Annotated in this window: 53 protein-coding genes (1 of these 53 running past the window's edge); 10 read left to right on the top strand and 43 right to left on the bottom strand. The window is 43.0% G+C overall.

Annotation, left to right across the window (positions count from 1 at the left end):
* The 35 genes from O3642_RS05225 to mutL form a co-directional block, all read right to left on the bottom strand.
* On the bottom strand, window positions 1-1,787 hold a 1,787-nt coding region (locus O3642_RS05225; protein WP_371605559.1), incomplete at its 3' end, for a GBS Bsp-like repeat-containing protein.
* A gap of 144 nt (window positions 1,788-1,931) precedes the next feature.
* Entirely contained in the window at window positions 1,932-2,984 is a 1,053-nt protein-coding gene (locus O3642_RS05230) for a galactofuranosyltransferase (protein WP_371605560.1), read from the bottom strand.
* A gap of 15 nt (window positions 2,985-2,999) precedes the next feature.
* Window positions 3,000-4,097: a UDP-galactopyranose mutase gene (glf, locus tag O3642_RS05235; RefSeq protein WP_117744805.1), complete on the bottom strand. Its 1,098-nt coding sequence runs from the start codon at window positions 4,095-4,097 to the stop codon at window positions 3,000-3,002.
* An 82-nt stretch (window positions 4,098-4,179) separates the two neighbouring features.
* Entirely contained in the window at window positions 4,180-5,337 is a 1,158-nt protein-coding gene (locus O3642_RS05240) for a polysaccharide polymerase (RefSeq protein WP_155128102.1), read from the bottom strand.
* Window positions 5,338-5,476: 139 nt separating this feature from the next.
* Window positions 5,477-6,895 carry a flippase gene (locus O3642_RS05245; protein WP_003012754.1) on the bottom strand — a complete coding sequence of 473 codons (1,419 nt, stop codon included), beginning with the start codon at window positions 6,893-6,895 and terminating at the stop codon, window positions 5,477-5,479.
* A 6-nt stretch (window positions 6,896-6,901) separates the two neighbouring features.
* Window positions 6,902-7,927 (bottom strand): zinc-binding dehydrogenase, encoded by a 1,026-nt coding sequence (locus tag O3642_RS05250; RefSeq protein ID WP_155128105.1) that lies wholly within the window; start codon window positions 7,925-7,927, stop codon window positions 6,902-6,904.
* A gap of 1 nt (window position 7,928) precedes the next feature.
* On the bottom strand, window positions 7,929-8,636 hold the full coding sequence (locus O3642_RS05255; RefSeq protein WP_155128108.1) for a 2-C-methyl-D-erythritol 4-phosphate cytidylyltransferase: 708 nt from the start codon (window positions 8,634-8,636) through the stop codon (window positions 7,929-7,931).
* Window positions 8,637-8,693: 57 nt separating this feature from the next.
* A complete protein-coding gene (locus tag O3642_RS05260) occupies window positions 8,694-9,659 on the bottom strand; it encodes a glycosyltransferase family 2 protein (RefSeq protein ID WP_155128111.1) in 966 nt (321 codons plus the stop codon).
* Window positions 9,659-10,753 (bottom strand): non-hydrolyzing UDP-N-acetylglucosamine 2-epimerase, encoded by a 1,095-nt coding sequence (gene wecB / locus O3642_RS05265; RefSeq protein WP_155128114.1) that lies wholly within the window; start codon window positions 10,751-10,753, stop codon window positions 9,659-9,661. Before wecB ends, O3642_RS05260 begins: the two co-directional genes overlap by 1 nt.
* Window positions 10,750-11,835 carry a glycosyltransferase family 4 protein gene (locus tag O3642_RS05270; RefSeq protein WP_155128118.1) on the bottom strand — a complete coding sequence of 362 codons (1,086 nt, stop codon included), beginning with the start codon at window positions 11,833-11,835 and terminating at the stop codon, window positions 10,750-10,752. The genes wecB and O3642_RS05270 overlap by 4 nt, the downstream gene beginning before the upstream one ends.
* A complete protein-coding gene (locus O3642_RS05275) occupies window positions 11,810-12,532 on the bottom strand; it encodes a WecB/TagA/CpsF family glycosyltransferase (RefSeq protein ID WP_173018944.1) in 723 nt (240 codons plus the stop codon). The genes O3642_RS05270 and O3642_RS05275 overlap by 26 nt, the downstream gene beginning before the upstream one ends.
* Window positions 12,533-12,552: 20 nt before the next feature.
* Window positions 12,553-13,338: a LicD family protein gene (locus tag O3642_RS05280; protein ID WP_320911093.1), complete on the bottom strand. Its 786-nt coding sequence runs from the start codon at window positions 13,336-13,338 to the stop codon at window positions 12,553-12,555.
* A gap of 3 nt (window positions 13,339-13,341) precedes the next feature.
* Window positions 13,342-14,718, bottom strand: a complete 1,377-nt coding sequence (locus O3642_RS05285; protein WP_003012763.1) for a sugar transferase — start codon at window positions 14,716-14,718, stop codon at window positions 13,342-13,344.
* A 19-nt stretch (window positions 14,719-14,737) separates the two neighbouring features.
* Window positions 14,738-15,430: a tyrosine-protein kinase gene (locus O3642_RS05290; RefSeq protein WP_003012902.1), complete on the bottom strand. Its 693-nt coding sequence runs from the start codon at window positions 15,428-15,430 to the stop codon at window positions 14,738-14,740.
* A gap of 12 nt (window positions 15,431-15,442) precedes the next feature.
* A complete protein-coding gene (locus O3642_RS05295) occupies window positions 15,443-16,138 on the bottom strand; it encodes a Wzz/FepE/Etk N-terminal domain-containing protein (protein ID WP_371605561.1) in 696 nt (231 codons plus the stop codon).
* A gap of 44 nt (window positions 16,139-16,182) precedes the next feature.
* Entirely contained in the window at window positions 16,183-16,914 is a 732-nt protein-coding gene (gene cps4B / locus O3642_RS05300) for a capsular polysaccharide biosynthesis protein Cps4B (protein ID WP_003012712.1), read from the bottom strand.
* Window positions 16,911-18,380, bottom strand: a complete 1,470-nt coding sequence (locus O3642_RS05305) for an LCP family protein (RefSeq protein ID WP_371605562.1) — start codon at window positions 18,378-18,380, stop codon at window positions 16,911-16,913. The genes cps4B and O3642_RS05305 overlap by 4 nt, the downstream gene beginning before the upstream one ends.
* Before the next feature lie 188 nt (window positions 18,381-18,568).
* Window positions 18,569-19,174, bottom strand: coding sequence for an anaerobic ribonucleoside-triphosphate reductase activating protein (nrdG, locus tag O3642_RS05310; RefSeq protein ID WP_003002059.1), 606 nt, complete (start codon window positions 19,172-19,174; stop codon window positions 18,569-18,571).
* A gap of 4 nt (window positions 19,175-19,178) precedes the next feature.
* Window positions 19,179-19,679: a GNAT family N-acetyltransferase gene (locus tag O3642_RS05315; protein WP_155128124.1), complete on the bottom strand. Its 501-nt coding sequence runs from the start codon at window positions 19,677-19,679 to the stop codon at window positions 19,179-19,181.
* Window positions 19,680-19,717: 38 nt separating this feature from the next.
* On the bottom strand, window positions 19,718-19,858 hold the full coding sequence (locus tag O3642_RS05320; protein WP_003002079.1) for a hypothetical protein: 141 nt from the start codon (window positions 19,856-19,858) through the stop codon (window positions 19,718-19,720).
* Between the two features lie 11 nt (window positions 19,859-19,869).
* On the bottom strand, window positions 19,870-22,080 hold the full coding sequence (gene nrdD, locus O3642_RS05325; protein WP_155128127.1) for an anaerobic ribonucleoside-triphosphate reductase: 2,211 nt from the start codon (window positions 22,078-22,080) through the stop codon (window positions 19,870-19,872).
* Window positions 22,081-22,202: 122 nt separating this feature from the next.
* A complete protein-coding gene (locus O3642_RS05330) occupies window positions 22,203-24,041 on the bottom strand; it encodes an MFS transporter (protein WP_155214219.1) in 1,839 nt (612 codons plus the stop codon).
* Between the two features lie 169 nt (window positions 24,042-24,210).
* Complete coding sequence (gene cls, locus O3642_RS05335) at window positions 24,211-25,746, bottom strand: cardiolipin synthase (RefSeq protein WP_320911091.1); 1,536 nt, start codon at window positions 25,744-25,746, stop codon at window positions 24,211-24,213.
* A 276-nt stretch (window positions 25,747-26,022) separates the two neighbouring features.
* Window positions 26,023-26,433: an SP_0198 family lipoprotein gene (locus O3642_RS05340; RefSeq protein WP_003012851.1), complete on the bottom strand. Its 411-nt coding sequence runs from the start codon at window positions 26,431-26,433 to the stop codon at window positions 26,023-26,025.
* 76 nt (window positions 26,434-26,509) lie between these two features.
* Window positions 26,510-27,742, bottom strand: a complete 1,233-nt coding sequence (locus O3642_RS05345) for a folylpolyglutamate synthase/dihydrofolate synthase family protein (protein WP_371605563.1) — start codon at window positions 27,740-27,742, stop codon at window positions 26,510-26,512.
* Between the two features lie 311 nt (window positions 27,743-28,053).
* On the bottom strand, window positions 28,054-28,359 hold the full coding sequence (locus O3642_RS05350) for a DUF1292 domain-containing protein (RefSeq protein WP_003001941.1): 306 nt from the start codon (window positions 28,357-28,359) through the stop codon (window positions 28,054-28,056).
* A gap of 22 nt (window positions 28,360-28,381) precedes the next feature.
* Window positions 28,382-28,801 carry a Holliday junction resolvase RuvX gene (gene ruvX / locus O3642_RS05355; RefSeq protein WP_003002199.1) on the bottom strand — a complete coding sequence of 140 codons (420 nt, stop codon included), beginning with the start codon at window positions 28,799-28,801 and terminating at the stop codon, window positions 28,382-28,384.
* On the bottom strand, window positions 28,801-29,067 hold the full coding sequence (locus O3642_RS05360; protein ID WP_003002070.1) for an IreB family regulatory phosphoprotein: 267 nt from the start codon (window positions 29,065-29,067) through the stop codon (window positions 28,801-28,803). The genes ruvX and O3642_RS05360 overlap by 1 nt, the downstream gene beginning before the upstream one ends.
* A gap of 123 nt (window positions 29,068-29,190) precedes the next feature.
* Complete coding sequence (locus O3642_RS05365; RefSeq protein ID WP_371605564.1) at window positions 29,191-29,787, bottom strand: SP0191 family lipoprotein; 597 nt, start codon at window positions 29,785-29,787, stop codon at window positions 29,191-29,193.
* A gap of 135 nt (window positions 29,788-29,922) precedes the next feature.
* The gene (gene spx / locus O3642_RS05370) at window positions 29,923-30,321 is read right to left on the bottom strand and encodes a transcriptional regulator Spx (protein ID WP_155127397.1); all 399 of its coding nucleotides are present in this window, start codon (window positions 30,319-30,321) and stop codon (window positions 29,923-29,925) included.
* Window positions 30,322-30,408: 87 nt separating this feature from the next.
* Window positions 30,409-31,554, bottom strand: coding sequence for a recombinase RecA (gene recA / locus O3642_RS05375; RefSeq protein WP_155127400.1), 1,146 nt, complete (start codon window positions 31,552-31,554; stop codon window positions 30,409-30,411).
* Window positions 31,555-31,674: 120 nt separating this feature from the next.
* Window positions 31,675-32,943: a competence/damage-inducible protein A gene (locus O3642_RS05380; RefSeq protein ID WP_371605565.1), complete on the bottom strand. Its 1,269-nt coding sequence runs from the start codon at window positions 32,941-32,943 to the stop codon at window positions 31,675-31,677.
* A 97-nt stretch (window positions 32,944-33,040) separates the two neighbouring features.
* A complete protein-coding gene (locus O3642_RS05385) occupies window positions 33,041-33,595 on the bottom strand; it encodes a DNA-3-methyladenine glycosylase I (protein ID WP_155127406.1) in 555 nt (184 codons plus the stop codon).
* A 9-nt stretch (window positions 33,596-33,604) separates the two neighbouring features.
* The gene (gene ruvA, locus O3642_RS05390; RefSeq protein WP_049515236.1) at window positions 33,605-34,198 is read right to left on the bottom strand and encodes a Holliday junction branch migration protein RuvA; all 594 of its coding nucleotides are present in this window, start codon (window positions 34,196-34,198) and stop codon (window positions 33,605-33,607) included.
* Window positions 34,199-34,218: 20 nt separating this feature from the next.
* Window positions 34,219-36,162, bottom strand: a complete 1,944-nt coding sequence (gene mutL, locus O3642_RS05395) for a DNA mismatch repair endonuclease MutL (RefSeq protein WP_155127409.1) — start codon at window positions 36,160-36,162, stop codon at window positions 34,219-34,221.
* 248 nt (window positions 36,163-36,410) lie between these two features.
* Here mutL and O3642_RS05400 point away from each other — a divergent pair, with 248 nt between their 5' ends.
* On the top strand, window positions 36,411-36,851 hold the full coding sequence (locus O3642_RS05400; RefSeq protein ID WP_155127412.1) for a LytTR family DNA-binding domain-containing protein: 441 nt from the start codon (window positions 36,411-36,413) through the stop codon (window positions 36,849-36,851).
* Window positions 36,845-37,300 carry a DUF3021 domain-containing protein gene (locus O3642_RS05405; RefSeq protein ID WP_155127415.1) on the top strand — a complete coding sequence of 152 codons (456 nt, stop codon included), beginning with the start codon at window positions 36,845-36,847 and terminating at the stop codon, window positions 37,298-37,300. The genes O3642_RS05400 and O3642_RS05405 overlap by 7 nt, the downstream gene beginning before the upstream one ends.
* 236 nt (window positions 37,301-37,536) lie before the next feature.
* On the opposite strand, the gene mutS is transcribed toward O3642_RS05405, so the two are convergent.
* Window positions 37,537-40,086: a DNA mismatch repair protein MutS gene (gene mutS / locus O3642_RS05410; RefSeq protein WP_155127418.1), complete on the bottom strand. Its 2,550-nt coding sequence runs from the start codon at window positions 40,084-40,086 to the stop codon at window positions 37,537-37,539.
* Between the two features lie 120 nt (window positions 40,087-40,206).
* Entirely contained in the window at window positions 40,207-40,647 is a 441-nt protein-coding gene (gene argR / locus O3642_RS05415) for an arginine repressor (RefSeq protein WP_003009125.1), read from the bottom strand.
* A gap of 104 nt (window positions 40,648-40,751) precedes the next feature.
* On the opposite strand from argR, the gene argS reads away from it, so the two are divergent.
* A complete protein-coding gene (gene argS, locus O3642_RS05420) occupies window positions 40,752-42,440 on the top strand; it encodes an arginine--tRNA ligase (protein ID WP_021154104.1) in 1,689 nt (562 codons plus the stop codon).
* Window positions 42,441-42,593: 153 nt separating this feature from the next.
* A complete protein-coding gene (locus O3642_RS05425) occupies window positions 42,594-42,839 on the top strand; it encodes a hypothetical protein (RefSeq protein WP_003002110.1) in 246 nt (81 codons plus the stop codon).
* A gap of 194 nt (window positions 42,840-43,033) precedes the next feature.
* Here the strand turns inward: O3642_RS05425 and nrdI are convergent, their stop codons facing one another.
* The 4 genes from nrdI to malQ form a co-directional block, all read right to left on the bottom strand.
* Entirely contained in the window at window positions 43,034-43,489 is a 456-nt protein-coding gene (gene nrdI, locus O3642_RS05430; RefSeq protein ID WP_045760033.1) for a class Ib ribonucleoside-diphosphate reductase assembly flavoprotein NrdI, read from the bottom strand.
* Between the two features lie 61 nt (window positions 43,490-43,550).
* Window positions 43,551-44,066, bottom strand: coding sequence for a hypothetical protein (locus tag O3642_RS05435; protein WP_003012953.1), 516 nt, complete (start codon window positions 44,064-44,066; stop codon window positions 43,551-43,553).
* Between the two features lie 184 nt (window positions 44,067-44,250).
* Window positions 44,251-46,509, bottom strand: coding sequence for a glycogen/starch/alpha-glucan family phosphorylase (glgP, locus tag O3642_RS05440; RefSeq protein ID WP_003002025.1), 2,259 nt, complete (start codon window positions 46,507-46,509; stop codon window positions 44,251-44,253).
* A 45-nt stretch (window positions 46,510-46,554) separates the two neighbouring features.
* The gene (gene malQ, locus O3642_RS05445) at window positions 46,555-48,084 is read right to left on the bottom strand and encodes a 4-alpha-glucanotransferase (RefSeq protein WP_070589841.1); all 1,530 of its coding nucleotides are present in this window, start codon (window positions 48,082-48,084) and stop codon (window positions 46,555-46,557) included.
* 445 nt (window positions 48,085-48,529) lie between these two features.
* Between malQ and O3642_RS05450 the strand changes: the two genes are divergently transcribed.
* The 6 genes from O3642_RS05450 to pulA all read left to right on the top strand — a co-directional run bounded on the left by O3642_RS05450 (window position 48,530) and on the right by pulA (window position 56,094).
* Window positions 48,530-49,786: an extracellular solute-binding protein gene (locus O3642_RS05450; protein WP_155127424.1), complete on the top strand. Its 1,257-nt coding sequence runs from the start codon at window positions 48,530-48,532 to the stop codon at window positions 49,784-49,786.
* Between the two features lie 132 nt (window positions 49,787-49,918).
* Window positions 49,919-51,214 (top strand): sugar ABC transporter permease, encoded by a 1,296-nt coding sequence (locus O3642_RS05455; protein ID WP_155127427.1) that lies wholly within the window; start codon window positions 49,919-49,921, stop codon window positions 51,212-51,214.
* A 1-nt stretch (window position 51,215) separates the two neighbouring features.
* The gene (locus O3642_RS05460) at window positions 51,216-52,058 is read left to right on the top strand and encodes a sugar ABC transporter permease (RefSeq protein WP_021154117.1); all 843 of its coding nucleotides are present in this window, start codon (window positions 51,216-51,218) and stop codon (window positions 52,056-52,058) included.
* Between the two features lie 144 nt (window positions 52,059-52,202).
* Window positions 52,203-53,015 (top strand): DUF1189 family protein, encoded by an 813-nt coding sequence (locus O3642_RS05465; RefSeq protein ID WP_021154118.1) that lies wholly within the window; start codon window positions 52,203-52,205, stop codon window positions 53,013-53,015.
* 11 nt (window positions 53,016-53,026) lie between these two features.
* Window positions 53,027-54,010, top strand: coding sequence for a LacI family DNA-binding transcriptional regulator (locus O3642_RS05470; RefSeq protein WP_320911075.1), 984 nt, complete (start codon window positions 53,027-53,029; stop codon window positions 54,008-54,010).
* Between the two features lie 8 nt (window positions 54,011-54,018).
* The gene (gene pulA, locus O3642_RS05475) at window positions 54,019-56,094 is read left to right on the top strand and encodes a type I pullulanase (RefSeq protein ID WP_371605566.1); all 2,076 of its coding nucleotides are present in this window, start codon (window positions 54,019-54,021) and stop codon (window positions 56,092-56,094) included.
* A gap of 27 nt (window positions 56,095-56,121) precedes the next feature.
* Here the strand turns inward: pulA and O3642_RS05480 are convergent, their stop codons facing one another.
* Together O3642_RS05480 and aspS are read right to left on the bottom strand one after the other, a co-directional pair.
* On the bottom strand, window positions 56,122-57,063 hold the full coding sequence (locus tag O3642_RS05480) for a YitT family protein (RefSeq protein WP_371605567.1): 942 nt from the start codon (window positions 57,061-57,063) through the stop codon (window positions 56,122-56,124).
* A 75-nt stretch (window positions 57,064-57,138) separates the two neighbouring features.
* A protein-coding gene (gene aspS / locus O3642_RS05485; RefSeq protein WP_049482684.1) for an aspartate--tRNA ligase crosses the window boundary here: on the bottom strand, window positions 57,139-57,671 show its final stretch. It continues 1,222 nt past the right edge of the window; only the last 533 of its 1,755 coding nucleotides appear in the window; the start codon falls outside the window, past its right edge — the gene reads right to left on this strand; its stop codon occupies window positions 57,139-57,141.

A 57,671-nucleotide genomic window follows, 5' to 3' on the forward strand; every position in this document is an offset into this window, starting at 1 on the left:
TTGTAGCCTTCAAAACCTTGAAGGTTCTTAGCCGTAATGGTGAAGATGCCGTCTTTTTCTGATTTTGTAATGGTCAGATCAGCAGATGGTTTAGAAGCTGTGTAATCGATAAAGGCCTTTTTCACAAACTTGTTTTTGCCTTGAGCATCTACATAGAAGACCTGTGCTTCGTACTTGCCATCGGCATTTTCGTGGTCACTCGCTTTGGCTGTTACGGTATAAGAACCGTCTGCTTGACGAGTCGGAGTGTACCAGATGATATCCTTCATCCCATTGGCATGAGACCAGAATGGAATCTTCACTTCCTTGTAGCCTTCGAAACCTTGAAGATTTTTAGCCATAATGGTAAAGGTACCGTTTTTTTCTGATTTTACAATAGTCAGATCCGCTGAAACCGGAGTCTGATTTTTCTTTCCAATGGCTACTGTCGTCGTTGTTCCACCCACACCCGTCAATTGTCCATTATTCTGAACATAGTAAAGGTGGACATTGTAAAGACCGGTTGAGTTTTTATGGTCCGCTGCTTTTACATTGACGGTATAGGTCCCGTTTGCTTGACGATTGGCTGTATACCAAACAAGGTCATCTTGACCGCCTGTTTCTGACCAGATTGGTACAGAAACGGTTCGAACCCCATTTGGTGCCTTAACATTTGAGATGACAACGTCAAAGCGGCCCGTCATAGTATCGTTATTGACAATGTCAATCTTCCCACTTAAGCTGCCTTCTGTTGGATCCGCTGCAGGTTTTGCGTTCGCTGTGAAGCGACCTGTATAGTCCACACTGTGGTCAAATAGGTGTTTTCCTGGAAGCAATTCCGCTTGAGAAGTGAACTGCCACGCGCCAGCTTTCCCATTGTAACGCAAGCTTTTCGCATCGTTTACAGACAGTTTTGGAGAAGGATATTGCGCAACCCAGAAATTCTGAAGCCCAAATTGAGCGGTGTTGACAGGACCTTTCTTGCGAAGGTTGTTTTCATCCAACCAGCTGGCACTGGTGTAGAACATCAAGTTGGTGTAGCCATTTTTACGCATTTCGTCAGCCCAGGCTTGGGTGTTGCGATTAATGTTTGGCTGCATCTTGGCATCCTCAAAGTCATTGACCATGAGGGTATTCTTTGGCAAACTCAAACGTTGTGCAGCTGCAATATAGAACCGCGCTTCTGCACGCGCTGCTTCCTCAGAAGTATAGCGTGAGAAGTGGTAGGTCGATACTTGTAGACCCGCAGCTTGTGCATTACGAATTTGGTTCTCCGCATTTGGGTTCTTGTACCAAGTGTCTTCTGTCAATTTGACAACGACACCGCCCACGCCTTTATTAGCTAGGGTACGGTAGTCTCCAATACTAATGTCTCCGTTATGGCTACTCACATCAACGAATGATTTTGGCTGAACCGCCACATCTGTTGAACGACCAGCTGGAGCGTGAGCGCCTGTGTTAAAGAAGGTCGTGCTTCCTGAATCAGACGGAAGAGGAGTTTCTTCTTTCTCAGTAGTCGATGCTTCTGTAGCCTTCTCTACAGATGGGGTCCCACTTTCTGAAGCGGTGGCCTTGCTCACAGGTGCCACAGCTGGTTCGGTCACAGTTGCTGGTGCTGCATAGTTGTTTTCAACAGGTACTACTGACTTTTCAGCAACGGCTACTTCTGGCACTTTTTCAGCTTGGACTTGGTTGCCTTCAGTAGCAGTGGCCTCATTTGAAACCAGCTCATCTGCACTGACTCCCTGAGCAGATACAGCCATCAAGACTGCCGCTCCGGCATAAAAAATAAGATCTTTCTTTTTCATATAAACTTCCCTTTATACAAATTTTATACGTTAATCATTTTACCACACGGTTTCAGCGATGAAAAGTTTCATAAGGCAATTTTTTAAAATTAGTGATATTTTTTTGAAAAACTAAAAAAGAAGTCCGTCTGACTTCTTTTGATCTTATGATAAATGTTTTAAGGCTGTCTTTAAGTAGTGACCATCTCTGATTTCCTGACCAACACGCTTGGCATTGTCCACCAAGGTTTGGTAATCAGCGTCTGAAAGATTGTCGATTGTCTCCTTCAAATCATGGAGCGACTCTACTGCAATCCCACAGCCCTTCTCAAGCACAAAATGAGACAAGGCTGACTGTTTCCAAACCACAAGTGGGAATCCTGAGGCCAAGTACAGTGATGCTTTATGAGAGTTGTTATAGCGAAGGTACTCGCCAAAAACACCACTACAGGTTTCAGCACTATCACCATCCCAGACAAGACCAAACCCCCCCTCAAGGGCCGCAGGAAGCTCATCCGGTAGGAAGGACCCAAAGTAAGTTTCATTCTCTAAAGCTCTACTCTCATCAAAACCAACACCATAGAGATTATAGGCAGGTTCTGCAGGAAGAGCATAGAGATAATCAGCTTTTTCTTGTGCCAAATTACCAGCCACAATAATTGGCTGATTCTTAGTTAGACCAGTCTTCTCTTGGAAATTTGGAATCAAGTAGTCGAAAATGCCAAGGCTAACAATCTTATCTTCCGCAATCCCTTTATCCACCAAGACAGATTTCATAACCGGGTTGTGGGCGATGATCCCATCAGCTGCTTTGAGAAAACTTGCTTCTTGAAGGTACATCCGAATTCTGTGTTTTAAAGGCAGTGAAGTCATGTTGGCATGGCGAAGCACTTCTAGATCATGAATCAAAAGATAGACTTTAATCCCTCTTTTTTGCGCTTTTTTGACCAAATGGGTGGAGAAAAAGCTATGGTGAAGCATTGGAAACTGGATCAGCAACTCATCTCCTTGCTTTAGTTGATCCAAGGCTTGTCCAAAAGTCTTTGCCTTATGGCGTTGAGCCGCAAGGGTACTCATCTGATACCAATTGTCGACGGAAAGGACCAAGGGATGATAGCCTTCTTCTTTCACAATACTTTCTACGTCATTGCGTGCTTTATTTCCCGCGTTCTTTGCGTTGACATCATGCAGGAATTCTTCTTTTAAGTAGTATTTCATAGATTATGGTTTCTTTCAATCAAACTCATTTGCTACGACTTCCAAAGCTCGCTCAATAACCACGTGCATGTCGTAGTATTTGTAGTCTGCCAAACGTCCACAGAAGATAACCTTATCATTTTTGGCTGCTTCTTCTTGGTACTTAGCAAACATGGCGTTGTTCTTTTCATCATTGATTGGGTAGTATGGTTCATCCCCACGTTTCCAGTCAGCTGGGTATTCACGTGTGATAACTGTCTTAGGTTGTGTACCATACTCGAAGTGCTTGTGCTCAATGATCCGAGTATAAGGAATCTCACGCTCTGTGTAGTTGACCACCGCATTCCCTTGATGGTTTTCCTCATCCAAGACTTCGTGTTCAAAACGCAGGCTACGGTACTCCAACTCACCGTGTTTGTAGTCAAAGTACTGGTCAATCATTCCTGTAAAGACAACTTTATCAGCTGAAGCTTCAAGCTCTTCACGATTGGCAAAGAAATCAACCCCAAGTTCTACTTCTACATCACCCAGCATGTTTTCAATGATGACGTTGTAACCACCGATTGGAATTCCTTGGTAACGGTCATTAAAGTAGTTGTTATCAAAGGTCAAACGAACTGGAAGACGTTTGATGATAAAGGGTGGAAGGTCCGTGGCAGAACGTCCCCACTGCTTTTCAGTGTAGCCCTTAATCAACTTTTCGTAGATATCTGGACCGATCAACTTGATGGCTTGTTCTTCCAGGTTTTTTGGCTCAACATCTTTCATATCAGCTGTTTGCTCAGCAATCTTGTCCTTGACTTCTTGAGGAGTCTTGGTTCCCCACATAGCGTAGAAGGTATTCATGTTAAAGGGAAGATTGTACAGACTGCCCTTATAGTTAGCTACTGGTGAGTTGATATAGTTGTTGAATTCTGCGAACTGGTTGACATAGTCCCACACTTTTTTGTTAGACGTATGGAAAATGTGGGCACCATACTTGTGAACATTGATGCCTTCAACCTCTTCACAGTAGATATTCCCACCGATGTGATCCCGCTTGTCAATCACTTTTACTTTTTTACCACGTTTTGTAGCTTCATGTGCGAAGATGGCTCCAGACAAACCAGCACCAACAATCAGATAATCGTACATAGTAGACTCCATTATTTTTCTATTTTAAAATATATCTAAACTCTTAGCCGTTTCGTTAGACTCGTAGCTATAGATTAGACCTTCAAATTCCCCCAATTTCCTCACTATAAGAGAGAGAATTGACCGGCTTTTTCTTGACAACTTCTGTTGCAAAGAGTGTGAACATAAAGATGTTATAAGTCGGTACAAACCAAAATGCTTCAATCATACAGTTAATCGCAATGAGGGACAAAATTGCAACAAATAAATAACGCCCCTTCTTGAATTCATATTTTGAAACAATGACATAAATACCGACTAATAAAGCAACCGGTACGATACCATATGTAAATAGCATCTGAACATAAGACGAATCGACATAATTATAATTGAGGACAGACTCCGTGCTTCCTCCGGATCCGATAAACTGAACCCCTCTTGTTCCAAACCAATTCAAAGGATATAAATTAAAAGCATTTTTACCTAAGGCTAACCGACCCGTAATGAATTGATTAATTTGGACATAAAGTGGAGATGACCAAGAGAAATGATAGGTTAAATAGATCATTCCGCTTGAAAAAAGGATGATCGAATAGGGCAACAAGTGATACAACTTCAGCTTCTTCTCCTTTGTGAAATAAAAGAAGAGAAACAGTAAGACAGCGACCAATAGTGAGATCGCATTCATACGAGCATCACAGAACTTCATAATAAATAAAGCTAAGAGCACGCCACTTAGGGACCGTAGGCCAATATACCGATCTTTTAGCAAATAGGAGATCGCGACATAGAGGTAGAAACAATGGGATGCGAAATCTGTTGGATAGATAAACCCAAATGAATTACGGATAACGGCACCCCGACTATATTGTAAGTTTGGAACTACCTTTAATAGTGACAATAGAAATACTGCAAGGACAATCGTACCTGCAACACCTATATAAGTTTTTAAAATGACTTTCCTATCCGCATTGACCAGTAAAACCATTAAGAGAGAATAAACTAAGAAATTTAACTTATCCGTCTTGAAATAAACCATAACAGCTACCATCAATAACATGGCAGACAAGATTAGATAATGATAGGGAATCGAGATTTTATTAAAAAAACGAAGCAATAAGAGAGCTACAACCACTAAGAGGGAGCTCGCACCAACATGCAAAAAGCCCTTATTTAACATCGTAGTGGATATTGTATTAAAGAAGATCACAATCGAGACGACAAAACCAACCAGTAGATCGTCAAATTTCATTTTTATCATTAAATTACCTGATAAAGAATTTTTAAAGAAAAGCTCATTCTGACTAGATTAGAAGTCCTGCTTAGGGGACACCCCTGCTATAGCATTCTTTTCTGAAGCTTTTGTTTACTTAAAAATTCATATCCTTCCTTTCTACTCTCTACTGTTTATTTAAAAATTGTTGTTTTAATTCTTTCACATCTACCACTCTCAGAGATAGGATAGCGATCAGATAAATGATCCCACCAAGCACCGCATACACGAGTACATTCAGGGTAGGGGTGAAATGTAGGAACGGTTTTACAAGTTGCAAGAGGCCATACATCAGAGCAGATGCGAACATAATTTTTGTCATCGCACCGATAATTGGAACTTCCTTGAGGTAATGACGGGTATAGTAGAGTTGAATCAGCCATACTAAGGATTCTGTTAAAACGGATACAATGGCTGCGCCAATAAAACCAAAATGGGGTAAGAAGAGCAGGTTCAACCCGACACTGACGATAGCAGGAATCGTGGTGGACAGCATAAATTCTTTGTTCTTATCATGCGGGATGAGAATTTGAATCCCCATGATATTGGTCCATCCGATGAAGAACATACGGAAGATCATGATAGCGATGGCATAGCGAGCATCTTGGAAATCCTTCCCTAAGAAGAATCGAACAAAGTCATCGTTTACAATCAGCATGCCGGCAATAATCGGGAAAATGACCAAATTATAAATCAAAAAGGACATTTGGTGCATCTTATGGACCGCCTTGTGATCTCCTGAAGCCAAGAGACTCGCCACGCGCGGAAGCATGACACTTCCTAAAGACGTCACCAAGGTCAATAGGATATTAACCAATTTCAAGGCCTGGTCATAAATCCCCACATCCTTTGTAGAGGCGAGAGCCCCAAGCATGGTCCGATCCAAGGTGACATAGAGGGAAATGGCAATCTGCGGTAAAAAGAGCAGAATAACCGGTTTCAAATGCACCCGTGCATAAGCCATATCAAAATGGGCTTTCCCAATGAACTCCCGAGCAGGTAGCCACATACTCAGCTGACCTAAGAGCTCAAAGATGGTCAGTAAGAATACATAGAGATACAAATCATTGGCAGATTTGACAAACAAGAAGATGGAGATGACTCCAACCAGTTTGACCGTGATATTCCGAACCGTAATCTTGCGGAAGTCCTCTAACCCCTGAAAAAGCCAGGAGATATCGAGTCCCTTAGAAACCAAGCTAAGTCCTAAGATATAAGCGACAGGATTTTGCATGGAAGGTAGGGTTAGACACAAAAGAACATAGAGGGTAAGAGATAAAATCGTAGCCCCCAACTGGAGGGTATAAATCCCCCAGAAATTCTTTTGGATATCTTTCCGGTGTCCTGAGATCTCCTTAGTTCCATAATTGGCCACCCCTAGCGTCGCCAACAGGATAAAATAAGTGACGATGGAGTTGAAATAGCCATAGGTCCCTAAGTCATTTGAACTAAAAACCCGTGTCACATAAGGGGTGGTGATAATCGGTAAGATAATCACCAGCAACTGGTAGGAGAGATTATAGGCGTAATTTTTTAGCACTTTCATGATTGGCTACAATCCCCACTTAAAGACCGTTTTAAACGGTGTGATCAAATCTGTCGCAAAAGCTCGGTGAATATCTGGAATGGTTTGAACTTCTCCATCAACGTGAATAATGTTTTTCAAACGACTTTGGACTCGACGATTAGCCAGCATCTCTACAGCCCGCTCAAAATCCTCACGACCCGAACGAGAAGACCCTACAAAGGTCAAGCCCTTTTCAAGAACATCTCTTGTATTGACCGCGACCCGGTTGTCACTAACTCCCATCAACATCACAGTTCCTTGGGGTTTGATATGATCAATAATATCATTGATGGCTGGTTCGCTTCCTTGGCCACCAGTACACTCAAAGGCGTGATCGAAACGTTGATCGTCTGTCAACTCGCTGGTTAAAATTGCCTGATGGATAAAATTAAACAACTGCAATTTATCACTATTACGCCCAACAACTGTAATCTTCAGCTCTGGATAAAGATAGTGCAAAGAAGTCGCAACCACATATGAAAGACTCCCATCTCCTAAAATCAAAACAGACTCTCTTCGTTGGTGGGCAATGAGGTCAAAGCGATGAATAGCATGCATGGCCACACTGCTAAACTCTGCTAAAGCTGTCACGGGACCACGAACTTCTTCTGGATAAGCCACTACACGATCCAGCGGCAGGGCAACGACTTCCTGCATAAAGCCATTATAGCCACTAGACAAGAAGTGCGTCCCCTCCAAATAATTTTCAAAGAAGACACCCTCTGTTTGATGAGGAGGCTGATTGGGAACCATGGCCACAATCTGTCCTGGTTGATAGGTTCCTGTAGGATCCGCTACCACAATTCCAGACGACTCATGGATCAGGGCCATGGGCAATTTCTTTTTAAGCACCTTAGGATCCCGTTTCCCTTGATAGTAACGTTGGTCCGCATGACAAATAGCCATGTAATAAGGGCGTATTAACACCTTGTCTCCACGGCTCATGTCTTCTTCTTGGTATTTGATGGTGATATTTTTCGGCTGGGTCAGCTGAAAGATTTGGTTCAACATATTAATTGTCCTCAATCATACCGCGTGCAATTTTCAAATCTGTAATCGTCGTAATTTTAATATTGGAATATTCCCCTTTTGCAAGGGCTACTTTTTTACCATTGATGACAAAGATCTTGCAAGCATCTGTCAAGACTTCTTTTTGCTGATCACTCAAGTCATGATACAAGGCAAGAAAGTCTTTCATTTTAAAGGTTTGAGGGGTCTGACCCTGATAGAGGTATTGGCGCTCAGGGATATCCGTGATAAAGGTATTGTCCAAGCTTTGAACAATAGTATCGGTCGCTTCGACCACTGTATCCACAACGTCATGGCTCTTAGCTAGTTCAATATTCTCTTGAATGGTTTTTAGGCTAACAAAGGGACGAACCGAATCATGCGTGACGATAATATCCTCATCTGTCAAAGGCTGCAGCTCATCGATAGCCAGGATGATGTTTTCGATGGTAGAGTTGCGGTCACTTCCTCCCTCTACAACCAAGATCCGGTCCTTATAAGAAGACAAGTACTTGTCTACCAGATCTTCCGTATAGGTCACCCAGTTCGGATGAATCCCTAACACAATTTTCTGAATCTCATGGACTAATAAGAACTTCTCAACCGTGTGGATTAAAATAGGACGTCCACCCAAATCCAAAAATTGTTTGGGCATATCCGTAATCCCCATCCGTGAGCCTGTCCCACCTGCTAAAATCCCTGCATAAATCATCCTAAACCTCCTGATATTGTCTCTTTTTCCTTCTCTAGAACACGGCTTTTTAGTAATCTAGCCTAGTTTTGCTCTCACCTTTTGATACAAATGTGGAGAAAGGAGCAAAAGAAGGTATTTGAGTTTATTTTTTCTTGTAATATGTGAATTGAATAGAATATCTTTCCAATAGCGACGATACTCTTTGCGAATCTTGTTGACCCGCTCATACATTTGAGAACCTAACATCGCATGGACTACATGCAAACCATTAAAGACATAGCGGGTATTGACCGCTTTTTTCATTTCTGGATCATCAGGATAGTCTCTCTCGACATAGGCTCTGTTCCATTCCATAGCCTTGTAAAAATTCAAAAGGCGATCGCTATACTTCGAATTGACTGTACTACCCGCTCTTCGATAGTACTTATAAAGATGCTGACTTCCTACAGCAATTTCCTTACAAGCAGCAATATGCTCATAGGCAATGGCCAAATCTTCATAAATCATTCCTTCTGGATAGGGATGTTGGAGTAAGATCTCTTTCTTGTAGAGTTTTCCTCCAGGATGAGTCCCTACACTGTTCCCATAAAACATATGAAGAAGGGCTGCATGACGATCTAGTTTTTTACTATCTTCCAGCGAAAGGTCACCGGCGATCAAATCAGTCTGGTGATCTCGCACTTCTACGATAGAGGTCACAACCAAATCGACACCATACTGATCTTTTAAAGCCACTAAATATTCAACAGCTTTTGTATTATAATAGTCATCCGCATCTAGAAACATGATCCAATCAGAAGAGGCCTGTTGGACCCCGATATTTCTTGCTCGAGATTGCCCGCCATTTTCGACGTGAAAAACTCGAATACGATCATCTTCCTGAGCATACTGGTCGCAAATTTCTCCTGATCGATCAGTCGATCCATCATCGACTAGGATGATTTCAATATTTGAATAGGTCTGTTGTCTAAGACTACCGACACTATACTGTAAATACTCCTCGACATTATAGACCGGTATGACAATCGAAACCTTTTCCATTATGCTAATCCCTTCATGATAATTTCTACAATCTGTTGACAAGCTGTTCCATCCCCATAAGGATTACTTGCCTGGCTCATCTTCTCGTATTCGTCTTGATCTTCCAGAAGGAGTTTGAAGTTGCGATAGATGTTTTCTTCTTCTGTTCCGACCAATTTCAAAGTCCCTGCAGCCACACCTTCTGGGCGCTCTGTCGTATCGCGCATGACAAGGACGGGCTTCCCTAAAGAAGGCGCTTCTTCTTGAACGCCACCTGAGTCCGTCAAAATCATATAGCTTTGCTTCATGAAATTATGAAAATCAATCACTTCCAAGGGCTCAATGATCTTCATTCGCTCATTCTCTCCAAAAATCTTGCTGGCCAATTCTCTGACTTTTGGATTTTTGTGAATAGGGTAGACCACCTTGACATCTTCAAACTCATCCAAAATCCGGTTGACCGCACGGAACATGTGCTCCATAGGTTCTCCAAGATTTTCGCGACGATGGGCCGTCAACATAATGAGCTTGCTCCCTTTCGCCCATTCTAAAATAGGGTGATCATAACCGTCTTGGACTGTCGTTTTTAGGGCATCAATAACAGTATTTCCTGTAACGAAAATATTGGTCCGTCCTTCTTTTTGAAGATTCTCTTTTGAAACCTGGGTTGGAGCAAAATTGTAATCTGCCACTATGGAAGTAGCTTGACGGTTAAACTCTTCAGGATATGGGCTTTGAAGATTGTAAGTCCGAAGACCTGCTTCCACATGCCCTACTTTGATGCCCATATAAAAGGCCGCCAAAGCTGTCGCAAAGGTGGTGGTCGTATCCCCATGCACGAGGACAATATCAGGTTTTTCCTCTTCTAATACCGGTTGGATTTTCTCTAAAATAGAGGTCGTGATGGTGAACAAGGTTTGGTTGGCCTTCATGATACCAAGATCATAATCTGGAGTGACTTGGAAGACATCCAAGACCTGTTCTAACATTTCCTTGTGCTGCCCTGTTACACAGACTACGGTTTCAATCGTATTGTGCTGCTTGAGTTCATTCACCAAAGGACACATTTTAATGGCTTCTGGACGCGTCCCAAACACCAACATTACTTTTTTCATTTTGAACCCTTCCTCATGAATTGGTAAAAGTTGCGATAGTTGTCTAAAAAGATCGGATAGCTATACTTGCTTTCATAATCTCTCTTTGCTTGAGCAGCTAAAGAGGCTCTTTCCTCAGGACTCTCTGCCAATTTTTTAATTGCTTGAGCTAAGGCTTGCGGATTCTCAGCTGGAACGAGGATCCCATTGCCAGAATTCACCACTTCGTTCACACCTGGAATATCTGTCGCAATCATGGTTTTGCCGTTCATAAAGGCCTCGATTGCAACCAATCCAAATCCTTCAAAAATCGATGGAAGAACACAAAAGTCAAAGCTATTGATACACTCTACCACGTCGCTCCGATAACCTAAAAAATGAATTCTTTCTTCCAAATCCAGCTCCTTGGTTTGATTTATCAAATAATTTTTCAATTCTCCATCACCGACAATAAACAAGGATACACTTGGATTTGTCACTAGTGACATAGCTTCGATCAGATAGGGTAACCCTTTTTGTTCGGACAGGCGAGCGATACATCCTATTTTGATACCGTCACACTGAGTAATTTCATTTACTGTATGCTCACTTTGTTTCATTTTTACTCCATTATAAATCACAATAGAGTTTTTTGACCTCACATCATTAAGGATATTTTCCTGGACAGCTTGACTGACAGCAACCGTTCGAGCCTTTCCTAGGGCGAATTTATAAAGTGGTAATTTATCCTTGAAAACATTATGAGCTGTATAGACATGGAGCAAGTTCGGATGGCGCATCTGCAGCAAACGAATATAGAAAGCAGCCATCCGGTGATGGGTGTGGACAAGAGTAATCTCATTTTCTTTGATGATCTTGGAGAGACTAGCAAGGATCTTGAGCACCGTAGCTGGCTGTTTGCTATCGACATCTAAAATCCGATGGTGTTGAATCCCATTCTCTGCCAGTTTTTCTTCCCACAATCCACCAGTTGATGCGACATGAACCTGATCAAATTCATCCTTGAGGTCTGTCGCCAACTGATAGACAATACGTTCCGCTCCACCGATATCCATGGTCCGCGAAATGTGAAGAATATTATTTTTTTGCTTTCCGTTTTTCATGTACTACTCTCTTAATAAAAGTGGCATTTCCTACAAAATAACGCTTAAAGAGCCGTTTGGGTTCGTTGGCCACACGGAACAACCATTCCAGATTGGCTTTTTGCATCCACATAGGTGCCCGCTTGATATGACCTGAGAGGACATCAAAGCTTCCTCCCACTCCCATAAAGACAGAATTGACGCCATTGTCCATAAACTTCTGGATCAAGTACTCCTTTTTAGGAGAGGTGATGCCGACAAAGACAAAATCTGGCTTCTTCTCACGAATATCTTCTTGAATAGCCTCCTCCTCTTCAGCAGAGAAATAGCCATTGCGATGCCCCACTACTCGGAGATTCGGATAATCCTTTTTAAAGATAGTTAGCATATCTGTCAATACTTCCTCTTTTGCACCGAAGAAGTAGACAGAGTAGCCTTTTTCATTGGCTAAATGGAGCAATTCCTGCATCAAATCAATGCCTGCCACGCGCTCTGGCACAGCATAACCCAAATAGCGCGCTGCGAGAACAACAGAAGCACCATCTGCATTAATGATTTCAGATTCATTGACAATCTTCTTGATGGCCTCATCTGTCGCACATTGATTGAGCTTATCTGCGTTGACTCCCATCAAATGGAGTGGTTTTTTATCTCGGACAAATTTTTCTGTAGCAGCAACAGTTTCTACCATTGTTAAAGGGTCAATTCTGACCCCCATCATTGTAAAACTTTTCAAGCTTATTCTCCCCAAGTGGATTCAAAATGACCTTTTTGCTCGGATTCTTCTGGCAACTTCATATAATCGCCATAAATTTTTGTCAGATAAGCATCCGGATCAGCATGACCACTGATTTTAATTGTTTCAAAATCAAGGAGTTGTGGCTCCCCAAATACTTCTTTGTAGGCCAATTCTCTCTCGCGATAGGATCCTAAGACATTTCCCACGAGATCACTTGTCTCAAAGTCATATTTTTTAATCGTATTTTGTAACTTTTGATTGATTTTTTCAGTATTTAGTAATTTGTCTAGGCGAAGGATCTTAGAAACCTTCACAATTGAATTTTCAAAGAAACCTCGGTCGCGATTGTGCAATCGATTGATGACAGATATTTTGGAAAGGGCACGGTAATACTTAATTTTATTGGTGTGCAAGAAATAGTGGAAGCCATCTGATGGGTAACCATCTAAAGGAAACACATCGATAAAAGGACTACACACAACCCCACCAAATTCAATTTGAAGCGAGGTATCCATGATGGATGTATTGCCTAAATTATCATCATGGATTCTCAAGATGACATTGCTTGGTAATTCGTTTTGGCAAATTTCCAGAAACTTTTCATAGTCTTTTCTAGGCATGCCCAAATCCATATCGTCATCCCAAGGGATAAAGCCTTTGTGACGAATGGCTCCCAATAAAGTGCCCCCTAAAGCATAGTATCGAAGATTGTGTTTTGTGCAAATCTCAATATACTTTTCTAATAAGGATAGTTCTCCTAATTGAATCTGTCTAACTTTACTCACAGCCTACTTCGCTCCTTCTTTTCTAAGTACAACCTTCACGGTCTTGAGCAGGATCTGAATATCTCTCCAGATCGTCCAATCATCCATGTATGCAACGTCGAGTTTGACCACTTCGTCAAAGTCTGTAATCTCACTGCGTCCGCTCACTTGCCAAAGGCCTGTAATCCCTGGCTTGAAACTGAGTCTACGTTTTTGGGCTGGCGTATAGTCTTGGTATTCATCTACCGTTGGAGGACGAGTTCCGACTAGACTCATGTCACCGATCAGAACATTGTAAAATTGTGGCAATTCATCAAGACTGGTCTTACGGATAAAGCGTCCGATCGGTGTTACCCGTGGATCGTTTTCCATCTTAAACATCCCACCTGTCATGGTGTTTTGCGCCATCAGATCTTTTTTAATCTCTTCGGCATCCACGCGCATGGAGCGGAATTTATAGAAGTTAAAATACCGTCCGTTCTTTCCGACCCGCTTCTGTACAAAGAAGGCAGGACCGCCATCTTTGCGGATTAGAGGGACCAAAACGATACTCACTAGTCCACAAATCAAGAGGCCAAAGAAAGCTCCTGCAATGTCCAAGAGACGTTTTGCAAATACGTGGCTCGGTTTGTAAAAATTGGTTGAGAAAGTGACGACGCTTAGTCCCCCGACTTCTCGAACCCGTTTATTGCCTAAGGAAGCGAAGTTAAAGGCATTGAGATTGACCGACACATCGATCCCCATACTCTCAAACTCCGAGACGAAGTCACTTATATTATAGTCCTCACTTGGCAGATTGATAAAGACTTCATCCACCACTTCCTTGGTCACAAAGTTCATCATTTGATCCGGCTGCACCACCCTGACACCTGAATGAGCAAAATCCGTATTGTCCATGACAGTGACACCGATTAGATCTCCATGATAGAGGTTGGGTGAATGCAAGATATCAAATACTTTTTCCATCCGACTGGTCGCTGTGATCAAGAAGATCTTTCTCGAACTTTTCCGCCGTGGTGAAACAGATTTCCGGTATCTCTTAAGCAAGAGATCCATGGCATAGACGGCAAAGGTATTAAAAAGAAAGAAGTAGATCATCCCCCGTCGAGAGATAGAAAAGACCCCATCGAGCATAAAAGAGGTAAAGGTGATCCCAACAGCGAAAAATACATTGTATTTCAAGACCTGAAAGAGCTCATCTAGGTAACCCCTACTGTAAAAACGATAGGAGACATTGCTAATGTAAAAGGCTACAAAGTGCAAAAGATAGAGCACCGCGATCGTCTGTGGCGTGTATTCTGCATTCTTAAAAAAGCTCACAATGTAAGCTGAAAATAGGACAGCCAAACTTTGAAAGAGAACAATCGTTAATTTTTCCAGTTCAATTCTTTCTTCTCCCATTTTCCCTCGATCCTATTCTTTACTTTTTCCCATATTCCCCGTAAGATCCATATCCACCATACGAACCATACTCGGTAGCTTTAATGTTAAATTTATTGAGCACTACTCCTAAGAAAGGGGTGCCTGTTTGTTCTAATTGTTCCTTCGCCTTTTGGACAGCCTTGCGTCCATTGGCACCAGATTCCGTGATCAAGACGGTTCCATCACAGCGTTGAGCGATAATCGCCGCATCGATCACGATTCCGATTGGAGGTGTATCGACAATGATGTAGTCAAAATGCTCACGTAGGGCATCCATCATCACGGTGAAGTTCTTACTTTGCAAGAGACCCGTTGGGTTTGGCGCGACCTGTCCAGATTCGATGATATCCAAGTTTGGAAAATCAGTAGGATATAAAATTTGGTTCAATTGGCTACGACCAGATAAGAAGTCAGTCAATCCTTGGATCTTATCACGGCTACGGAAAACCCCTGTCATGACAGAGTTCCGGATATCGCAGTCGACTAAGAGAGTCTTATAACCCGCACGCGCAAAGGCAACGGCCAAGTTGGTTGAAGTGGTTGATTTTCCTTCGTTTTCTTTAACAGATGAGACAGCGATGACTTTCAGATTCACACCACTCAATTGGATATTCGTCGCAAGAGCATTGAAATACTCCTCTGCCTTATGGATTTCTTGTAGTTTATTTTTTGAAATTTCTAATGTATTCATGCGTTCCTCGGTCTACAATTTCTTAATATCTGGCACAATACCAAGTAAGGTGAAGCCCATCAATTCTTCGATATCCTCTGGTCTCTTGACACGATCGTCCAAGACTTCTGCTACGACCATGAGAACCACCATCAAGCCAGCTCCAGCAATAAAGCCAAGAAGGACATTGCGTCGGATATTTGGTGAAGAAGGTGATTGAGGCACTTCTGCTTCATCCAAAGTCGTAACATCTGACACCTTGGTCACAGAGATGATCTTTGCAGCTGCTACATTTCGAAGGCCATTGGCAATGCGGGCCGCTTCTTTTGGATCTCCATCCTTAGCCGTGATGGAAAGGATACGAGTATCTGTCGGAACGGATACACTGATCTTTTTCGACAGCTCAGCTGGTGTCAGATCGAGTTTCAATTCTTCGATGGCTTGACTCAATACATTTTGAGAAAGGATGATCTCACGGTAGTCTTTAACCAAGTAAGAACCCGCCTGCAAATCCGAGTTTGTCAAGGCATTGTTGTCTTGGTTTTGACGACTGACCACATAGATCCGGCTAGTACTTTGGTATTCTTTCTTGGCTAAAAAGGCACTATAGCCAAATGCTGCGATGGCAAAGACAAGAGCGACCAAAACGATTGAGAACTTGCGTTTCCATAGGGTCTTCAGCATAGCGAAAACATCAATTTCCACTGCTTGATTTTCTTGATTGTTCATTTCCTAATTACTCCTTCGTGTGGATCTCTCCACCTGTTTCATGGTTAGATTAATTCATCCGCTAACAAGAGTTCTTGATTGCTGACAAAGAGAGCTTGTGCTCTTTGTTCTCCGTATTCTTCCTTGATCAAGCGATAGGCTTCTGCCATATAAGGCGGTCGTTTATCCACATTGTGCATATCACTGGCAACAAAGTGTACCAAGTCTTTTTCTAAGAAGTACCGAGCTCGTTTTTTGAGTTGTTTTTGTTCATCCCCAAAGAGGCGAGGCTTGAGAACACTAGAACTATTGATCTGCATGTAGCAGCCCATGTTAATCATCTCTTGCACGCGCTCCTCATTTTTCTCCAAGCACTTGTAGCGCTCGATATGGGCCACCACTGGTGTCACACCTAGATGAAGCAAGCGGTCCAAAGCGGTATGAATCTCCTTGTAAGGTGTTCCCATGCTGAATTCGATCAGAGCAAAGCGCGTATCTGCCAAACGTGGAATGATCTTTTCTTCCAGTTTTTTCAAGACATCATTGGTAAAGTAGATCTCTGCCCCATAATGAATCGTTAAATCTGGCGCGACCTCTGCCGCAATTTTTTTCACTTCTTGAAAATTTTCAGAAATCTTTTCTTCGGGAGTTTCAAACATTCCCTTGCGGCGATGAGAAGTGGAGATAATGGTCCGTACCCCTTGGCGATAGCTTTCTTCCAATAAGGCACGCGTATCTTCTCTTGTCTTTGGTCCATCATCCACATCAAAGACGATGTGCGAGTGGATATCAATCATTTTTCTTTTCCTTCCATTACTTTTTGAATGGTTTCCTTAGCCTTGGTCAAGCTGGCTTGATCCAACTCCATAACATAGAGGTTGTAACCAGGCATGGCATAAGATGGTAAGTCGGTGCGTCCTTGACCGGTGATTGCTTGGGAAGTCACATCATAAGAGCCACCCGATTCTAGCTGGGTATTGATCAAGTTCATCATAGTCGGCAACTGCATGTTGGTTTGGACAGAATCTTGGAGGTTTCCAATAATCTCATTGTAGTTGCTTAAAACCTTGGTAGAGGTCAACTTTTTGATAATAGCTGCAATGACTTTTTCTTGGTTTTTCCCACGGTCATTGTCGCCACCTTGAAGAGAGTAGCGTTCGCGAACAAAACCGAGGGCTTGCTCCGAATTCAAATGGACTTTGCCAACTGGGAAATGGAACTTGCCATGAAGGCTCGTGAATTCCTGGTCATTTTCCACATCGATTCCCCCTAGAAGGTCAATCAACTTGAGGAAGGATGTGAAATTGAGACGAACGTAGTAGTTGAGCTTGATATCATAGAGATTCTCAAGGGTATGGATAGAAGCATCCACTCCGTAGATCCCCGCATGGGTCAACTTATCATTTTGGTTATTACCACCATCTGCAATCGGTACATAGGCATCCCGTGGTGTCGTTGTCAATAGGACTTGCTTGGTCTTCCGATTGACCGTCATGATGATATTGACATCTGAACGAGAAACCGAGGTTACCGGACCATAGGTATCGATCCCGCTGACATAGATGTTAAAGACATCCGCATTGGCAGACACCTTGCTCGTCGCTGCCACTTCTTTTCGGATCTTGTAGGAATAGATTTTCTTCAACTTCTTCGCATAGTCCGCATCTTCTGCGGCAATGGTATCCTCAAAGGTACTGTTGAGGACCATAGCAGAGGCATTCCCTTCCTGCAGACTCTTATAGGCATCTAGATAAGTCGGTGCATCCACTACAGAAATTTCCTGACCCTTGGTCTTTTTGATGTTGTCCAAGAGGGCAGTAAGATTGGCTTCGTTATTGTTGCCCTTTGGTGCCACCACTTCCTTGATTTCTTTGATATCTTTGATGTCACTGTCTTTCTTGACATAGACAGCCATCTCAAACTCTGTATAGTTAGAGTGGCCATTGACATTACTGGTCAGATTCAAAAGCTGTTGGCTAGCAAACAAAACTCCTGAACTAGCCAATAAGCCGACAAGAAGCAGGACGAACGTTGTCTTTTTGGCCTGATTTTTGATCACAAACCAAGCTGACAAGAGCAAGAGAAGAGCTAGTAGTACAATCACGAGAATATTAACATAGCGAAAAGCCAAGATGTTATTGGCCAACATGGTATAGGTCGCCCAACTTGCACTCATAAGCAAAAAAATAAGCAATACGGAATTAATGATTCGCAATTGCCCCCACTTATGTTCTGAACGACGGCACCGTCTCCTTTGTGACATAAATACCTCCAATTAGTCCTAATCATATTTATTGTAACATATTTTTATTAAAAAATGCATTAATTATCACCATTTTGTCCATTATAGACATTTATAAAATAAGCGTTTTCTAAAACTAGAGAAATCTCTTGTATACTTATGCAGAGAATCCAAAAAAACCGAGTGCAAAACCCGGTTTTTTGAAGCGATTACAAAAGATCGTCCCGCTTGACCTGCTCAAAACTTTCCCTTCCGTCATTGAGCTTATCCCAGATGACGACTTTTCCTTCTTTCAATGATTTTTGAACATCAATGATCCGCTGGTTAGAAGAGCCACGGAACTGCAACATGAGGTTGCGCTTGCTCTTATCATAGCGCCCATCGACCAGAATATCAATCAGTGATAGAAGCTCTAGTTTGTCTGGTGTCTCTAGCATCATTTCTTCCCAGGTGTAGCCGGTCCAAGACCAGATATCTTTATCAGGCAACTCTTTTCTCACGCGCTTGACCAAGGGCAGAAGGATGCCTGTGTTGAGAAAGGGTTCCCCTCCAAGCAAGGTCAAGCCCTGGACATAAGGTTGGGCCAGATCGGCCATGATCTGCTCTTCCAACTCTTTGGTATAGGGAATACCTGCATTGAAAGACCAGGTCGCTACATTGTAACAGCCCTCACAGTGAAACATGCAGCCGGCCACATAAAGGGAATTGCGCACCCCTTCACCATCGACAAAGTTAAAAGCCTTGTAATCAATGATACGCCCTTGACTCAGTTCCTCACTCTTCCATTCGCCTGGTTTAGGTGTATTCCATGTCATCCTTTTACTCCACTTCTATCCAATAACGCTCCGTTCCAATTCGAACATCTTCAAATTGACCGCCATTAGCTAAGATAACCTCTCGGCTGGCCGGATTTTCCGTGCTACATGTCACCAGAGCACGATGGATGTTCTTCTCCTTAGCGACTCGCAGACCTTGACGGAGAGCTTCCTTGGCATACCCCTTGCCTCTTTCAGAGGGACGGATGGAATAGCCAATATGACCAGCATAATTCAGCAATCCCTCATTTAGTCTCAGCCGTAGATTCAAAAAACCTAAAGCATGGCCTGATTCATCAAACAATACGAACTGAATTGATGGAACACGATTTTCAGGCAATCCTATTCCCATTTCTTTATTAAGGTTAGTTTCTAGCCACTCCTCATAATCAAAGTTCTCAGCATCCCAAAATCCGCCATCGTGGGCTGACTGGGTCTCTTCGAACTCTGTCATCATGTTTAGAATGGTTTCTTTATCTGCTAATGTTGGTCTGCGTAATTCCATCTTTACCTCCCCCATACGAGAAAAGCGAGAGCGAACTCTCACTTTTTCTTATTTTTATTTAAAAATTGCTCTCTCAGGCTGGCTACTCGGTCTTTTTTATTGATTCCACCCTTTGAATGCTTCTCGTGGAATCGTTGAACCTGAGCCTTGCCCTTATCATCTAATTGGTATTTTCCCATAATGTCCTTTTCTAATCTGTCACTTGGTGTCCAACTGATTTGATAGTGGATCCATTCATGTGTTTGACCCGCGCCGCGATTTCCTTATGACGGCCATTGACCATCGGACGAGCTTGAGGGTTTCCTAGATAACCACAGGTCCGTTTGACCACATCGACCGTCTTCGGATCGCTATTGCCACAGTTTGGACAAGCAAATCCGCGCTCAGTCGGCGTGAAGTCTCCCTCAAAATCACACTTGTAACAACGGTCAATCGGCGTATTGGTTCCGAGATAACCGACCCGGTCATAGGCATAATCCCAAACCGCTTCAAGGGCTTTTGGATTTTGTTGGAGCACAGGGTATTCACAGTAGTGGATAAAACCACCAGACGCCCCAGCTTCTGGGTATACTTTTTCAAAATCCAACTTCTCAAATGGGGTTGGGTTCTTACGAACATCGTAGTGGAAACTATTGGTGTAGTATTCCTTGTCTGTGATATCCGGAACCTTACCAAATTTCTCCGTATCCAGGCGACAGAAGCGATCTGTCAAGCTTTCTGACGGTGTCGAATAGATAGAGAAGTGGTAATCATACTGGTCAGACCATTCTTCCACGCGCGCTTTCATATCCTTGATAATATCGATCGTGAATTGTTTGGCTTCTGGATTGTGTTCCCAATTTGGACCATAAAAGACGGTTGCGACTTCATAGAGTCCGATATAGCCAAGAGAAACGGTTGCTCTGCGATGACGGAAGAGCTGATCTACCTGATCGTACTTGCCCAAGCGTTTCCCGAAAGCCCCATATTGGTAGAGAATCGGTGCATTGGCTGGTGTTGCTTCTTTGGTGCGTTCCACCCGGTAAACCAAGGCGTCTTCAGCGATGTTCATCCGTTCATTAAAGATTTGCCAGAACTTCTCCTTGTCTCCGCCTGATTCCAAGGCAATCCGAGGTAAATTGACCGTCACAACTCCTAGGTTCATCCGACCAGAATTAACTTCCACACCATTCTCGTCCTTCCAACCTTGAAGGAAAGAGCGACATCCCATTGGCACCTTGAAGGAGCCTGTCAACTCGACAATCTTGTCATAAGACAAAACGTCTGGGTACATGCGCTTCGTCGCACATTCCAAGGCCAATTGCTTGATATCATAGTTAGGGGTTCCAGATTCTAGGTTGAGCCCCCGCTTGAGGGTAAAGATCAGTTTTGGAAAGATAGCGGTCCGATGTTCCGATCCAAGTCCCTTGATTCTGATTTCCAAAATCGCCTTTTGGATTTCCCGCTCGAAGCGATTGGTTCCAAGACCAAAGCCAAGCGAAGTAAAGGGGGTTTGCCCGTTCGAAGTAAAGAGGGTATTGATCTCATATTCCAGCGATTGCATGGCATCATAGATATCTTTTTGAGTCTTGCTCCAAGCGTAGTCCTCTTGCTTTTCAGGAAGCACCCACTCTTTGGCATCTGCCAAGTGTTTTTGGTAGTTCTTTTCTGCATAAGGGGCCAAGACTTCATCGATCCGGTCTGCTGAGCAACCCCCGTACTGACTAGAGGCTACATTGGCAATGATTTGCGAGATCTGAGCCGTTGCAGTTTGGATGGACTTAGGACTTTCGACTTCTGCATTCCCAATCTTAAAGCCATTTCTGAGCATGCCTTCAAAATCGATCAAACAGCAGTTGGTCATCGGTGTATAAGGGCTATAGTCCAAATCATGGTAGTGGATATCCCCTTTTTGATGGGCATTGGCTACGTGTTTGGGCAACATTTTAAGACCAATAGACTTACCAACGATCCCCGCCGTCAAGTCCCGTTGCGTATTAAAGACATCGCTGTCCTTATTGGCATTTTCATTGACAACCGCTTGGTCCTTGTTGAGGAGTTTTCCAATCGTAAAGTTGATATCCGTCGCTTTTGAGCGCTCAAAATCCCGCTGAGTCCGATAAGTAATGTAGCTCTCAGCAATCGCATATTCGTTGGCTTGAAGCAATTCATGTTCGACAACATTTTGGATCTCATAGATCTTCACGCCATTTGGAAAACGTTCCAAGATCTCTGCGATCACACGATCGACAATGGCTTCTAGTTTGGCTTCCATCACTGGAGTGAGAGAAGTCACTTCTTCTGTCGCCTTCAACAAGGCTTTATAAATTTTTTCAACATCGAATTGAACACGGCGGCCATCTCGTTTTTCAACAAAAATATCCGGGACCATTCTCAGTTTTTCTTCTCTCAAGGTGATCATACCAAATATGCCTCTCTTCATTTATTTACATACAAGTTGTATTATACCACTCCAAAAATAAAAATCAATATCTTGTGGTGAAAATTCTAAAAAACTTTCTAAAACACAAGATATTGATTTTCTTAAGAACGTTGATAGAGTTTGAAATGACTGTATTTCTTCTCAACCAGACGATAATTTTCTTTGAGCAAGTCCTTCATATTGGAGGTCAACTCTACCTGATTATTGACCACAATATACTTCGGTTCAGACCGATCGATTTGTTGGACTACATTGGTCCGATTTTCATTAATTCCCAGATAAGACGTCGGAGTCAATAAGGCAGAAGCTGCCAAACGATCACTTTCTTGATAGATGGTAGCCGTTGTATCCCAAGCATAAATGGTATCTTTCGACTTGGTATGATGTTTAATGTAGCTGGCAATAGCGCTCCGTTCACTCGATTGGCCAGACTGAAGCACGACATCTTGAACCACTGGATTCGCCAACAGATAGACAAGGGCTACTAGCGGTAAGAAAACTTGGCTCGTAAAGTAAGCGGCCCAAACTTCCTTGTTTTTCTTCTTCCGACCACGACGTTCGATACCGTCGTTTTCTTCCCCATCTCGTGAGAACCAGATCGCAAACAAGGGAAGAACAAATGGCAACATTGGCAACAATTGGTAAGCGCCTTGTTCAGGAAGACCAATAGACACGACGAGGACTACCAGGCTACCTGCCCATCCCATAAAGCGGAAGATCCGGCGAGCACTGCTACTTTGCTTCGTAAAGGACATCAAAAAGGCAGAGACTAAACCAAAGGCGAGCGCCAACAATCCGTAATAAATAACATTACTGAAGGTCTGTCCATTCGTGAAATTCAAGGCATTAAAGACATAGGTTACTTGGTTAATGGCATAGCCAAAAGTCTGATTCAAAACGGTGATATAGCCAATTGGATAAAAGACGAGTGAAAAACCAAGGAGAGCTGCTAGCAGTTGATAAAAGCCACGTGCCCATCTCTTCTGCTTGATATTAAAGGCTGTTAATCCAAGGAAGGTCAACAAATAAAACAAGGCACTGGTCATCGGATCAATCAAGAAAGCCACAGCTGCAATCGCACCATAAAGGATAAAGCCTTCATCCTTACGATACCCAATCAGATAAGCCAAAATGAAATTCATGCTGGCAAATAGGATTGGAAGGCTAAAGAGAGTCACATAAGTCCCTCCAAAACCAAGGCCTAGCACCAAGAAATAAAAGAGTAACTGGACATTCTTCGCTGTATCTTTATCAGACACCAGCAAGCGCACAACACGATAGAGATAAGTCCCCGCAAAGAAGAGGGCAATCGCTTGGAGGATCATCAAGATCCAATGTCCACCAGCTAAACTTCCCAACCAGTTGATCGCATAATAGAGCAGACCATTGGTTCCGTAAAAATCACCAAACGGTACTTGCCCCTTGGTCATTGCCCAGCCAGCATACAAATTTTGAGATTGTTGATTGGTGGCAAAACGGGTTAAAAATGGCACCCCGACATGCAGTAAACTAATCAAGAGACTCAACACAAGAGGAATCTCCATAGGGACTGGACGCTTCCATTGACGGCGCACAGACCCAGCTACTACATCTGCCTCTAACTCCTCCGTGTTCTCTTCTACGCTAGGTACTTCCGCTTTTGTTGCTTCAACTCCCGCTTTACGCGAACGACGACTCATCCGACTGAGCGGTTGCTCCGGTTCCTGGTCTGATTCTCGTTCAGGTTCTGCTACTAGTTCTGACTTTGCATCACTAATGGGCTCTAATCCTTCCATTGCAACCGGCTCCTCCAATACTTCTGCCTGCTGGCTATGAGTCGGCTCTTCTTCACGAAAGACTGATTTATCTAGCACTTCGCGAATTTCACGTGTATCTTGAAAACTAACTCCCACGTGAAGCCCTAACTTTTTCGAAGTCATTTCTTGCTCTTTTTCGCTCATTCTTTTTCCTTTTCTTCCATGTTCCTCTGCTTTTTCCTTTTAAAAAAGCTCGCTATCTTTTCTAGTATACCAAATTCTGCCGACCGTGTCAGCCTCTTGCCACATAGTCCTTCGAAAAAAGAGTCAGATCTCTTAGCTTCTGACTCTTTCTTCTGTATGTCCACACCTATTACAACATCGGTGCGAACAATTGCATAATTTCCTTGATTAAGCTTTGGTGCCATGTAAAGCGGAAGGTATCCTCTGTAATTTCTTGAGACACTTCAAAGATATGGTCAAAGTCCTCCCGAATCTTTTTCAAGGCAGGCGTCCGATACATCCAGACGGCATTTTCATAGTGATGGGCCAAACTGCGATAATCAAAGTTAATCGACCCTACAACCGCCATTTCATCATCTGCTAACACTTGCTTACTGTGGACAAAACCAGGCGTGTACTCATAGATTTTCACACCAGCATCCATCAAATCCAAGTAAGCCCCACGAGTTACGATTTGGATTAATTTTTTATCCGGAATATGCGGAGTCACGATTCGAACATCCACCCCACGAAGGGCTGCATTGCGGATATCCTCTGTCAAATCATAATCGATGATCAGGTAAGGAGTCGTGATATAGACGTAATCCGTTGCCTGGTTGATCATATTTTGATAAACCGTCTTTCCGACCTGCGACTTGTAAATCGGCTTTGGTCCACTCCCATAGGGAATGTAGAGTCCTTCGCCTTTGACTGCCTTGTTTTCAATATGGTAGCGGTCAAAATCCTCGATTTCCCCACGGTTAATGTACCAGTTCATGAGGAAGAGTCGCGTCAAGGCCTTAACAGCCCGTCCATCCAAACGGATAGCACTGTCCTTCCAGTGGCCAAACCGCTCAATGTGGTTGATGTACTCGTCTGCCAAATTGACACCACCCGTATAGCCGATCTGCCCATCAATGACCAGAATCTTGCGGTGGTCTCGGTTGTTATAAGCCACTGTTAGACGGGGAATCACCTTGTTGAACTTATGGGCATCAATCCCCATCTTTCGCAACCGTTTGGTATAGTTCCCGGCCAAGGTCGCCATACAGCCGATATCATCATAAAGGAGTTTGACTTCAACCCCCTCTTTTACTTTTTGTTCTAAAATCTCTAGGATGCTGTTCCACATCAAGCCCTCATCAATGATGTAAAACTCGATGAAGATAAATTTTTTCGCTGCTCGCAGATCCTCTAGTAGTTGCGCATACATCTCCTCCCCTAGAGGGTAAAAGGTCGATGCCGTCCCATTGTAGAGATCCGCATTGTGGTCCATGGATAAAATAGACTTAACCAAGCCATAGACAGCCTTGCTTTCTTGCTTGAGCTCCTTACGCAACTGATGACTATTGTCCTCTCGAAACTTCATGGACTCCATATTTTCCAACTGGATCATTTCCTTCTTGGACAAACGCCGCTCTCCAAACATGAGATACAAGAGTGATCCAAAGACAGGAATGACCGCAATCAAGAGCCAGGTAACCTTATTTTCAGGCGGGGTATTTCGATTAACAATAGCTAGAATCGTCGACACATATAAGAGCCCAATGACTGCAACAGATAGCCAATGCGGGAACCATCTATTGAGCCAGAAGAAGGCCGCAAAGGATGCCCATAGTTCAAAGCCCATAAACAAAATACTAAATCCATATTTGGACATTAATAGACGTAATTTTCGAAAGGTCACAGCATCCTCCTTTTTTCTTTCTACTAGTATACCAATTCTTTTTACCCGATGCAACGACCAACCAAACCCCTTCTTGACAAACAAAAAGAGGCTGGGACAAAAGTCCTAGCCTCTCAATTATTTTTGGATTGTCGAGCAAGACGCAGTGGTTGAGTGGGCTCTACTACACTGATTTCATCAGCTTTTATAGCCCTACTCAACTGTGCGGAGGTGGGACGACGAAATCGAATTCTAACGAATTACCGATTTCTGTCCCACTCTCTCTTGTTTCGTCCCTTATTGCTTGGTCAAAACGATAATCCCTTGATCATCCTCTGCCTGTTCCAAGTCTTCTAGCGATAACTGATCTCCTTCGATCCGATAGCGATAAGGCTCATCCCCGATACGCATGGATTGATTGACCGAATCAATACTGACCTCTTTGGTTTCTTCTTCGCCATCAGCATCTTGTACCGTAAACGTGCCTTTTTGCCCCGTCACAACTAAGAGAATCGTATTTTCCTCGTCCTGTCCTCGATAACTGCCATCTATGGACACTCCTTCTTTCTGTTCTTCACTCGCTGAAGTCACAGTCTGTGATGAAGCAGACGTCTGTTTGCTCGAAGTCTGTGTCGCTTTTTCTTGCTGGCTACAAGCAGTCAGGAAAAGGGCTACTGCCAAGGTCAGTATAGACATGATTTTTTTCATTAAGAACGACTCCTTTCGCCATAACCGTATACTATCTACCACCAGTATACGCCAAGAAAGTCTTTAGGTCAATTGTTTACCCCTCTAATAAAAATGCCCTTACTTCTGCAATAAAATACAAGGATCCTGTCACAAATAAGACTTCATCTGGACGACTCTGATCCATAAATTCTTTGATATAGGCCTTGTAGTCAGCTACATAGGGCAAGTCTTGTCGGTCACCTTGTGCTACCACTTCTCCGTAATGAAAGGTCGTCAAAATCAATTCTGCTTCTGGCAATCCCGCTTGAAGTGTTTGGAGCATCCCGCTATAATCTTTTCGCTTGAGGGCCCCAAATAAAATTTTCACGCGTTTTCCTGCCAAGCTATTGACAAACTCGATCAAGCGCAACATAGCATGAGGATTATGGGCGCCATCCAGATACACCTGGTCACCAAACAACTCTAGACGTCCAGGCCACCGCGTCTCTTGTAAGGCCAGTTTGACCTGATCCATATCCACTTCTTGATCTAGGCCCTCCATATAGAGGAGAAAGGCCTCCAGAGCTACTGCAGTATTTTCCCGTTGGTAATCACCCTTCAAGCCCAGAGACGGCAAGACAAGTTCCACACTTTCATTCCAAAAACAATCCTGCTCTAACCCAAAATCTTTCTGGAAGGCGTGGAGATCCACATCCAATTGCTCGGCCCTTTCTTGACAAACGGCTGCAGCTTCATCCGATAAGGGGCCAACCACAGCTTTCTTGCCCTTCTTAAAGATCCCTGCCTTTTGCTGGGCAATGGCCGCAATCGTCCCTCCCAGTGTTTCCTGGTGATCCAGGCCAACCGAAGTGATCACTGCGAGCTCTCCTGTCACTACATTGGTCGTATCTAGAAGCCCACCGATACCAACTTCCAACAAGATCACATCCACAGCTTGTTCCTTAAAATACAAGAGGGCCATGAGGCAGATAATCTCAAAATAAGAGAGTTGATCCTGAGTTTGAAGCAAGGTCTGCTCCATATGTTGCACCTTTTGACCGATCCGAGTGAAATCTTCATCTGAAATTGGCTGATCCCCAATACAAATCCGATCATGGATACTGATCATATGAGGAGAAGTAAAGGTCCCAACCTTTTTTCTATGAGCCATCAATAATTGACGCAGAAAGGCGATTGTAGATCCCTTCCCATTGGTTCCTGTCACATGAAGGATTGGATAAGCCTTATCCGGCCTCCCTAAAAGGCTCACTGCCTGCTCCATACGATCCAGTCCCGATCGAAAATTCAGACCGATCCGACTATTCATCCATTGCTCAATCTTATTCACATCTTCCTCCTAAAAGAAAAAAGCGACAAAACCTCTTCTGACGTTTGCGCTCCTTTCTTTTGTAGTTATTTCTTTCTGTTCATTTTTACAGCAAGTCCATCGGACATTCCAACTCTTTCCAATTTCTCGGAGTTGGGGTGATACAGTCTCCCAGACTTACTTGCGGTCTTCATTTCTAGCGCAAGGGTAAAAATGTTCACTGAACATTCCAACTCTCTCTAGTTTCAAGGAGTTGGGCTAAAAACGTCCCCCGGACTTACCAACTCTTTCCAATTTCTTGGAGTTGGGGTAAAAACATCCACTGGATGTTTTTACTCCTCCATAAAGCTGTTGAAGACTTCTTCGATCATATCCCATTCTGCATCTGAGTCTTCTGGGATTGGTTGAAGGTCGCCTTCTGTTCCGTCTTCGTTTTCTGTAAATGAATATGCTTGGATTTCAACTTCGCCATTTTCATCTTCTTCTGCATTTGCAGGGATCAAAAGAACATAGTTCTTTCCAAATTCTTCTTTGCCATCAATGGTCAAAAGAATTTCAAACAAGGTTTCATTTCCTTGTTCATCCACCAATGTGATTAATTCACGTTCTTCATGGTCGTGGTTATGATCATGTGCCATACTATTCTTCCTCGTTTTCTTTCTAAAAATTGCGATCTAAATAATTTTGTAAAATAAGCTGCGCCGCTAACTTATCAATGACTTTTTTGCGTTTGCTACGGCTAATATCTGCTTGCTCAATCAACATCCGCTCTGCAGCAACTGTCGTCAACCGTTCGTCTTGGTAGTCGACTGGCAAGCCAAACTTTTCAGCAATCATCGTGCCATAAGCCTGACTGGCTTCCACACGCGGTCCGCTGGTGTTGTTCATGTTTTTCGGCAAACCCACAACAAAACGGTCCACCTTGTATTGAGCTACTAATTCGGCTAAGCGCTCCAAACCGAATTCTCTTTTGTCTTCATCGATTTGGATGATTTCAAGACCCTGAGCTGTAAAACCGAGAGGATCACTCACAGCAACCCCAACGGTCTTTGAGCCAACATCCAATCCCATAATTCTCATTAGAGGTCTATCCCTTGCCCTTTCAAATAATAACGTACCAATTCTTCAACGATTTCATCTCGTTCATATTTACGAATTTGGTTTCGTGCATTATTATAACGAGGTACATAGGCAGGATCACCACTGAGTACGTATCCTACGATTTGATTAATTGGATTGTAGCCTTTTTCATCCAGTGACAAGTAAACATCTTTCAAGGTCTCGCTAATTTCCTTACGATTTGAATCATCAAGATTAAAACGTACTGTTTCATCTGTAAATCCCACAAGAACACCCTCTTTCCTTAGAATATTACTATTATACCATAATCAAGAGTTTTCCACAATGGTCAAGCCTTGATTTTACAGCTTTTTCAAGCATTTTTGAGCTATTTTATCTAAACTGTTTTTTTATTTTTGCTCACTTGCTCCTGCATTGATGAGATTATCCGCAAATTGGCTCGGTGTCAGCTTCAACAACTCTGGTAAGTGATTGTTTTTGAAGTAAGTCATACCTTCGGCCTTCTTCACATCCATCGCTTCAAAGTTATAGGTGATCGTTACCTTGTATTCATTCTCATTTTCCAAGGTCAAATCAGCTGTGAAGCCAGGAACTGTCAACGCTTCCTTAAAGGCATCATCCTTGTTAAAGGAATCTCTCAATTGCTTTTGCGCTTCCTCAACTCCAACCTGTTGAATCCCTTTTTTCATTTCTTCATTGGTTGCCGTTACATTAATGGTCTCCAACTTTTTAAAAGTATTCCCCACATAGGTGACGATTTGCGTCTGTTGTGTCCCCTTATCATCTGTTGGAAAGACAAAGGTTCTTGTGACCACTTGATTTTCTTCTGCCTTTTGCAAGATACTCTTATTATCCTTTTGTAGCTGTTCTGCTTTCGCTTTGATTGCTTTTTGCTCACTTGAGGTAGGAGTTTTTGATTGCTTTTTTTGACTGCATCCAGCCAAACACAAGGCAAGCGCACCCAATAAGAAGATTTTCCTTTTCATTTTCCATTCCTTACTAGTTATTGTTTTCTAAAATATTGTATCATAGATTTCGTAAATCGGTGCAGTTAACTACTATCCATTTCTATTTTGAACAAGAAAAAATCAGAAACAAACTGTTTCTGATTTTCAATCGTTTTAAAGGGCTGCACGCATCCGCGCTTCTGCATTTTCTACATTTCGAACTGATCGTGGCAAGAAGGCACGAATATCATCTTCTTTGTAACCCACTTGGAGACGTTTGTCATCTACCAAGATCGGACTTTTAAGAATACGAGGTGTTTCCATGATGATGTCAATGACTTCACTGACACTCAAGTCTTCGATGTCCACTCCTAGACTTTTAGCGTATCGATTTTTTGAAGAGACAATACTTGCCACTCCATTTTCAGTCTTTGTAAGGATATCCAATAATTCTTCTTTGGTGATCCCTTCCTTACCGAGGTTTTGTTCTTTATAAGTTAGCTGGTGAGCGTTGAGCCAAGTCTTTGCTTTTTTACAACTCGTACAACTTGACACTGTATAAATTTTAATCATGCATGCACTCCTTTCGCCACACGATAATACTATCGTATTAAATTATAACACAAAAACCATCAGTCTAGCGACCTATTTTGAAAAAAATTAATCTTCAATTTCAATCGCGTCATCTAAATCTAGAGTTACTTCTTCTACGACAGGAGCTGCTTCTTCAGTTTTATCAAGGGTTTTCACTGCTTCGTCTTCTTCGATCAAACCAAAATGAACCCGAACCTTGTGGTCGATTTCGTCAAAAATTTCTGGGTGGTCAGCCAAGAATTTCTTAGCATTTTCAGATCCTTGACCAATTTTTTCGCCGTTATAGGAGTACCACGCACCCGCTTTTTGGATGATATCCAAATCTGTTGCAATCTTCACCAACTCACCTGTACGTGAAATTCCTTCCCCGTACATAATTTCAACCATAGCTTCTTTGAACGGTGGAGCCACCTTGTTCTTCACAACCTTGATCTTAGTTTCCTTACCAACGTTGGTATCTTTTTGGTCCCCAGTCCCCTTGATTTGAGTATTTCCACGAACATCTAGACGGACAGAAGCATAGAATTTAAGGGCACGACCACCAGGTGTGGTTTCAGGGTTCCCAAACATGATCCCAACTTTTTCACGTAATTGGTTGATAAAGATGGCAATGGTCTTCGTCTTATTGATAGAAGCTCCGAGTTTACGCATAGCTTGGCTCATCATCCGCGCTTGCAAACCAACGTGGCTATCCCCGATATCTCCATCGATTTCCGCACGTGGGACCAAGGCCGCAACAGAGTCGACAACCACCAAATCAACCGCACCAGAGTCGATCAATTTACCAGCAATTTCAAGTCCTTGTTCCCCTGAGTCTGGTTGAGACAAGAGAAGTTCGTCGATATTGACCCCAAGAGCTGCTGCATAAGATGGATCCAAGGCATGCTCCGCATCGATAAAGGCAGCAATCCCCCCTTCTTTCTGTGCTTGGGCTACTGCATGGAGGGCAACGGTTGTTTTACCAGATGATTCTGGACCATAGATTTCGATGATCCGACCTTTTGGATAACCACCAGCACCCAAGGCAATATCAAGCGCCAAGGAACCAGAGCTCATGACTTGTACCTTTTGCTCTGCACGTTCGCCCAAACGCATGATCGATCCCTTACCAAAATCCTTTTCGATCAACTTCAGGGCATCATTGAGCGCTTTTTCACGCTCATCTCCAAATTTTTTAGAGATATCATCTAATTTTTTCTGTTTTTTCGCCATTCTTTTCTCCTATGTTTTTACTATACAGGAAATTCATGCAACTCACCAACGGTTTCCGCCATTTGAAAGGCATATTTCCTATCCATTTTTAGAATTATTCTTCATTTGGCACAAGCTTCATTATACCAAATTTTCACCATTTAATACAGCCAAGCGCACCAAATTAAAGGCATGAAGGACTGCAATTTCGCGGACATCCGCCCGGCTACGTCCAGCGATATTAACTTGGACACTATCCACTCCATTCGGAGTCGCAAGTCCGATAAAGACAGTCCCTGCTGGGTGCCCTTCTAGACTATCTGGCCCCGCAACTCCGGTCAGGCTAACACCATAATCGGATCCTGTTAACTTACGGGCCTGTGAAGCCATGGCTTGAGCTGTAAAATGAGACACCACTCCATGTTGCTCTAACTCTTGAGCTGGAATAGACAACATCTTGCTTTTTTCTTCCAAACTATAGGTGACAAAACCACCCGCGAAGATGCTGGACGCACCTGAAAAATCTGCCAAAGTCGCTTGGAAAAGGCCGGCCGTCAGGCTTTCTGCAGCTGTAATGGTCTTACCAGCCTGTTTCAAAAGATCAAAGGCCACCTTGACCATCGAATTGTCATCCCCATAACCGTAAAACAACTCTTGCAAGGGTTGATGATCCAGGGTGTGGCGTGATAAGATTTCCTTTTCTAAGACATCGAGCATCGCATCCGCTGAGACTTGATCCTTCGCCTTTGTAGACAGACGCAAGGTTACTTCTCCCGTCTTGGCATAAGGAGCCACCGTCGGATCACTCTGCTTTTCAATGATATCTGCTAGGATCGTAACCAGCTGGCTTTCCCCAATCCCAAAGAAGCGCAAGACTCTTGAAAAGAGCTCTTCCCCTGTCGTCAAATGAGGCACCAATTGTTCGTTGACCATGGGTTTTAACTCACTTGGTGGGCCAGGTAGCACGACATAGGTCACACCGTCGACTTCAATCAAACCTCCAACCGCGAGACCTGTACGGTTTTGAAGGGGGATTGAACCAGCGATCATTTGTGCTTGTCGCTCATTATTGGGCGTCCGGACATAATCAGGGCGACTGGCAAAGAAGGTGTCGAGTTTGGCAAGCGCTGTTGGATCAAAAACCAGTTCTTTCCCTAAAAACTTAGCAAGGGTTTGCTTGGTCAAATCATCCTCTGTTGGCCCAAGTCCACCACATAAAATCACCAAATCACTGCGTTTTGAAGCTGTCTCAATGGTCGAGAAGAGACGACCTTCATTGTCTCCTACCGCCACATGATAATAGACATCAATTCCTAAACTAGCCAATTTTTCAGACAAGAATTGAGCATTGGTGTTCACAATTTGTCCTGTTAGAATTTCTGTTCCAACTGCAATAATTTCCGCCTTCATGGTGCCTCCTACTTATACTATTCGTAATTTTCATTTCATTTTAACACAATTTCCTAAATTATTTAAAAAAGTCGCAACCTGCGACTTTTTATTGTTCCTATTTCCAATCACAATCATTCTCATGATCATTGACCAGGCCTGCTGCTTGTAGAAAGGATAAAACTGCGACTGGTCCGGTGAACTTAAAACCACGCTTTTTGAGGTCCTTGGCTAGCTTCTCAGAAAGAGCTGTCTTCGCTGGAGCCTGTCGGTAATCTGGAACATCATTGACGATGGTTTTCCCATCGACAAAAGACCAAAGATAAGCATCAAACGATCCAAATTCCTCCTGGACTTGTAGAAAGGCTTGAGCATTGGCCCGTGTCGCAAAGATCTTGGCACGATTGCGGATGATAGCTGGATTGTCTAACAAGGATTCCAGTTCTTCATCCGTCATCTCTGCGACGCGTTGAAGATGGTAAGCATGAAAAGACTCTCGGAAAGCCTGCCGTTTATTGAGTACCGTTTCCCAAGATAGTCCAGCCTGATAGGTCTCCATACAGAGTAACTCAAAAAGGGCCTGGTCATCATGGAAGGCCTGACCCCATTCCTCATCATGGTAGGCTACATATAACGGATTGGTCATTTTGACCCAGCCACAACGTTTTGGCATCTTCTTCTCCTATTTCACCAACATCTTAAGAGCAGACTTGATGTAGTTTTCAGCAGTATCAGAAGTTCCTTCAAAGAATTTCTTGATTTTCTTAAGTTCCGTTGCTTTGTAGCCCAAGGCCAACATGGCTTCCATAGCTTCTTCAAGGGCTTGGTTTTCTTCTGCAACTTTGGCCTTAGACTGAGCTGGTGCATCTTCTAGATCAAGATTGATCTTACCTTCTAGGTCCAAAACCATCTGTTGGGCTGTTTTCTTGCCGATCTTTGGAAACTTGGTCAAGTAGGTGATGTTCTTGCTTTCGATGGCTTGGACAAGGCCTGCATTGTCATCTGCAGCAATGATGGCCAGAGCTGAGACAGGTCCAATCCCAGAGACTGAGATCAAGTTTAAAAAGAGCTTTTTCTCTTCTTCGGTTGCAAAACCATAAAGAAGGTGGGCGTCTTCCCGAACCACTTGGTGCAGGTAGACTTGCACCTCTTGATTCATTTTGCCAGAGTAGGCATAGGGATTGGCCACATGCAAAAGGTAGCCGATCCCAGCTGTTTCTACCACAATGTATTTAGCGGTGATTTTCGTTAAAATTCCTTTAATGTATTCGTACATAAGATTCCTTTATTGTTTGTTTAATACTTGCCCAATTCCCGCAGACTGGTGTGATTTTCCTGAATGCGTCGGAACATCTTTTCCATATCCGACTTGGTGAAGTTGACCAAGACCGGACGACCATGAGGGCAGTTATAAGGGTTATCACATTGGGACAGTTGATAGATCAGATCTCGTGCAGAGTAATCGTCCAGTGTGTGGTTGGCCTTGATAGAGCGTTTGCAGGACATCATGATGGCCAACTCAGCTCGGTATTTCTTGATGGACACTTCCTTGGTCAAGAGGAGCATGTCACACATTTCGTAGATACCCGACTCGATCTCTTCTTCCTTCATCCAGATCGGATGCTCCCGCAAGATCAACTGGTTGGCTCCGTATTCTTCTAAGTAGACGCCCACTTCTTCTAAGAGGTGCTTGCGCTGTTGCAGGCGGATCAGATCGTCTGTAGGGAACTCAAAGATATAAGGCACCAGCAGTTGTTGCTGACTGCCGTCTACGTTCCCGATGCTCTCCCGGTATTCTTCGTATTTGACCCGCTCTTGGGCCGCGTGCTGGTCAATGATATAAAGCCCCTCATTGCCTTGGGCAAAGAGATAGGTTCCATGCATCTGACCAAAATATTCCAACTCTGGGAAGGTCGAATGTTCTTCCCCATCCAACTTATCATAGGCCTTGTCTAGACTAGCCAGATCCAGCTCTGGGTGATCCAGCTCATCATAAACCGCAGTCTTTCTTTCCGCAAACTTAATCGCGCTTGTCGGTTTTTCTACTGGGTTTTCTTGGATTCTAGCTTCAGTAACAACCTCATCTGTTAGAGGCAATTGAGGATCTGCCACCTCTGGTCGAAGCTTGAAATCTTGACTCTCTCGGTCATAATAGAGGCGGTTTTCTTTTAAAGGCAGGGTCGTCTGTACTGGCTTTTCTGTTCGACGAATAGTCGACTTGGCTAGATTTTCTAGAGCATCCGGAATCAGGTCCTGCTCTTTCAAAGCGTTCGCAATAGCCTGGGAGATCAAGGCCATTAGTTCTCGTTCTTTGGAGATGCGAACCTCTTGCTTGGTCGGGTGAACATTGACATCCGCTAAGTAAGGGTCGATCTGGATATTAATGATCGCGAGCGGGAAGCGGCCCACCATGAGTTTACTACCGTAGCCGTCCAAGATGGCCCGATTGAGCAAGAAATTCTTGATGTAACGGCCGTTGATAAAGAGACTGATGTAATTGCGATTGGCACGAGTCAATTCAGGCAAAGACACAAAGCCCGTCACTTCAAAATCTAGGTCGCGATTTTCAATGGCCACCATCTTCTTAGCAGACGCGAGGCCATAGACACCTGCAATGGCTTGCCGGAGATTGCCCGTCCCCGCTGTTTTGGTCATTTCTTTTCCATCATTGATCAAGGTAAAGGCAATCTCAGGATGGGCCAAGCTCAAGCGATTGAGAATATCCACGATATGGGATAGCTCTGCCTGCTGGCTCTTTAAATACTTGAGACGAGCAGGTGTATTAAAAAAGAGATCTTCTATTGTGATCTTGGTCCCGACAGGACTTGTCGCTGGCTCCACTTCCTCAATTTCGCCACCCTTTGCGACTAATTTGGTCCCGTTGGCAGCTCCTTCTTGCGCCGTTAGAAGGGTTAGAATACTGACAGAAGCAATGGAAGGCATGGCCTCACCACGAAAACCAAGCGTTCGAATACGAAAAAGATCCGCTTGACTTTTGATCTTACTGGTCGCATGTCGACGGAGGGCCAAAGCGACCTCATCGTGCGCAATTCCTTCCCCATTGTCTGTAATCCGAATCGACTTCAATCCTGCTTCTTCGATTTCGACAACAATCTGGCTTGCCCCAGCATCGATCGAGTTTTCAACCAATTCCTTGACCACGCTTGCAGGTCGTTCAATTACTTCACCTGCCGCAATCTGATTGGCGAGGACTTCTGGCAATTCAATAATCTGTGACATGTCTGCTCCTTTACCTATTTTTTCACCGATACATGTAGCTCTATTATACCACAGATCTACAAGACTCCCTTTCTTAAAAAATAGAGGCCAGTCCCATCTTCTTCCTTAAAAACCGTATAGGCAAAGAAAACGACCACATAGACAAATCTCCTTGTCTTCCCTTTGGAAAAAGTGTTTAATAGTAGTGTAAAGAAAGAGCCGGGCTAGCAGGCCAACCGACTTTACCCAAAGGAGGGAGAAAATATCTTATGAAAGTAGAAGTACACATTGATTCCCACTTCCAAGAAGAAGCGGTGATAATCACAGCACCTGCACTGTCTGCGCGTGTAGAGAAAATCCGTGACTTTGTGGAAGAATTGGATCAAAAAGGGCGCTTACGTGCCAAAAAGGATGGGGAAGCTTACCTGATCGAAAGCCAGCTATTCCAACGTTTTTACATTGAAAATCGGCAAGTAATTGGTGAGACCATGACAGATCAATTTATTCTGACTGGACCACTCTATCAGCTATCTGAAGACTTGCCGACCTTCTTTCTCAAAATTTCCCAATCTGAAATTATTAACACCCAATCCATCGATCACCTGCACTTTACCGGTGGAGGATCTGTGCAAATCCATCTTAAAAACGGGAGTCTGACCTACTCCTCCCGTCGTTACTTGAAAGCCATTAAGGAGAAATTATCATGCTAAAACAATCTTTTTCTGACGCCCTAAAAGGGATTTTCATCGGGCTCATCTTATCCATCTTCTTTTCCTACCTCTTCTCACCTGAGTTGTACCTTCCCTTAAGCCCCAACTCTGCAGTCGGCCGCTGGATGTTCTTGCATCATGTTCACGGCTCACTGGTCATGCTCTATTGCGCCCTCGTTTGGGGTGCGATTGGGGTCCTCTTTAGCTTCGGAAGTCTCCTCTTTCAAAAAGACTGGAGCCTCTTACGGGCTACTCTAAGCCATTACCTACTCATGTTACTTGGGTTTATTCCTCTGGCTACTTTGGCTGGCTGGTTTCCAGTACGACTCGGATTTTACCTCTCACTCGTTGTCGAATTCACCCTCGTTTACGTGATCATCTGGTTGGTCTCCTATCATTTTTATAAAAAACAAGTCCAAGAAATCAATCAAAGCATTACTAACCACTAAGAGAAAAAAGGCTGGGCAAAAACTGTCCAGCCTTCGATGTTTAATAGGCATAACTGTATGACGCAGTGGTTGATTGGTATCTTCGTTCGCTATTAAGCTCCAAAGATGACCTATGTGGACGGAAACAATGTTTCCTTTATCTGCAACCTTCAACAGTCTCCCAGACTGTTGAAGCTATGCGGGGGTGGGAAAACGAACTCTTTTTATCCAATCAGAGTTCTTTCCCACTCCCTTTTTTACAATTTCTTTTTCAATTCGGCCACTGCCGTCATGACTTCCATGGGAGTCATATTGTAGAGATCCAGATTCTTCAATTCTGTGATCACCGTATTTTCTGTCTCCTCCTCAAAGAGGGACATTTGTTCAGCAACCTGCGAAGACACTTCCTTTTTAGGAGTTGCATCCGCAAGCGGTACTTGCTGGGCTTGTCCTTCGAGCTTGGTCAAAATTGCATCCGCCCGCTTCAGTAACTCTTCTGGCAAACCAGCGATCTTAGCCACGTGAATCCCATAGGACTTATCTGCTGGGCCGGGTTCAATCTTGTGCAAGAAGGTAACCTGACCATCTCGCTCCAAGGTCGCAACATGAACATTTTCCAAACGGGACAAGGTCTCTGAGAGAGCCGTCAACTCATGGTAATGGGTCGCAAACAAGGTTTTGGCTCTGGTCCGATCATGGATATATTCGATGATGGACTGGGCGAGAGCCATCCCATCATAGGTCGCCGTTCCCCGTCCCAACTCATCAAATAAAATCAAGGACTGGGGCGTTGCCTTGCAAATGGCGTGATTGGCTTCCATCATTTCCACCATGAAGGTAGACTGACCCGATACCAGGTCATCAGCAGCTCCGATCCGGGTATAAATCGCATCAAAGATTGGCAACTCGGCCTTTTGCGCTGGTACATAGGATCCAATTTGGGCAAGAATCACAATGATCGCCAATTGGCGCATATAGGTAGACTTCCCGCTCATATTTGGCCCCGTAATCAGCTGAATATCCCGTTCTTCATCCATAAAGATGCTATTAGGAATATAGGATTGGGCTCCCATCACTTTCTCAACAACCGGATGACGACCTTTGTCGATCGCGATTCGCCGTTCTTCATGAAAGAGAGGACGATTCAACTGTTGCGACTCGGCGACACTGGCTAAACTCTGTAAAACATCAACCGTCGCAATCGCCTGAGCTAACTGTTGCAGACGTTGGATATACTTGCCAACTTCTTCACGAATCCGCATAAAAATCGTATATTCCAGATTAGCAGACTTCTCACGCGCCTCTAGCATATCTCCTTCAATGCGTGCCAATTCCTCCGTACCAAAGCGTTCTGAATTTTTCAAGGTCGCCTTGCGGAAAAAGTGAGCAGGAACGTGACTCAATTGAGAATTGGTGACATGGAAATAATAGCCATCCTTCTTGTTGTAATCGATCTTTAGACCTGTAATGCCGCTGGCTTCGCGCTCCTTGGCCTCAATCTCAGCAATCCAACCAGTACCATCCCGGAGAACAAGACGGTACTGGTCCAATTGGTCGTCAAACCCAGTTCGGATAATATTTCCCTCTGTAATAACAGCAGACGCTTCCGGAGCAATAGCTGAGGTAATCAAGCGGTGCAACTCGGGAAGTTCATCCAAGCGTGCAATCAAGACATCTAAGACCGGATCACCAATCCCCAGTAGAATCGACTTGATCGTCGGCACATGACCCAGAGTATCTCCTAGCTGCAAGAGATCCTTAGGATTGATCTTACCAAAGGAAACCCGACTCGCTAAGCGTTCAATGTCATAGACCCCTTTGAGGCTGTCGGTCAAATCGCTCCGTTCAAAGAAATGATCCATAAAGACCTGAATGATGTCCTGGCGCTCTCGAATCCGTTTCAAATCGACTAAGGGTTTCTGAATCCAGGAGCGCAACAAACGACCTCCCATGGCCGTCTTGGTTTCATCCAAATACCAATACAAGCTACCATGCTTCTTCCCAGTCCGAGCATTCTCTGTCAAATCAAGACTAGCCTTGGTCGCAAAGTCCATCTGCAAGAAATCGCAAATCTCATAATGATGGGCTTTTTTGAGGTGGCTCAATTCCCGCATTTGTGTCTGGTAGACATACTGGAGAAGTTTTCCAGCCGTTTTCTTTTCGAGCTCACTCAACTGATCCCCTAAGAGTTGAACATCGTCGAGCGCCGTCTCTACATGTGACAGCAAGAGATTCATCTGGCTCACAAACACACGCTCTTCCTGTTCTGGCAACTCATAACCCAGGACCACCTCACGCGCACGTAAATTGCGGATTTCTCCACAAACCATGCTAAAGTCATTGAGGGTCGTCACCTGAAACTCTCCTGTCACCAGATCCATATAGGCTAGCCCATAATCATTTCCTGAACGATCCAAAGCAACCAGGAAGTTGTTCTCACTATCTGGCTTGGTCGAATCCACCACTGTACCCGGCGTAATCACCTGTACGACTTCCCGCTTAACGACCCCCTTAGCTTCTTTGGGATCTTCCATTTGTTCTGCAATCGCGACCTTATAGCCCTGTTCAATGAGAACATCAATATACTGCTGAGCTGAGTGGTAGGGAACACCTGCCATGGGAATTGGATTCTCTGCATTTTTATTCCGTGATGTTAAGGAAATCTCTAAAATTTGAGCTGCATTCACTGCATCTTCATAAAATAATTCGTAAAAATCTCCCATTCGAAACAGCAAAAAGGCATCCGGATAGTCTTTTTTGATATCTAGATACTGCTGCATTCCAGGAGATATTTTCTCTACTGCCATACTTCTTTATTCCTTACTCTTGCATCATTTTCTGACGCAAGCTCCATAGATGAAAACAGGAGTAGATAGCTCACTATCTTCCTCCTTTTGACATCTCTCTTTCTCTCCAACGGGGCTTGACTACTGCATCATCCCTAAAATTTCATTTTGAATTTCAATGGCTGCATCTTGGTCTCGACAAACAATCAAGAGGGTATTGGCCCCTGCTACTGTTCCCAAAATACGCTCATCTGACATTTCATCTACACCATTGGCCAAGAGAGCTGCTTCTCCTAGCTCTGTCCGCAAGACCAAGGTGAATTCTGCTCGTGAGACCGACTTGGCATGGCTGGACAACATAATATAAATCTCTGCCACCTCAGGCTCATTGGGCAAAATATAATACAACTGGTCTTTTCGTTTCACCTTGACTAGACCCAGATCGCGCAAATCTCGTGACAGAGTTGTTTGCGTTACAGCAATTCCTTTTGCTTCTAATCGATCCTGGATCTCTTTTTGAGTCGACAATTTTTCATTTCGAATCATTTGTTGAATCAAAAGGTGACGTTCTGTCTTTTTCATTGGACCTCCACTTTTGAATAAATATACTTTAAATTATACCAAAAAAATTGAAAATTCGCTCAGAATTGTGTTAAAATAATAGTTAAAAGGACTAAGGAGCTAATATGAACAATAAAGAACTCATTGCTAGTGAATTGGCCAAAGTGATTGACTCTCTTGACCAAGATGCTATTTTAAACTTGCTTGAACAACCAAAATCATCTGATCTTGGTGACATTGCTTTTCCAGCCTTCTCACTTGCAAAAGTGGAACGCAAGGCTCCTCAAGCAATCGCTGCAGATATTGCTGAAAAAATCGACCAAAGCGCCTTCGAAAAAGTTGTTGCAACTGGACCTTACGTGAACTTCTTCTTAGACAAATCTAAGATCTCTGATCAGGTAATCAAATCCGTCATCGAAGCAGGGGCAGACTACGGTCAACAAGACGAAGGTCATGGCCAAAACATTACCATCGACCTTTCAAGTCCAAATATCGCAAAACCATTCTCAGTTGGTCACTTGCGTTCAACCGTTATTGGGGATGCTCTTTCAAACATCTTCCGCAAAATGGGCTACAACACAATTAAAATCAACCACTTGGGGGACTGGGGTAAACAGTTCGGTCTCTTGATGGTGGCCTACAAAAAATGGGGTAGCAAGGAAGCTGTCGAAGCCAACCCAATCGATGAATTGCTAAAACTTTACGTTCGGATCAACGCTGAAATCGAAAACGATCCTGAGCTTGATGATGAAGGACGTCTCTGGTTCAAGAAACTGGAAGATGGAGATCCAGAAGCGACTGAGTTGTGGCAATGGTTCCGTGACGAAAGCTTGGTAGAATTCAACCGTATCTACAAACTCCTCGGTGTTGAATTTGACAGCTTAAACGGAGAAGCTTTCTACAATGACAAGATGGATGAAGCTGTCCAAATCCTTGAAGACAAAGGCTTGTTGAAAGAGTCTAAGGGTGCTAGCATCGTTGAGTTGGATGATGTGAACCTTCCACCAGCTATGATTAAGAAATCAGACGGTGCCACTCTTTACATCACGCGTGATATCGCAACCGCTATCTACCGTGCACGGACTTACAACTTTGTGAAAAACATCTATGCTGTAGGGCAAGAACAATCCAACCACTTCCGTCAGTTGAAAGCTGTTCTGAAGAAAATGGGATTTGACTGGAGCGACGATATGGTTCACGTTGACTTTGGTTTGGTGACAAAAAACCGCCAAAAATTGTCAACTCGTAAAGGAAATATCATCCTTCTCGAACCAACTCTTCAAGAAGCCATCTCTCGTGCCAAAGCTCAGATCGAAGAAAAGAATCCTGAATTGGAAAACAAGGAAGAAGTGGCACATGCAGTCGGTGTTGGTGCGGTTAAATTCTACGACTTGAAGACAGACCGCCGCAACGGGTATGACTTTGACCTCGAAGCCATGGTATCCTTCGAAGGAGAAACTGGACCTTACGTTCAATACGCTTACGCTCGTATCCAATCCATCCTTCGCAAAGCCAACTTCACACCATCTACAGATGCGACATACAGCTTGAGCGACCCAGAAAGCTGGGAGATCATCAAGCTTCTCCAAGACTTCTCTCGTGTTGTCAAACGTGCCGCTGAAAACTATGATCCATCCTTGATCGCAAAATATGCTATCAACTTGGCTCAAGCCTTCAACAAATACTATGCACACACTCGTATCTTGGATGAAAGCCCAGAACGCGAAAGCCGTCTTGCTCTTAGCTATTCAACTGCAGTAGTCTTAAAAGAAGCCCTTCGCTTACTTGGTGTCGATGCACCTGAGAAAATGTAATTTCTTATCTAATGATTGATAAGTAGAACATCTCTTATGGGAGTGAGAGGAGAAACTAAATGCGATTCAATTTAGTTCTTTCTCACTCCTTTTCTCATGTCCATTGCCCTTCATTCTCTACATTTTCAGATCCTTTATATACAGGAGTAATCTATGAATCAAACCGTTTACATCTTAATCCTCATCAGTTTAGTGGTTCTCTTTTTATTTAACAAGTACGAAAGAGAAAAACTACAACGGCTCTTACAAGAGCAACTCTTGAAAGATCAAGCTTTCAAAGATAGCATCAAGGAAAAAATCCAAGAGACCGACAATATCAACGATGTCATCCATACCATCAATAAAGACTATCGATTAGGGCTCTTACTTGCTAAAGAAATCACTGAAAAATTAAAATAAAGCGTAAAAGAGAGAGTGGGACAGAAATCGGTAATTCGTTAGAATTCGATTTCGTCGTCCCACCTCCGCACAGTTGAGTAGGGCTGTAAAAGCTGATGAAATCAGCGTAGTAGAGCCCACTCAACCACTGCATCTTGCTCGACAATCCAAAAACAATTAAGAGGCTAGGACTTTTGTCCCAGCCTCTCTTTGTTTTAAAGATGGTACAAATCTTCTACAATGGCGGCTACTTTTTTAATATCTCCCAACATCCCCCGCATTTCAAAATCGGCTAACATGGGGAAACCAAAGCGCTGGCTGTATTGCTTAGCGGTTAAACAATATTGATTGTTAAAATTCCGATTGCCTGATCCAACCACTCCTAAGCACTTACTGGCATTGTCTCCATAAGCAATAAAATCCGCAACATCTGTCGTCAAAATTTCCACATCGCCATTGTCAACACCATTTCCACCCTCCAAATAGGTTGGCAAAAAAGTGATAAAAGGATTGGTCATTTCAAAGAAGGGTTGGCCCTCTTTGACCAGGTCTTTCACATGAACTTTCTCAATTTCAAGTCCGGGATGGGCTTCCAGCAAATAGTCACTTAAGCGGCGGACAAAACTCTCTGTATTTCCACTCAGACTAATATAAACAAAGGATACTTTCATCTTTTTTCTCCAATCAAGAAGCTCTCTTATCCTTTAAGAGAGCTCTATTCAAACTGATCTATTATGCCGTAGCTTGAGCTTTTCTCAAACGCAAGGTTTTATACAAAACAATTCCAAGGAAGAGAAGAGTCAAAGCAGTCAAGAGCAACAAAGCGAACAATGAAGATGCCAGATATCGTTGACGAAGTGCTGGGCTTGAAAAACTAGCCAATAGCGGACGCCCTGCAAAATAATTATAGCAAGAGAAGGCTTGACTTAACAAAATCTGCCCCATATAAGTATAATGGGCTGTTAACAGATCCTGCTTCATAAAGAGAAAATAGAAAGTTGCCAGTAAGGCAATCAGAATCAGGGAAACAAATAAAAAGGCTAGTGGAGACTGATTGAGTTGGGCTGATTTCTCATAATACGCCACGTAGTCAGCCTTGTCTTGAGCCGTTGTTAAACCAAGTTGGTTTGCGAAATTCTCTGTCAATTCAAAGCTCTTTGAAGCTCCAAAGGTTGAGACAGCTGATGTTAGTGTTCCAACCGTAGAGAAAAATAACAGGATGTAAAGATAGATAGGTTTCTTTTTCATACAAACTCCTTTTCATTTCTTACAACCTATTATATCGCGATACAGATAGAAAGGCAAGCGCCTCAAAACCGTGGAAGCACTTGCCTGATCACTGATACGTTCAAATGAAATTCATTTGGAAAATAATGTGTGCAAAAGATGAAAAAGACCAGGGTCTTAAGAACCTTGGTCTAACAAATAGTGATTAGTTTAAGTGCCAAATATCTTCGTTATACTGAGCGATCGTACGGTCAGATGAGAAGAATCCTGCTTTCGCAATGTTAACGATGACTTGATCCAACCATGCATCACGGTCTTCGTAGTCAGCCAACATGCGTTCTTTGGTGACAATATAGTCTTCCAAGTCAAGAAGAGTCATGAACCAGTCTTTGTTGATCAATTCATTGTGAAGACGAGTCAAACGCTCTTTGTTCCCAACTGCAAGAACGGCATCGCTGACGATGAAGTCTACCAATGGTTTGATGGCTTCACGTTCATAGAAGTCTGCTGATTTGTATGCTGATTTAGCGTAAAGATCGATAACCGTTTCTGAATCTTCACCGAAGATATAGATGTTGTCACGTCCAACCAATTCAGCGATTTCCACGTTGGCTCCATCCATCGTACCAAGTGTCAATGCACCATTCAACATGAATTTCATGTTACCAGTACCTGAAGCTTCTTTCGAAGCAAGAGAGATTTGCTCAGAAATATCGCTAGCTGGGATCAAGTAGCTTGCAGCAGTTACGTTGTAGTTTTCTACCATTACAACTTGCAAGTGTGGAGCTACCGCTGGATCGTTTGCAATCACTTCAGACAAGCAAAGGATCAAGTGGATGATATCTTGTGCAATGGTGTAGGCAGGAGCTGCTTTACCACCAAAGAGGACAGTGATTGGGCGAGCAGGGATATTTCCAGCTTTGATGTCCAAGTATTTGTGGATCACATACAAAGCGTTCATTTGTTGACGTTTGTATTCGTGAAGACGTTTGATTTGGGTATCAAAGATAGAATTTGGATTGATTTCCACACCTTGATGGTCTTTCAAGAAACGAGCCAATTTCCGTTTGTTGTGAGACTTGATGTTTTCCAATTTTGCTTTGACTGCATCTTTATCTTCATAAGAAAGAAGGTCTTCCAATTTAGATGCGTCATGGTGCCAGTCACGTCCGAGGATATCATCCAAGTAGTGTGACAAGGTTGGGTTGGCATGCATGAGCCAACGACGGAATGTGATACCGTTTGTTTTGTTGTTGAATTTTTCAGGGTAAATGTCGTAGAAGGCTTTCAACTCAGAATTCTTCAAGATTTCTGTGTGAAGTGCTGCTACCCCGTTTACGCTAAATCCATAGTGGATATCCATGTGCGCCATGTGTACGCGATCATTCTCATCGATGATTTGAACAGCTGGATCTTTGTATTCAGCGCGAACACGGCGGTCCAATTCTTCAATGATTGGAACCAAGTGAGGAACCACTTCTTGCAAGAATTCAAGTGGCCATTTTTCAAGGGCTTCTGCAAGGATTGTGTGGTTAGTGTAAGCCGTCATGCTACGAACGATAGAGATGGCTTCATCCATTCCAATACCACGTTCTGTCAAAAGACGGATCAATTCAGGGATGACCATTGATGGGTGAGTATCGTTGATTTGGACAACAGCATAGTCAGCAAGGTCATGCAAGTTGCTTCCTTTTTCGATGGCTTCGTCGATGATCAATTGTGCACCGTTTGATACCATGAAGTATTGTTGGAAGATACGGAGCAATTCCCCTTGACGGTTACTATCATCTGGGTACAAGAAGAGGGTCAAGTTGCGAGCGATATCTGTCTTGTCAAAGTTAATACCATCTTCAATAATAGATGAATCAACTGAATCCAAGTCGAACAAGCGCAAACGGTTCTTGGTATCGATCTTGTAACCAGGTACGTCGATATCATAAAGGGTAGAAGTCAATGTGAAGTGTGCGAATGGCACTTGGTAGCTACGGCTTGAACGAACGAGCCAGCTTTGGTCAGTCAACCATGCGTTTGGAATCGTTTCTTGTTGGTTGTTTTTAAGGACTTGTTGGAACAAACCAAAGTGGTAGTTCAAACCAACCCCATCCCCTGTCAAACCAAGGCTTGAGATAGAGTCGATAAAGCAGGCTGCCAAACGTCCCAAACCACCGTTACCAAGTGATGGTTCCAATTCCACTTCTTCGACTTCGATCAAGTCTTTACCAGCATCTGACAATTCTTTTTTAACATCGTCGTAAAGACCCAAGTTGATCAAGTTGTTAGACAAGAGTTTACCGATCAAGAACTCAGCTGAGATGTAGTAAACTTTTTTCTTACCAGTATTTAATTTCTTTTGAGCGCTTGCTTGCTTCGTGTAATTTAGCAAGGCAATGTACAATTCTTCATTTGAACATTCAGCAATTGTTTTTTGATGATGATCAATCACATATTTTTGTAATGATTCCATGTTGGGAGTCTCCTTTGTTTCAACAATTTTAATAGGGGGGAAAGATTATTTTTTTGCTTTCTTAACTTCTTTTTTCAAGTCTTTGTTTTCACGACGATAGATCGTAGTGAAATCAAGCAATTCTTGCTCGACAGCTGGAGTCAATTGATCCGCTGTCATTCGCCATGACCAGTTACCACCGAGAGTAGATGGGAAGTTCATCCGAGCTGAGCCATCTAACTCAAGCAAGTCTTGCATCGTAGCAATCGCCATGAAGCTGACGGAAGCAAAGACGGTGCGAAGCATAGCATGCGGTACAGATTCGTACTCTTTCCGGTTGGTATAACGAGCAAGATACTCACGAGTTGGATCGTCGATTTCATTGCGGTACCATCCAAGAACTGTGTTGTTATCATGTGTTCCAGTGTACATCACAGAGTTGTTTGGTGCCAAGTGAGGGCTATCGATACTTTCATCGTCAGGATTGAAGGCGAATTGAAGAATCTTCATCCCTGGGAAACCAGTACGTTCGCGAAGCTCAATAACTTCATCCGTCATAAAGCCAAGGTCCTCAGCGATGATGTTCAAATCACCGAGCTCTTCCTTCACGGCTGCAAAGAGTTTGTAGCCAGGACCTTTGACCCATTTACCTGGTGCTGCAGTTTCAGAACCAGCAGGGATTTCCCAGTATGATTCGAAACCACGGAAGTGGTCGATCCGAACGATGTCATAGATCTTGAAGCTTTCACGCAAGCGTTCAATCCACCATTGGTAGCCATCTTTGTCCATTGCTTCCCAGTCATAGATTGGGTTCCCCCAAAGTTGACCAGTTGCTGAGAACTCATCTGGCGGGCATCCTGCAATGCAAGTTGCTTTTCCGTTTTCATCTGTTTTGAAGAGATGAGGATTAGCCCACATGTCACTTGAATCTTCCGCTACATAGATTGGCATATCTCCCACAATTTCAATGTGGTGGTCGTTGGCATAAGCTTTCAAGGCCAACCATTGTTGGAAAAAGAAGAATTGAGTTACACGATGGTAAGTCAATTTATCAGCCAATTCTTCACGGTATTTAGCCAAAGCTTTTGGCTCACGCGCACGAATAGCTGCATCTGGCCACTCTGTCCAAGCTTTCAAATCAAAGTGTTCTTTAATAGCCATGTATTCTGCGAAGAGCTCCAACCAAGAAGCATTGGCTTCACAAAATTCTTGGAATTCTTTTTGATCACTTGATTTTAAGAAATTCGCAACTGCTTTTTCAAGCAAGGGACGACGTTGTTCGAAAACCTTTGCATAATCCACTTGAGTAGGATCTTGACCAAAGTCCACTCCTTTAAGGTCTGCTTCTGTTAACAAACCTTGCTCGATCAAAAGATCGAAATCAATAAAATGAGTGTTCCCAGCAAAAGCTGAGAAAGATTGGTATGGAGAATCTCCATAACTAGTTGTACCAAGCGGCAAGATTTGCCAGTAACGTTGCTTGGTCCGAACGAGGAAATCAACAAAATCATATGCTGATTGTCCGAATGATCCGATTCCGTATTGTCCAGGAAGGGAAGAAATGTGCATCAAAACACCACTTTGACGTTTTTTCATGGGTTACCACCTCTTTTTATTTCTTTGAAGCCTGCGATTCGGTGCACGGTATGGGTATCGTTGCAGAGTCGTATCCAGCTCTCAAGCGGCTCTACTCTTTGTTAAAATCGAACAGGCGCAACTCAGTTTACGCAATTTTTGCGAAAACGTTTGCGTACCATGTCATTATAAACTTTTTCCATATTTTCTGCAAGGGGTTTCTTAAAAAACTTTATATCTTTTTTAAAAAAGCCCCTTATCACTAGTTTAGTATTTATTATTAGCAATGTCAATGAATTAGCGGTTTTTATAGAAGAAAGTTTAGAATTAAAATATTTTTAAAAAATTTTCTCAAAATCACTTGCAAACGTTTTCGCCTTGTGATATACTTAAGTCGTTTTAGGAAAACGTTTGTCTAAAACGGTTTCTAATTATTATCTTTTTTATTCTTTAGGAGGAATAAATCATGAAACGTACAATTTTACGTAGTGCTGCTGTACTTGGTACAGTTGGTTTTGCCGGATTCTTACTTGCTGCTTGTAGCAATAGCTCATCAGGTTCTTCTGAGGCAAGTAAAGAAATCAACGTCTATGTAGACAAAGGCTACAAATCTTATGTTGAAGAAGCTGCAAAAGCTTTTGAAAAAGAAAATGGCGTAAAAGTTAAAATCAAAACTGGTGATGCCCTTGGTGGATTGGATAACCTTTCTCTTGATAACCAATCTAAAAAAGCTCCAGACGTAATGATGGCTCCATACGACCGTGTAGGTGGTCTTGGTAGCGATGGTCAATTGGCTGAAGTTACATTAAACAAAGATAGCCACACCGATAAAACAACTGAAGCTCTTGTAACAAACGGTGGTAAAGTTTACGGTGCACCTGCTGTCATCGAAACATTGGTTCTCTACTATAACAAAGATCTTGTAAGCGAAGCTCCAAAAACATTTGGTGATCTTGAAAATCTTGCAAAAGATAGCAAGTACGACTTCGCTAGCGAACCTGGTAAAACAACTGCCTTCTTAGCTGACTGGACAAACTTCTACTACACTTACGGTTTACTTTCAGGTAACGGCGGTTATGTATTTGGTAAAGACGGTACAGATCCTAAAGATATTGGATTGAACAACCAAGGTTCTATCGATGGTATCGAATATGCAAAAACTTGGTATGCTAAATGGCCAAAAGGTTTGCAAGATACAAAAGCTGCTGCTAACTTCATCCAAACACAATTCCAAGAAGGTAAAACAGCTGCTATCATCGATGGTCCTTGGAAAGCTGCTTCATTGAAAGAAGCTAAAGTAAACTACGGTGTCGCAACGATTCCAACTCTTCCAAACGGAAAACAATACTCTGCCTTTGGTGGTGGTAAAGCTTGGGTTATCCCTGCAGGTGCGAAAAACCTTGATGGCGCTCAAAAATTCATTGACTTCTTGACAAGTACTGACCAACAAAAAGCTTTGTTTGACAAGACCAATGAAGTTCCTGCCAACACAGAAGCTCGTAAATATGCGGTTAGTAAAAACGATGAATTGACAACTGCCGTTGTTGATCAGTTCAAGAACGCTAAGCCAATGCCAAACATCTCTGAAATGAGTGCTGTTTGGGATCCAGCTGCTACTATGCTTTTCGATGCTGTAAGTGGTAAAAAATCTGCAAAAGCTGCTGCTGACGATGCAGTGAAATTGATTAAAGAAACCATCGAACAAAAATTCGGTAGCAAATAAGACAGTTTTTAGGTTTGAGTAAGAGGTTGGTGACAAAGTCCCAACCTCTTATGTTCAATTATGAACCCTCTACTAGATCACTGTCAAACTTGCCTTCTTGCTCTCTGGCAAGGACATTATAAGGAGATTTGAATGACTACAGAACAAAATCCTAAAAAGGCTATGTGGCTCTCTTTGATCCCGGGTCTTGGGCAAATTTATAACAAACAAAAAACCAAAGGCTATATTTTTCTTGCCGTAACCGTTCTCTTTCTCGTTTACTTCATTGGAATCGGAGCTGGAGAATTAGCGAAATTGGTTACACTTGGAACAGTCCGTGGACAAGATAATTCTCTCTTTATCTTGATTCGTGGCGCCTTCCACTTGATCATCACTGTTGTTTACTTCCTATTTTATGCCTTAAATATTAAGGATGCTGGAACAGTTGCTAAACGCATCAACAACGGGATTGCCGTTCCAAAAACCTTGAAAGAAATGGTTCAAGCCATCTATGAAAATGGCTTCCCATATTTATTGATTATTCCTTCATACATTGCTATGACATTTGCGATTATCTTCCCAGTTTTAGTAACTTTGATGATCGCCTTTACCAACTACGACTTCAAACATACCGCTCCAACAACCTTGCTTGATTGGATCGGGTTCCAAAACTTCACTAATATGTGGACCTTGAGTACCTTCCGCTCAGCCTTTACATCGGTTCTTGGCTGGACCTTGATTTGGGCCCTCGCAGCTTCTACTCTTCAAATCGTACTCGGTATCTTGACCGCTATTGTTGCAAACCAACCATTCGTAAAAGGAAAACGAATCTTTGGGGTTATCTTCTTGCTTCCTTGGGCTGTTCCAGCCTTCATCACTATCCTAACTTTCTCAAATATGTTTAACGATAGTGTCGGTGCTATCAATGCACAAGTTATCCCATTGTTTGCGAAGATCTTCCCATTCTTAGATGGCGTTTTGATTCCTTGGAAAACAGATCCTACCTGGACAAAAATTGCTTTGATTATGATGCAAGGTTGGCTCGGCTTCCCTTACATCTACGTCTTGACTTTAGGGATTCTTCAATCTATTCCAAACGATCTTTACGAAGCTGCTTATATTGATGGTGCCAACGGTTGGCAAAAATTCCGCAGCATCACTTTCCCAATGATTATGGCTGTTGCAGCTCCAACTTTGATCAGTCAATATACCTTCAACTTTAATAACTTCTCCATCATTTACTTGTTTAACGATGGGGGACCTGGTTCTGTCGGAGGAAACGCCGGATCTACAGATATCTTGATCTCATGGATCTACAAGTTGACAACCAATTCTTCTCCTCAATATTCAATGGCTGCAGCGGTAACCTTGATTATCTCTGTGATTGTGATCTCAATCTCTATGGTTGCCTTCAAGAAACTACATGCATTTGATATGGAGGATGTATAAAATGAAAAATTCAGTTCAATTTAAACGCCGCCTCAATCATTTCTTGACTTACCTGTACATGGTGGTTCTTTCAATCGTTATCATTTATCCATTGTTGATTACGGTTCTATCAGCCTTCAAATCAGGGAATGTCAGTGCCTTTACACTTGATTTTAGTGGCAATCTTAGTTTTGATAACTTCTCAAAACTTTTCTCTGAAACCCATTATGGCACTTGGTATATGAACACCTTGGTTATCGCCATTATCACCATGATTGTACAAACAAGTATCGTTACCTTCGCAGGTTACGCATACAGCCGTTACAATTTCTTGGCGCGTAAACAAAGTTTGGTCTTCTTCTTGATTATTCAAATGGTCCCAACCATGGCAGCCCTCACAGCCTTCTTCGTTATGGCTTTGATGCTGAATGCCTTGAACCAACCTTGGTTCTTGATCTTCCTTTATGTTGGTGGTGGTATTCCAATGAATGCCTGGTTGATGAAGGGATACTTTGATACTGTTCCAATTTCCCTCGATGAATCTGCGAAATTGGATGGAGCTGGACACTTCCGTCGCTTCTGGCAAATCGTCCTTCCTCTTGTTCGTCCAATGATTGCCGTTCAAGCACTTTGGGCTTTTATGGGGCCTTTCGGAGACTATATCTTGTCTAAATTCTTGCTTCGTGACGAAGTGAACTATACGGTAGCCGTTGGTCTTCAAACCTTTATCAGTGACCAAAAAAATCAAAAAATCGCCTTCTTTGCAGCCGGTGCTATTTTGATCGCGGTTCCAATCTGTATCTTATTCTTCTTCCTACAAAAGAACTTTGTTTCAGGCTTGACAGCTGGTGGAGATAAAGGATAAAATAAAATCTTATTTCAAGCACATTTTATTTTTAAGTTGAGGGTAGTATGGTGGATGCTTTACTACCCTTCGTTAAGAATAAAATCAATGCAAAGAGATTTCTCTTTGCATTTCTGATACTCTTATATTTAGAAAGGTCATCTTATGCCCTATCCTTTTAATTATTTCGCAAGTATCTTCAATTTCCGCTCTTCTTTTGCAAACCGCAAAAAACTGAGCTGGTTCCAAATGATTTTTACTTCTTTCTTTCTAATCTCTATCACACTATTACCTGTGGCTCTGCAAAATGCTCAACTCAAAACCTATCCTTTGACAACCTTTGTCAGCGATGTGTTTGATCCTTTATCAACAGACGTTATGAAAGATATCCAAGAACACGTCGTGATCAAAGACCAAGAGCTCACCTATACAGGGACTAACCCTGTACACAAGACTTCAAAAGGACAGGTTATCTTAGGCCAAGAGGCAAAGGCTAGTGAAGGCAAGGAGTTAACACTCCATTTTGATCGCAAACAATTGATTATCTCAAAAGAGAATAAAGAACTCGCTACAGTCTCATACCAGGCTATTAATCAAGAGAGCCTTCGGGATAAAAAAAGCTTCACTCAAGCTATCTCTAGCGATTGGTTTCGCGACAATCGACTCCCTGTCAGTCTCTTTCTCGTGATTTTCTCTGGCTTCTTATCGACAGTCAATTATTTGATTCTCATCGTAGGGGCATCTTTCTTCCTCTACTTGACACGAAAATCTCGACTCTTTTCACTACAAACTTTCAAGGAATGTTTCAATTGTATTCTGAATTGCTTGGGACTCCCTATTTTACTGAGTGTCTTCATCAGTTTACTATTCCATCAAGTATTTACTACGACGATCATGATCCAAAATGTCTTATTTGTACTCTATCTTGCTATGGTATTTTATAAGACCCACTTCCGTGATCCAGACTATCACCGCTAGGAGGTTTTCTCATGCGTGTTACCATCAAAGATGTGGCGAAACTCGCTGGCGTCGCGCCTTCAACTGTCACGCGCGTCATCCAAAATAAATCCACGATTAGTGATGAAACAAAAAAACGAGTCCGTGAGGCCATGGTCGAGTTGGACTATCATCCCAATCTTAATGCTCGCAGCCTTGTCAGTCAATCTAGTCAAGTCATTGCTTTAGTCCTTCCAATCGATAGTGACGTTTTTTACCAGAATCCTTTCTTCCCAACTGTTTTAAGAGGGATTACCCAGATCGCTTCAGACAATGATTATGCCATCCAAATCTGTACGGGGCAAAATGAAGAACGTCGGCTCAACAACCTCAAACAACTCATCTACGGAAATCGTGTAGATGGTTTGATTTTCCTTTATTCCAACCCGAATGACCCCCTCGTTGACTTTGCGATCAAAGACAAGTTCCCCTTCCTCATCCTTGGAAAGGCAGCTTCTCCTTTTGTATCGCTAGTGGATAATGATAATATTAAGGCTGCATTTGATGCGACGGATTATTTCATTCAACAAAACTATCGAAAAATTGCTTTTATCGGGGGAAACAAAGAGCTGTTTGTATCCCAAGACCGCTACGAAGGTTATAAAGAAGCTCTCCAAAAAGCAGGGGTTCCTCTCGATGAAAAACTTGTTCATTTTTCATTTGGTTTTATGTTGGAAGATAATTCTTATCAAATGATGGAAAGCCTTCCCCTAGCAGAGTTAGATGCCATCATGACAACCGATATTCTCGTTGCTGAAGGGGTGCGCCAATACCTATTAGAACACCAGCTGACGATCCCGATTATTTCCTTTGATTCGATCAAGCCACGACTCGATATTGAAGCCTATATTGACATCAATGCGGTGGAACTCGGACGTGAATCTGTTCGGACAATTCTACAAATTATCAAGGATCATAAAGAAGGAAAAACCGTTTGCTACCGTCAATTGATTGACCATACCATTACGAAACTTTAGGAGTCTCTATGTCTTCATTTACTGCTTATTTAGATGACCAAGACCTGATTCGTATCCAAAAAGGAGAGGAGCATATCCTTCCTTTTTATTTGGAAACAAACCAAGGTCGTCTTGCCTTAATCCCTGTCAAAACGTCAAGTGGAGCGACTGATACAGGAGACTATTTCTTAAGCCCTATTCCGCTTGAACTTGGAGAAGAGTACACCATCTACGATGCTGCTGGAAATTCTTCTATTCTCCACTATCGTCAAATTGTTCGCAAACCCATTTTTGATCAAACCTTCACCTATCGTGGAGAAGATCTAGGAAGTTTCTACACATCAAGTCAGACGCAATTTAAATTCTGGGCACCGATTTCGCAAAACGTGACCCTTCATATCGAAGATCAGGTCTATCCAATGAATCGTACGGAAAACGGTGTCTGGGAACTCGTACTCAAAGGGGATTGGGAAGGAGCTGCCTACCACTATGAGTTTCGTGTCAATGGCCTAGAACGTCGGATTCACGATCCCTATGCTCTATCCTCTTTGGCGAACTCTGGAGATAGCTTGGTCATCGACCGGAAGAAGATCACACGTCCTATCACGCGTGCCACTCGTCAATTAGACCCGACAGAAGCAATCATCTACGAGATGAGTGTTCGTGATTTCTCTGTCCAAAAAGAGGCTGGCTTTAAACACCCGGGTAAGTTTAAAGGCTTGACAGAGTCGCCCCAACTCAATGGCCAGGTCCTTGGATTTGATTACCTTCAAAAACTGGGCATTACCCATGTACAGTTACTTCCTGTCTACGATTTCGGTAGTGTCGATGAAGAGGATCAATGGAAAGCCTACAACTGGGGCTATGATCCTGTCCAATACAATGTTCCAGAAGGAAGCTATGCGAGCGATCCTAACGATCCTTATGCGCGAATCCTGGAGCTCCAAGACACCATTGACACCTATCATCAGGCCAATCTGAGTGTCATCATGGATGTAGTCTACAATCACGTCTACAAGGCAGATGAATACGCTTTTGAACAGATCGTTCCTGGTTATTTCTACCGCTATAATGCAGAGGGAGAGCGGACCAATGGAACCTTCTGTGGAAATGACGTGGCAAGTGAACGCTCCATGGTGAGACACTATATCAAGCAATCCCTCAAACAATGGGTTTCCCTCTACGACTTTGATGGTTTCCGCTTTGATTTGATGGGAATCCTAGACATTCCAACCATGACAGAAATTGCAGAAGAACTCCGTGAAATCTATCCTAACATCTATCTCTATGGCGAAGGGTGGAAGATGGATACAGGCCTCTCTGAAGAACAGCTCGCTCACCAGTATAACGCTAAACGATTACCGGCCTTTGGCTTTTTCAGTGATAACTTCCGGGATACGGTCAAGAGAACACTTGTAGCCGGTCACCGTCGTGAGAGTCAACATCCCGCAAATGATTTTGCTAACATTCTAACGGCGAATGTCGGGAAGCTAGGGCCTGCTCATTTCACCCAACCTCAACAAGCCATTCAGTACGTCGAATGCCACGACAATGCAACTGTTTTTGATTATTTCAAACTTGAAAAGGAAGAGATTCGTCTAGAAGATCGAAAAGCTCTCTCACGATTAGCACTTCATTTAGTGTTACTAGCTCAAGGAGTGCCGTTTATCCATGCTGGTCAAGAATTTTATCGCACAAAAGGGCTCGAAGACAACACCTATAACTTACCAGATAGTCTCAACCAATTGGACTGGACATCCCTTCCAAAATGCCAAGAAGAAATTGCTTTTCTTGAAGAATTGATTGCTTATCGGAAGTCACAGCCACTCCTTCGTTTGAAAAAAGGGCAAGAGATTCGTGACCACTGTGATGTCAAATGGTTGTCTGATCATCATTTGATCTACACGATTGAGAAAGATCGTGAAAAAATAACGATTCTCGTCAATATCGGCGACCAAGAACAGACCTATCAACATCCGAGCAATAGTCAGCTGCTATTTGCCTATCCTCATGCCAATCTAAAAACGCCTATTCCTAAAGGAAAGGAACTTTCTATATCTGCTCATAGTTGGCTCCTTCTCCACGAAACTGAATCAACAAAATAAGGTCACCACAATGTGGTGACCTTATTTTTATTCTTCTGTTTCCACAAAGCGTCCAATGATATGAACGTTTTCTGAAATGGTGATAAAAGCCTGAGGATCAGCTTTTTTCATAATATATTTGAATTCATTAAACTCTGCACGCGTAATAACTGTCAGCAGAACCGCTTTTTCCTGGTGGTTATAGGTTCCTTCTGCATTGTGGATAATAGTCGCTCCACGATGCAATTTTTTATGAATCTTTTCAATAATGGCATCTGGCTGGCTCGTTACGATCATTGCCTGCATTCGTTTTTGCTTGGTAAAGACAGCATCCGTTACTCGACTCGATACGAAGATGGTAATCATAGAGTAAAGAGCATATTTCCAACCAAAAGTCAGACCAGCAATCAACATAATGGTCCCGTTGACCAAAAAAGAGATGCTGCCGACATTCTTTCCTGTCCGTTTTCGAATCGTCAAACTGACAATATCCGTTCCCCCACTGGAAATGTTGTTCCGAAGAGCAAAACCAATCCCTGTTCCCATGACAACCCCACCAAATAGGGCATTCATGATCGGGTCATTGGTCAAAGTTACCACTGGCACGAACTGAATAAAGAGGGAACTCATCGAAACCGTAATAAAGGTAAAGACGGTAAATTTATGGCCAATTTGATACCAAGCCACAATCATCAAAGGGATATTGATGGCATAAAAGGTCAAGGAAACCGGAATCGTAAAGCCAATAAAGCGTTGGCTCAGAACAGATAAAATCTGAGCTAGCCCTGTTGCACCGCTGGAGTATACATGTCCTGGTTGAAAGAAGAAATTGACGGCAATCGCTGATAGAAAACCATACAGCAAGGAAGCTGACACTTTTTCATCATATTTCTCACGGGAGATGCTCTTCAGCACGCGCAATAATTTAATGTTATAAGCTAGTCGCCGCACATGATAGCGAAATAGCTTATGAAAGCGAGTTTTTTTCATTTTCAATCCATCGATTAGAAGAAAAGGAAAATCTTAGAGCAACTGATTCCTAGACGTTCCCTTTTCTCTCTTGTCCTATTCTTGCTCTGCTACTTCTACTTGAAGATTTAACTCATCCAATTGCTTTTCAGAAACGACAGAAGGAGCTTGTGTCATTGGATCTGTCGCCTTGTTATTCTTAGGAAAGGCAATGACTTCCCGAATATTATCTTCCCCTGCAAGAAGCATCACGAAGCGGTCTAATCCAATCGCCAATCCTCCATGTGGTGGGAAACCATAATCCATTGCTTCTAACAAGAAACCAAATTGTTCATTGGCAGCTTCTTTTGTAAATCCAAGTGCCTTAAACATCCGTTCTTGTAAATCTTTATGATTAATCCGTAGGCTTCCTCCACCTAATTCATAGCCATTTAAGACGATATCATAGGCAATTGCTCGAACTTTTGAAAGATCTCCTTCCAATTCATGCTCTGTTTCAGCTTGTGGGAGTGTAAATGGATGGTGAGCAGACATATAACGGCCTTCTTCTTCAGACCATTCAAACATTGGCCAATCCACTACCCAAAGGAAGTTGTATTGATTGTTGTCAATCAAGTCAAGCTCTTTCG

The organism is Streptococcus sp. 27098_8_66 (genome assembly GCF_041431945.1).
GTDB lineage: Bacteria > Bacillota > Bacilli > Lactobacillales > Streptococcaceae > Streptococcus > Streptococcus dentalis.

Excerpts from the sequence above, each read along its gene's own strand:
- O3642_RS05480 (WP_371605567.1), bottom strand. The coding sequence starts at position 57,063 with ATGAAAAAAACTCGCTTTCATAAGCTATTTCGCTATCATGTGCGGCGA.
- glgP (WP_003002025.1), bottom strand. The coding sequence starts at position 46,509 with ATGGAATCATTACAAAAATATGTGATTGATCATCATCAAAAAACAATT.
- O3642_RS05350 (WP_003001941.1), bottom strand. The coding sequence starts at position 28,359 with ATGGCACATGATCATAACCACGACCATGAAGAACGTGAATTAATCACA.
- mutS (WP_155127418.1), bottom strand. The coding sequence starts at position 40,086 with ATGGCAGTAGAGAAAATATCTCCTGGAATGCAGCAGTATCTAGATATC.
- O3642_RS05330 (WP_155214219.1), bottom strand. The coding sequence starts at position 24,041 with ATGAGCGAAAAAGAGCAAGAAATGACTTCGAAAAAGTTAGGGCTTCAC.
- O3642_RS05255 (WP_155128108.1), bottom strand. The coding sequence starts at position 8,636 with ATGATTTATGCAGGGATTTTAGCAGGTGGGACAGGCTCACGGATGGGG.
- O3642_RS05425 (WP_003002110.1), top strand. The coding sequence starts at position 42,594 with ATGAATCAAACCGTTTACATCTTAATCCTCATCAGTTTAGTGGTTCTC.
- O3642_RS05450 (WP_155127424.1), top strand. The coding sequence starts at position 48,530 with ATGAAACGTACAATTTTACGTAGTGCTGCTGTACTTGGTACAGTTGGT.
- O3642_RS05470 (WP_320911075.1), top strand. The coding sequence starts at position 53,027 with ATGCGTGTTACCATCAAAGATGTGGCGAAACTCGCTGGCGTCGCGCCT.
- O3642_RS05385 (WP_155127406.1), bottom strand. The coding sequence starts at position 33,595 with ATGCCAAAACGTTGTGGCTGGGTCAAAATGACCAATCCGTTATATGTA.
- O3642_RS05400 (WP_155127412.1), top strand. The coding sequence starts at position 36,411 with ATGAAAGTAGAAGTACACATTGATTCCCACTTCCAAGAAGAAGCGGTG.
- glf (WP_117744805.1), bottom strand. The coding sequence starts at position 4,097 with ATGTACGATTATCTGATTGTTGGTGCTGGTTTGTCTGGAGCCATCTTC.
- nrdG (WP_003002059.1), bottom strand. The coding sequence starts at position 19,174 with ATGACATGGAATACACCTAAACCAGGCGAATGGAAGAGTGAGGAACTG.
- argS (WP_021154104.1), top strand. The coding sequence starts at position 40,752 with ATGAACAATAAAGAACTCATTGCTAGTGAATTGGCCAAAGTGATTGAC.
- O3642_RS05460 (WP_021154117.1), top strand. The coding sequence starts at position 51,216 with ATGAAAAATTCAGTTCAATTTAAACGCCGCCTCAATCATTTCTTGACT.
- O3642_RS05320 (WP_003002079.1), bottom strand. The coding sequence starts at position 19,858 with ATGGGAAAATACCAATTAGATGATAAGGGCAAGGCTCAGGTTCAACGA.
- O3642_RS05245 (WP_003012754.1), bottom strand. The coding sequence starts at position 6,895 with ATGAAAGTGCTAAAAAATTACGCCTATAATCTCTCCTACCAGTTGCTG.
- O3642_RS05365 (WP_371605564.1), bottom strand. The coding sequence starts at position 29,787 with ATGAAAAGGAAAATCTTCTTATTGGGTGCGCTTGCCTTGTGTTTGGCT.
- O3642_RS05305 (WP_371605562.1), bottom strand. The coding sequence starts at position 18,380 with ATGTCACAAAGGAGACGGTGCCGTCGTTCAGAACATAAGTGGGGGCAA.
- O3642_RS05435 (WP_003012953.1), bottom strand. The coding sequence starts at position 44,066 with ATGAAAAAGAAACCTATCTATCTTTACATCCTGTTATTTTTCTCTACG.
- ruvX (WP_003002199.1), bottom strand. The coding sequence starts at position 28,801 with ATGAGAATTATGGGATTGGATGTTGGCTCAAAGACCGTTGGGGTTGCT.
- O3642_RS05250 (WP_155128105.1), bottom strand. The coding sequence starts at position 7,927 with ATGTTGAACCAAATCTTTCAGCTGACCCAGCCGAAAAATATCACCATC.
- nrdI (WP_045760033.1), bottom strand. The coding sequence starts at position 43,489 with ATGAAAGTATCCTTTGTTTATATTAGTCTGAGTGGAAATACAGAGAGT.
- cps4B (WP_003012712.1), bottom strand. The coding sequence starts at position 16,914 with ATGATTGATATCCACTCGCACATCGTCTTTGATGTGGATGATGGACCA.
- O3642_RS05465 (WP_021154118.1), top strand. The coding sequence starts at position 52,203 with ATGCCCTATCCTTTTAATTATTTCGCAAGTATCTTCAATTTCCGCTCT.
- O3642_RS05380 (WP_371605565.1), bottom strand. The coding sequence starts at position 32,943 with ATGAAGGCGGAAATTATTGCAGTTGGAACAGAAATTCTAACAGGACAA.
- O3642_RS05315 (WP_155128124.1), bottom strand. The coding sequence starts at position 19,679 with ATGGAATTACGCAGACCAACATTAGCAGATAAAGAAACCATTCTAAAC.
- mutL (WP_155127409.1), bottom strand. The coding sequence starts at position 36,162 with ATGTCACAGATTATTGAATTGCCAGAAGTCCTCGCCAATCAGATTGCG.
- O3642_RS05340 (WP_003012851.1), bottom strand. The coding sequence starts at position 26,433 with ATGAAAAAAATCATGTCTATACTGACCTTGGCAGTAGCCCTTTTCCTG.
- argR (WP_003009125.1), bottom strand. The coding sequence starts at position 40,647 with ATGAAAAAGACAGAACGTCACCTTTTGATTCAACAAATGATTCGAAAT.
- wecB (WP_155128114.1), bottom strand. The coding sequence starts at position 10,753 with ATGAAAAAAGTAATGTTGGTGTTTGGGACGCGTCCAGAAGCCATTAAA.
- O3642_RS05455 (WP_155127427.1), top strand. The coding sequence starts at position 49,919 with ATGACTACAGAACAAAATCCTAAAAAGGCTATGTGGCTCTCTTTGATC.
- O3642_RS05270 (WP_155128118.1), bottom strand. The coding sequence starts at position 11,835 with ATGAAAAACGGAAAGCAAAAAAATAATATTCTTCACATTTCGCGGACC.
- O3642_RS05260 (WP_155128111.1), bottom strand. The coding sequence starts at position 9,659 with ATGGAAAAGGTTTCGATTGTCATACCGGTCTATAATGTCGAGGAGTAT.
- pulA (WP_371605566.1), top strand. The coding sequence starts at position 54,019 with ATGTCTTCATTTACTGCTTATTTAGATGACCAAGACCTGATTCGTATC.
- O3642_RS05285 (WP_003012763.1), bottom strand. The coding sequence starts at position 14,718 with ATGGGAGAAGAAAGAATTGAACTGGAAAAATTAACGATTGTTCTCTTT.
- O3642_RS05295 (WP_371605561.1), bottom strand. The coding sequence starts at position 16,138 with ATGAACAATCAAGAAAATCAAGCAGTGGAAATTGATGTTTTCGCTATG.
- O3642_RS05405 (WP_155127415.1), top strand. The coding sequence starts at position 36,845 with ATGCTAAAACAATCTTTTTCTGACGCCCTAAAAGGGATTTTCATCGGG.
- recA (WP_155127400.1), bottom strand. The coding sequence starts at position 31,554 with ATGGCGAAAAAACAGAAAAAATTAGATGATATCTCTAAAAAATTTGGA.
- malQ (WP_070589841.1), bottom strand. The coding sequence starts at position 48,084 with ATGAAAAAACGTCAAAGTGGTGTTTTGATGCACATTTCTTCCCTTCCT.
- spx (WP_155127397.1), bottom strand. The coding sequence starts at position 30,321 with ATGATTAAAATTTATACAGTGTCAAGTTGTACGAGTTGTAAAAAAGCA.
- O3642_RS05275 (WP_173018944.1), bottom strand. The coding sequence starts at position 12,532 with ATGGGGGTCAGAATTGACCCTTTAACAATGGTAGAAACTGTTGCTGCT.
- O3642_RS05230 (WP_371605560.1), bottom strand. The coding sequence starts at position 2,984 with ATGAAATACTACTTAAAAGAAGAATTCCTGCATGATGTCAACGCAAAG.
- nrdD (WP_155128127.1), bottom strand. The coding sequence starts at position 22,080 with ATGATCACCTTGAGAGAAGAAAAACTGAGAATGGTCCCGGATATTTTT.
- ruvA (WP_049515236.1), bottom strand. The coding sequence starts at position 34,198 with ATGTACGAATACATTAAAGGAATTTTAACGAAAATCACCGCTAAATAC.
- O3642_RS05240 (WP_155128102.1), bottom strand. The coding sequence starts at position 5,337 with ATGATAAAAATGAAATTTGACGATCTACTGGTTGGTTTTGTCGTCTCG.
- O3642_RS05290 (WP_003012902.1), bottom strand. The coding sequence starts at position 15,430 with ATGAATACATTAGAAATTTCAAAAAATAAACTACAAGAAATCCATAAG.